Genomic DNA, 57671 nt, shown 5'->3' on the forward strand with positions numbered 1-57671 from the left:
GGAATCTTACATGGCTTACTATCCTACAGCGGAATCTATATTGTATCTGCCATCATTCCAGTCATTGTCTTAGTACTCTATGCCTTCTATTATCGTCCTGTGAAAGAACAATCTATCTACGAAGAAGAGATGCCACAACATCAATAAGTATATACACATAAAAATTGCCATATACCCTATGCTATAACTTACATATGCATATCGGTATATGGCAATTTTATATTATTCTTTTTTTACAAATATACGAATTTTATTCGTCCTATCGATCAAATTAGTATCATTACACCAAAATTTAAGAGTATCATAGCCAATATATGTTTCTATATAAACTGTCCTCTCATTACTATAGATTATAGTACCTAACTCATCATAACAGTTTACGATAACCTCTAAATTACAATTAAATTTTCCATTCATGATTTCAAGTAAAATATAAAAAAATTGTGTGCTTCCTTTATTTACTTGTTGTATTCCATAGGACTGTACATCGATTTGAAAAAACTGAAATGTTCTTTCGTTAATTTCAATAGCATTATATAATCGATCAACGTCAGTAACTGTATTCATAGTTCCTCCCTACGCACACTTATTATATGATACTTACATTATAGTCCATTTACACATAAAAAAATAGACCAACCGAAGTTGGTCTAAATGGTGCCGAGGACCGGAATCGAACCGGTACGGTTATTTCTAACCGACGGATTTTAAGTCCGTTGCGTCTGCCTGTTCCGCCACCCCGGCATGGGTGGAATTTGTGGAGGCGGCACCCAGAATCGAACTGGGGAATAAAGGTTTTGCAGACCTCTGCCTTACCGCTTGGCTATGCCGCCAAAAAAGTGGAGCGGAAAACGAGATTCGAACTCGCGACCCCCGCCTTGGCAAGGCGGTGCTCTACCGCTGAGCTATTTCCGCAAATGGTGCCTCAGGGCAGAATCGAACTGCCGACACACGGATTTTCAGTCCGTTGCTCTACCGACTGAGCTACCGAGGCAAGTAGTGGCGACCCCGATCGGATTTGAACCGACGATCTTCGCCGTGACAGGGCGACATGTTAACCGCTACACCACGGGGCCATTTGACTACTTTGTTAGTATACCCTATTTCATATTTCTCGTCAATACTTTTTTATATTTTTTTATAAACATTTTTTATTTCTCTGAAATCAGCTGTACAAGCCATTTCATGCATTATGGGAGTACCTACAGATATGGATTAGTCCCTAATTCATATCTCAATGTAGTACTCGAACCATGTCCAGGATATATCACATAAGATGGGTCTAAAGTCATAATTTTTTGCAATGTCTTTTCCATAGCCTTTGAATCACCATTATAGGTATTCACTTTTCCTATAGTCCCCTTAAATAAGGTATCTCCTGTAAATAAAATATGCTTATACCCAATAAATACACTACCTGCACTATGCCCTGGCACCTCCCATACATGTAAAGAAAAAGGTTCTATCTGTAAAGGCCCCTCTTCTAACGCAACATATGGAGAAGTAAATCGTTCTTTATACCCCGATGGCATACGCCGTTTGACTAATAATAGTTCCTCATCTTTAGCATGCATATACACAGGGATATGGTAGGATTCTATCAACGTATCTACGGCACAAATATGATCTGCATGGCCATGGGTCAGCACAATACCTACTGGTGTCACATCCTGTAATTCTTTCATGATACGCTGTCCATGAAAGCCTGGATCAATAATAAGAGCGTATCCATTTTCTTTCAGAATATAACAATTTGTTTTATACAAGCCTTGAGGCGTTCTTATGATGTCCATCGAATCGTCTATATCCATTTTCTTTCTTTGTAAAATATCCGCGCCAAAATCCTGGATGTAATAGCACCAATAAGGTAAATAACTCTAACCGTCCTAATAACATATCAATAATACAAACTATCTTTGCAATAGGTGCCAATATGGTAAAACTTTCCGTGGGTCCTAATGAGCCAAATGCAAGGCCTACATTCCCCAAACTTCCTGCTACCAATGGTAGTACATCTGCCAACGGTAATCCCGTTGAGGAAATAATCACAGAGGAAATGCCAAAGATGAGCATATAAAGAAAAAAGAACTGTTGCGTAATCTGTAACCATTTATTAGGTAATACATAACCATTGAGTCGTACCAATTGTACCATATCGGGATGAATAGCTTTTCGTAGATAGAGAATACTACTTTTTGCCAAGATAATTATTCGTATGATTTTAAGTCCCCCTGCAGTTGAACCACTACAACCACCAAAGAACATTCCCATAAATAATACCATTTGCCCTAAGCTAGGCCATAAGTTATAATCTGCAATAGCAAATCCAGTCCCAGTCTGCATAGAAACAAGTGTAAAAATAGCATTTAGTAAATGTTCAATATTAGCATCTCCAGCTTCCCATACTAAGGCAAATAAAACTAGAGTTGATCCAATTGCCAATGTGATAAGATAGATTCTATACTCAAAATCTCTCCAAATCTCTTTGATTCCCCGTTGCCATACAGATTGATAGACTGCAAAGTTTCCACCTGCCAATATCATAAATACTATTAATATGATACAGACTAAATAAGAATCAGCATATCTAAATGTACTGCCAGTAATTGGGGCCAATCCACCTGTAGCTACCGTAGCAAAGGTAAAATTAAGTGCTTCAAATAAACCGATGCCACTTAGCCATAATAGAAAAGTACAAGTAAATGTAAATCCTAAATAAATTCTCAGCAAGTTCCCGGCCATAGATTGGATTCTTGGTAATACAACCCCAGGTCTTGGTACAGAAGCCTCTGCTTCAACTAATGGAGCTACTCCAGTCCCTAAATTACGCAAGAATGCTAACACTAAGACAATCATCCCCATACCACCAATCCAATTGGTAAGCCCCCTCCACAAAATAAAGGCTCTTGGTAAAGCACTTACATCATCAATCATACTTGCCCCAGTAGTCGTTATACCTGACACAGACTCAAATAAAGCATCTACAAATTGCTCAAGTACTCCACTAAAGTAAAAAGGCAATGCAGAAAATATAGAGGCCAGAATCCAAGTTGCACTCACTACTAGAAATCCATCTCGTACACTATACACATTCGTATTTGTTCCATAATGATATAATAGAAACCCTACTCCTCCTGCTATACATGATGTGATAAGAAACGAGTAGTAAAAAGTCCCTTCATCCAATACACCAAAGAAAAAGGGAACCATAATGAAGGAGGCTAAAATGAGTATCACTTGTCCAACGACTCGCATAATATTTTGAATGCGCATGATTCCTTCTCCTTTCAAAAATCCCTTCTTATTTATTAATATACGCTAACAAAGTGTTAATATTTTCTGGCAATGTAAAGATAACTATATGATCTCCTTCAAGCAACAAAGTATCTCCTTTAGGAACAATCGTTTGATGTTCTCTGACAATAGCCCCCACTAGCGATTTTCCTGGCAATTTCAAATCTCTTAGATGCTTATTGAGCAAAGATGTTTTTTCTGTCACTTCTATTTCTACAGCTTCAGCTTTAGATCCTTCAAAGGTAAAAATATTAATAAGATTTTCATCTTCTCGAATTAATCTTAAAATTTGTCCAGATGTTAATAATCTTGGTGAAAAAGCTACATCAATACCTACCTGTTCCATTAACGTAATATACTCTAATCGTCCTACACGAACAAATGCTTTAGGTACCCCCATATGTTTCGCTAATAATGCCACCAATAAGTTGAGTTTATCATCATCTGTTAAGCAAATAATAACATCCGTATCACCAATTTCTTCTGCCCCTAATAGATCAATATCTGTTCCATCACCATGAATCACAATAGAACGGTCTATTATAGCAGCTAATTGTTCACAGCGTTCGATATCTTTTTCAATGACTTTTACATCATACCCATCTTGTTCTAAAAGCAGTGTTAAATTTCTACCAATAAGACCTGCGCCAATGATAACAACACGTTGTGTAGGCCGAGTAGTTTCATGTAACCATTCCTCTACGGTATCAATACTTTCAGTAGCCCCTAGGAAGAATACATTATCCATATATTCCAACGTGCTATTACCATGTGGAATAATCATTTCTCCCCCACGCATAATACCTACCACCAATACATTTGGCGGCAATTCTAGGGAGCGTAAAGGAATACCCATAATATCATGATTATTACGAATTTTAAATTCTACTAACCGCACGGCTCCGCTAGCAAATTCTTCAACATCTAATGCAGCTGGCGTTTTTAGAATTTTATAAATTTCTTGAGCCGTTACCATTTCTGGATTTATAAAAAGGTCTATTCCTAATCTCTCACGAATAAGTGCATTGGTATCATTTTCGTACTCTGTTTCCCGAACTCGAGCAATCGTCTTAGGAATACCAGCCGCTTTACCAAGCATACAAGCCAGCATATTAACTTCATCCGAATCCGTTACAGCAATAAGCATACCAATATCTTCGATTCCTATTTCTTGCAATAAGGCGATGCTACTACCATTCCCTTGCACTAAATTCACATCTAAATTATTTTCTAAATTTTTAATGCGATCTCCATTTTTTTCAATGACATACACATCATGTTGGTCTTGCGCCAATCGCTGAGCCAAGGAGTAGCCTACTTTACCAGCACCTACTACCACAATTTTCATGACATCTCCCCCTATTTTGTTTCCTCTACGGTAGCAGATTGTTCATCCGCCTCTAGTAAAGTGGCTTGCCCTTTCTCTGTTAGCAAAGTCCACCCATCTTCTTGTACAATGAGCTCTGCTTTCATCAGATGCCCTAAGGCACGTTTAAAAGCAGCCTTACTGATGTTAAATTTATCTTTAATGATAGGTGCTGATGTGCCATCACCATAAGGCATCCGCCCATGCCGGTTGCCTAAATAGGTCATAATTTTTGCTCCATCTGAAGCGAGTGCCTCTTCTTTGACAGGACGCATAGAAATATTGATCCGTCCATCATCACGTTTAAAGGTAATACGGCCTTCAATGAGTTCCCCTACTTTTAAAGATCGTGTCATTTCACTGCGATGCATGAACGCAATCCATCGTTCAGGAGTAATTAAGAATGCCCCTTCGCTGGTCATGTTATAAATGGCACCTTTCACCATGCCCCCTATTTTAGCATCTGTAGCAGGTTTTGAAGCACGCCGCATAGCATCATCCACATCCATGGATACAGCTAAACGACCTGACTTATCACTATAGAGACGAACCCAAACTTTTTCACCATTTTGAGGGCGCCCACGCATTTCTGCATGGGGCATAAAAATCCCCCGTTCTGTTCCTACTTCTACGAAACAGCCAAAGTTTGTTGTATTAATGACCTCAACATAACCAATTTGACCTTCCTTCATAGCTGGTAAACGCATACTTGCTGTCAAGCGGCCTTTGGGATCTTTGTATAGAAATACTGTCACTTCATCGCCAATCGCAACGGAACTAGTTTGTTGGTCTTTATGCAACAAAATATCGTCATTCGTATTGCCTGTTTGACCATCTAAAAAAGACCCTTGATCACTTTGACGCAATACCTTTAGCGTAGCAATAGTATTTTCTGATAAAGTACTAGCCATATTAGACTCCTTCAAAGGATTCTCTCGGTGCATCCTTCCACAATTCTTCTAAGCCATAGAAATGGCGGTATTCACCTGTAAATACGTGGGCAATGACATCACCAAAATCAAGTAAAATCCAGTCTCCTTCACGATATCCTTCGCGATGTAATACGGTCATACCTTGCTCTGCACCGGCATCTTCAATGGCATCAGCTACACTTTGTGCATGTTTCACATTGTTTGCTGTAACCACTAAGAAATAATCTCCTAACATGGTAAGACCTTCCATATCCATAATGGAAATGTCTTCTCCCTTTTTATCATATCCAGCTTGCGCTAAGATTTTTACTGTTCCTAAAATATCTTGTTTCTTTTTCATTCTAACTCCTTATCTTGTTGTGGGACTCCCAGGTTCTGATTTTTCTGTATCCATAGACTTATCTTCTTTCGTATCTTTAGTCTGTTTTTCAGCATCTTTTAAAGAATCATCAGCACTATCTTTTCCAATACCTTTTGGAGTATCTCCAATCACTGGAATCACTTCAGCATCACTTGGAATATCTCCCACAGTAATTCCTACCAATTGTTGTAATTCTATAGGCTCTACATTCCAATAGTCTACACGATCAATTGTTTCTGATGACCCTGGTAAAATATACCACCGCACTTTATCTTTAGGAAATTCAATCACTTTTGTGATAAACCGAACACCATCCCATGTGCTAATATTAGTACTAATATGACTCCATTGTCGCCACACTCGAAAAGCGGTTCCCAAGCTAACGTGATTTCGTTCTCTCTCCCACATAGTCTTTAATAATCGTTCTTGATGCATAGTCCTTGCTAATGTATCACCCTCTTGATTGACGTATCTCATATATCCAAAGGCAGTATCATTAGTCATATCTTGGTACCCTTGATGAATGTTGATATCCACTTCACCAGAAGCTGCATCTCGATGTACCATAGATTGCTCCACATATAGGCTTGGAGTTCCAAAAATGTTCATCATAGACTGGAAACTCTCTTGATCTACCACTGCATAATAGGGGATAACTATATGGAACATATCTTCCACTACGGCTTTCGTTAATTCTATTCCACCTTGTGCATACATATCATTAATTCGTTGTGGTGTATCACTGTGACGGTTAATTATTTTACTATTACTTGGTATACCAATAATCTGTAAAGTTTTTGCATCCATATTGAAAGCTATCACATACAAAGCATCTGCTTGCTGTGGTTGACTTTTATCAACGCCAACAAGCAACATATAGGATGTTTTAATGGAGCTCATATCCATAGGTGTTGTATTAGTCACAACCGGCAATGGATGCGACTCTTGACTAGTAGTGCTTGATTGAGATACAGCGCTCACTGCACTACGTATTCCCCATACTAGAAGGCCTACAAAAACTACTAATAAAATTAGGGCCCCTATAATGCGTCCCCATCGCAGTCCATGTCGGCGCGGCTTTCGTCGTATATTTCGCTCCATTTATGTATCCGACCTTTCTAACAATACACTATTTCTACCTCGAATCGTATCTACATGTATACTTAACCCTTGATCAAGCAAATGACGTATCGTTCCATCATAGGCACGAATCACAGCAGCGTTCAAATCTTTAAATGCTAAAGCACGTAGTTCTTCCACACCAGGAAAATCACGATTTGGTTCAATATAATCAGCTAAAAAAATAATCTTATCTAATAAGCTCATATGGGTACTCCCTAATGTATGAACTCGAATAGCCTCGCAAATCGATTCATCTTGAATCTGCAACTCTAACTTAGCATAGGCTGCCGCTGCAGGTCCATGTAGTAATGCCCCGTTGTTAAGCATTTCTGAATCCACCGCTATCTGTGCATCCATCACCATTGTTTGCATTTCTTGTAAAGGTCTTTCTTTCATAGCATCATGCAATACAGCTGCCACTTCTGCTTTCTCTATAGAAACACCATAATGATTGGCTAATCGTCTTGCCATATCTAGCACACCTAATGTATGAGCAAATCGTTTTGGTGAAAGCCGGACTTTCACAACATTTTGTAAGTTTTCTATTGTTGTTATATCTTTCACAAGCCTATACCTTTCTAGGGTTATCTATAAAAACTAGCATCAACCTAACAACAAATACCCTTATGTATTATATATTTTATGTTCCTTAATGTATTGATACACCAATTTAGGTAACATGTATCGAGTAGATAATCCATACCGCAGTCGGCGACGCAATTCCGTAGCAGATAACTTCATTTCTGGCACCTCTAATATGTGAATACGACCGCCTCGTTGAGCAAGCCATTCGATACTTTCACCAATATCAGCAGTGGCACCAGGGCGGATAGCCCCAATAAACTCACACATATCTAAGAGCTGTTCAATATATTTCCAGGTTGGTAAATTCTGAATCGTATCCGTGCCGGCAATAAAGAAAAATTCCGTATCTGATCCATACAAATCATGAAAATATCGCAATGTATCAATGGTATAAGATTTCCCATCCCGCAGCATCTCTACATCAGAAACTACAAAATTAGGATTATCCAATACTGCTACACGTACCATTTCTAATCGATATTTCGCCTCAATCACATCCGATTCCTTATGAGGAGGTTCCTTAGCAGGCACAAAAATTACCCGATTCAAATCAAATGCTTCTGATGCCATTTCTGCAATCATAAGATGGCCCAAATGAATCGGATTAAAAGTGCCACCCAAAACACCAACTCTCTTTTTCTTATCTACCATGTAACCACGCCCCTATACACACTAGAGATACAATACCTAGTATGACTATTACGATTCCGTAGGACTTCCATTCATAAGCTCCTTTGGGAGACTTCATATAATGAAAGTAAGCTTTTACATCTGCTAATTTCATCGTACCTGTCCATGGCCAAAGACAAAATATTTATAGCTTGTCAACGCATCTAGTCCCATAGGTCCTCGAGCATGGAGTTTTTGTGTACTAATGCCAATCTCAGCCCCTAAGCCAAATTCAAAACCATCTGTAAATCGTGTAGATGCATTCACATAAACTGTGGAAGCATCCACTAAGTTCATAAATCGCTCTGCCTCGGTTGGGTCTTCTGTAATAATCATTTCAGAATGTTTTGTACCAAATGTATTGATATGAGTAATAGCATCATCAATGGAAGATACCACTTTGAAATTCACAATATAGTCATTATATTCTGTAGCCCAATTATCCTCTGTGCCAGGTTTCACCTGAGAAGACAAGCTTTGAATTTGTGTATCCCCATAGATGGCAACACCTTTTTCTTCTAACATAGATACAATCTTAGGCCCTAAATCTTGCAGTCTTGCTTCATGTAACAAAATTGTTTCCATCGCATTACATACAGATGGTCGTGACAATTTTGCATTTTCCAATACCTGTAATGTCATCGTTTCATCAGCAGATACATCCACATAGCCATGAACAACACCACTCCCCGTTTCTATAACAGGAATTTTACTGTTATTCACGACAAATTGAATCAATCCTGCTCCACCACGTGGAATCATCACATCAATCCATTTGCGTTGTGCTAACAATTCACCTACAGCTTCTCTCTCAAGAATAGACACTAATTGAACTAGCTCTTTCGGAGCTCCACACTGCTCTAAAGAACCTTGCATAATATGTACCATCGCCTCACTCGTATGGTATGCCTCTTTTCCTCCGCGAAGAATGATCGCATTGCCTGTCTTAATGGCTAAGGCAGCTGCATCCACTGTCACATTAGGGCGAGCTTCATAAATCATGCCAATAACTCCGATAGGGATTTGCCGTTTTTCAATACGCAAGCCATTGTCTAAGGTTCTACTTTCTAACACAGTACCAATGGGGTCATGCAAATGAGCCACTTGACGAACACCTTCACAAATACCTTCGATGCGCTCCTTCGTCAAACGAAGGCGATCCATCATCACAGATGGAACTCCATTCTCTTTAGCTTGGGAACAATCGATAGTATTCGCTTCTAAAATCATTGGTATAGCATTTTCCAAATCATAAGCAATCTGTTCCAAGATACGATTCTTATCGTCTGTACTTAGCACTTGTCCTACCATAGAAGCTGACCGTGCTGCTTTGCCTAAATTTTCAAAATATGCAGTATATGGATTCATAATTTACTCCTGTCGTAAGACAACTAAGTTATCTCGATGCACCACTACATGATAGGTATCACGAACACCTAGTATAGTAGGAATATCCTGTGATTTACGTCCTTTAATCTTTAACAAGTCAGATAGATTAAAGTTCACAATACCGCGGGCAATTTCTTCTCCACCGTGAACAATAGATATGGTATCCCCTTCTTCAAATTGTCCTTCACCAGATAGAATACCTACCGGTAAAACACTAGATCCATTGGTGAGTAATGCATCACGGCATCCTTTATCTACATGAATGGTACCTTGTAAACGTGTGCCAAATGCCATCCAGCGCTTTTTAATTTGCGGTACATCTCGATGAGGCCAAAAATGCGTGCCTCGTTCTTCTCCATTCATAATAGCTTTAATACTATCTGGATGGTCACCAGAGGCGATAATCATATGAACTCCAGAGTTCGTTGCAATATGAGCAGCTTGAATCTTCGTATACATACCACCAGTGCCCAAAGAAGACCCTGCACCACCAGAAATTTCATAAATGTACGGAGTAAGAGCCTCTACTTCATGGATTAATGTAGCATTTGGGTCTGTAGACGGATTCGCTGTATATAGGCCTTCAATATCCGATAAAATAATCAATGCATCTGCATCAATAATGCTAGCAATATTAGCAGATAATGTATCATTATCACCAATTTTAAACTCATCGATAGCCACTACATCATTTTCATTGATAATAGGAATAACTCCTAATCCAATGAGGGCCGTCAATGTATTCCGTAAATTAAGATAATGACTACGTTTCACCGTATCTTCACGGGTTACAAGAATTTGTCCTACCGTATGTCCATATTCAGCGAATAGTTTTTCATACATATGTAACAAGATGCCTTGTCCCACAGAGGCTGCGGCTTGCTTTAAAGCAATGTCATCGGGTCTTGATGTAAATCCCAATGAGGGAAGACCAGCAGCAGTAGCCCCAGAAGAAACTAAAATCATTTCTTTCCCTGCATTAGCTAAATTACAAATTTGACGGACTAACACTTCCATTTTATCAATGTTAATGCGTCCATTTGCATGCGTTAATGAACTTGTACCTACTTTAACAATTACCCGTTTCGCCTGTCGTAACTCTTCTCTCATCGCTTCACCTCATGTGGATTGATTATCTTGGCAACTCAATTTTTGGATCTTTTGCTTTTTTATACAACACACCGTTATGTCCGATGATTTGTACTAACTCTGCTCCTAACATATCCGCTAAGTGAGGCAAAATTTCTTTTGGATCTTCCAAGCAGTTATTTAACACTTTTACTTTAATTAATTCACGTTTTGTAATGGCAGCTCGTGCACTGTCGATAACAGGATTTTCCAATCCTCCTTTACCAATCATCACAACCGCTGGCATAGTACTTGCTAAGGCACGTAAATATCGCTTTTGTTTACCTGTCATTCTATCTCCTAATCATGGAATGTAAATCGTTGATCACCGATGACTACTTCATCGCCATCTTGGATGCCACTTTTTTTCAATTCCGCATCTAAATCCATGTAACGCCAAATCTTTTGGAATCTTCGCAATGCTTGTTCATCATCAAGATTTGTCATAGCCACCAATTTCTCAATACGAGAACCACTGATAATATAGGATGCATCATCGCCACGAGTAATGACGAAGTCAGTATCAGGTTTTGCTTCATAGTATACAGTGTCATCCACCACTTCTGGCTCTGGCACGTAATTTTCAACATAATACCATGCGCGTTCAACTAATGATGGCAACCCTTCTCCAGTCAATGCATTCACCGCAAATACTTCATAGTCTTGATCAGTAAAGTATTTTGTCACTCTTGGCAATGTTTCTTCATCTTGTAACAAGTCTGTTTTATTCAATACGATTAATTGTTTTTTCTTGCTTAATTTTTCGCTATATTTAGCTAACTCTTCATTAATTTTATGAAAGTCTTCAATAGGGTCACGACCTTCTAATCCAGATACATCCAATACATGGAGCAAAATATTACTACGTTCTACGTGACGCAAGAAGGAATGTCCTAAGCCAATGCCTTCACTAGCCCCTTCAATCAAACCTGGAATATCTGCCATAACGAAACTTTTACCTGGTGCTACAGAGACTACCCCTAATACTGGAGTTAATGTAGTAAAATGGTACGCAGCTACTTCTGGTTTTGCAGAAGATACTTTGCGGATGATAGAGGATTTACCCACGCTTGGATATCCTAGTAATCCCACGTCAGCCAACACTTTAAGCTCTAAATTTAACCAACGCTCTTCCCCAGGCTCTCCTTTTTCAGCAAAGGTTGGTACACGGTTAGCACTATTTTGAAAGCGTGCATTACCACGACCACCGCGACCACCTTTGGCCACCATGTAAGTTTGTCCATCTTCAACTAAATCAGCCATTAATTTACCAGACTCTTCATCTGTTACCGTTGTTCCTAATGGAACAGAAACAATTAAATTTTCAGCGCCACGACCATGCTTGTTAGCACTTTGTCCAGCACCACCGGTATCGCCTTTGAATTGACGTTTATATCTAAAATCAACAAGTGTATTGATATTTCTATCAGCTTTTAAAATGATGTCGGCACCTTTACCGCCATCGCCACCATTCGGTCCCCCTTGTGGCACATATTTTTCTCGACGGAAACTACTCATACCGTTACCGCCATCTCCCGCTTTTACTAATATACGGGCACGATCTATAAACATATTTTTTTCCTCTAGCCCTATAGATAGAGCGGCCGAAGCCGCTATATCATAGAGTTTTTACAATTTCAATAGCCCGTTCCAACTGTACATCCACTTCAGGATTTGCTTTGGACGGCTCCACAATTTCATCTGGTATAATACCAATACCATCGATGACCCTATCATTAGGTGTATGATAGCGAGCAATAGTAATTTTTAAGCCTTCTTCATCAAGACCTTGTACTACACTTTGCACAGTACCTTTACCATAGCTTTTTGTACCCACAATAATGCCAGATTTCGTATCTTGCACCGCACCAGCAATAATTTCTGAAGCGCTTGCAGAGTTACCATTAATCAACACAACTAATGGAATTAGACTATGGTCACCTCTAGACATATAGGCGCTATTTCGGCCTTTTCTAGTTTGTACCGTTACAATCGGCCCTTTAGGTATCAAATATTGCCCTATACCATGGGCAGTAGTGATTAAACCACCTGGATTATCACGCAAGTCTAATACTAAGCGTTTCATCCCCTTAGCTTGAAGGTCCTCATAGATTTTCGTAAACTCATCTACTGTTTTTTCAGCAAACTGCGTTAACCGAATATAACCGACACTATCGTCTAGCATCTTACCTCTTACAGTAGGCATGACAATAGTTTTTCGTTCAATGGAAATCTCTTGCTCTTCTCCGCTACGAAGGATGCGAAGCACAACAAATGTACCTGCTTCACCACGAATATGATTAGCTACTTCTTCTTTTTCTATATCAGATATAGGTATCCCATCAATCGCAAGAATTTGGTCTCCTTTTTGAAGTCCTGCTGCTTCTGCTGGTTGCCCTTCCATAGTAGCACCTACTTTGAGAACTTTACCATCGGAAAAATCCAATAATAAACCAATACCGCTATAGGTAGAAGATGTATGCATCTCAAGTTCTTTCATATCTTCTTTATCTAAATAAACAGTATGTTTATCATGGGTACCTTTAGCTAACCCCTTTAACATATTCACAAAAAGTTCTTCTTTAGATGGTGAGTCCATCGCCCATTGTGTGGTGATGTAATAGGTGTAACCAAATTTAGCAAGACCTAAGGGGGATCCAGAAATATACCAAAAGAAACCAGTAAGCATAATAAGGAATACAATTAATAACTTTATTAGCTTACCTATCAACTTATAGATTCTATCTTTAAAACTTAGCCGCTCTATTTTAGGAGCAACCTCTTTTGACATCTCCATAGCAGTATACGCTTCATCGTGTTTTTCAGAGATAAACAAATACTCTTTTATTCGTATCCAATTAGATTTTTTTTTGTTATCTTCCATAGTCTCCTCTATAAGTATCCCATTGGATCTGTTGGTTCCCCATTAATACGCACCTCAAAATGAAGGTGTGGACCTGTAGAACCACCTGTGTTACCTGAGTAGGAAACTACTTGACCTTTTGATACAGTTTGACCAGGGCTTACCGCTACATCACTATTATGAGCATATAAAGTAGACATACCATTACCATGGTCAATAATAACTGTGTATCCATAGCCACTAATCCAACCAGCTTCCACAACAACACCACCATCTGCTGCATGTACTGGTGTTCCTTCATCAACACCAAAGTCAGTACCTGCATGGAGACGACTTGTACCATAAATTGGATGGATACGCCACCCAAAATCAGATGTAATCGGTGCATTAACAGGGGCGGCTAACTGTCCAGTTCCCTGTACCCATGTAGTAGTAGCACCACCACCGCCACCACCTTGGCTAGCTGCTGCGGCTGCTGCCGCACGTTCTGCTGCTCGTTGTTGTAACATAGCTGTAATGCTTGCAGATGATGCCATTAACTCATTATAGGCCCGGTCTGCTGTATCACGGTCATTCATCGCTCGTTCTAATACTGCTTGACGTTCTGCTTTTTTCTGATTGATAATCGTTTGTTTTTCCTGTGCTACCTTTTCAAGTTCTAATACTTTAGCCCGGTCTGCTTCCAACTTAGCTTTTTTACTAGCAATCTCTTCACGCTCAGTTTTTATGGTATTAATCAATTCCATATCGGCTTGAAGAATCCGTTTCAACATTTCCATACGATTTGCAAAATCACTAAAGTCTTTAGAACCAACCACTACATCTAAGTAACTTATACGTCCGTTAATATAAATATCTCGTACCCGTTTGTAGAATACTTTTTCTCGTGATTGTAAACGTTCCTGTGCTGCTTTTAATTCTGCCTCTGTTTTCGTAATATCCTGATCTAAACGAATACGATCTGCTTGCACTTGTTTTAACTCTGCAGTGGCTGTATCTAATTCAATCTGTATAGCATGTAACTGTTCATATACGGTACCAATCGTTTTTTCTGCTTCCGACTTTTTATTGGCCTCATTTGTCAATTGTTGTTGAATATTTGACAACTGATTCGTTAAGTCTTCATCTTGTGCTTGATACCAGTACGGTGTAGCCATCATGATAGAACCGCATAGTAAACTAGTTACTAGTGTTACTGTTTTTTTCTTCATCATTCCTACACTTTCATATATTGTTTTAACGAAATCGTACTACCAATAGCACCCACAATCACACCTATCCCAACTAATCCTGCAGATAGTTGATAGATAAACGGCATCATTGGTACCAATGGCATAAAAGCAAAGTTTGCAATCACTTCCACTGTGATATAGCGATAGAATTGCCAGGTAGCAATGCCTGCAATCGCACCACCAATAGCGCCTAAAAACATACCTTCTAATACAAAAGGCCAGCGGATAAACCAGTTTGTGGCACCTACATATTTCATAATTCCAATTTCTTTACGACGGGCAAATACAGTCAGACGAATCGTATTGGAAATGATAAATAAGGTAGCCCCTGCTAGGAAACCGATGAGCACAATACCGCCGATACGAATAATTTTTGTGACTTCAAAAATTTGTTCAATCACGTCTTGTCCATAGTGGGCACTTTCTACTTCTGGATATTTAGAGACAATTTCCGCTGTAGATTTCACTTGGTCTGGTGTATTGAATGTTAACACATAAGACGTTGGCAATGGATTATGTCCATCTAGGGAATCGACTAATTGCTGTTGCTCCCCTAAGCGCTCTTTAAAGCGTTTCATAGCTTCATCTTTTGTGACAAACTCAATATCCTTTAGCTCTGGCAAGGCTTTTAACTTTTTACCTAATTCCATCACTTGTGGTGTTGTTAAGTTATCCTTCAAGTAGATACTAATTTGTACTTGGCTCTCTAAATGGGATGCCAAATTGTTAAGGTTTACCACTCCACAAGCAAATACACCCAAGATAAACAAGGATAATGTGACAGTGGAAATAGATGCCAAGGACATCAATCCATTACGGCGCATGGATTGAACGGCTTCTTTTATATAATACTTAAACGTTCTAATTTTCATGGAATGCGGCCCCTCTCATTTGATCACTTACTACACGACCACCTTCTAAGGCGATCACTCGTTTGTTTAGATAAGACACCATATCCATATCATGTGTTACCATCACTACGGTTGTACCAGAATTATTGATGGCTTTAAAAAGATCAGAAATATCGCGGCTTGTTTGAGGGTCCAAGTTACCTGTTGGTTCATCTGCAATCAGCACCAATGGTTTATTTACAATGGCTCTAGCGATAGCTACCCTTTGTTGCTCCCCACCACTAAGATCTTGTGGCAAATCATTAGCTTTATCGCTGAGTCCGACCAACTCTAATACATTTAAAACTTTCTCTTTAATTACTTTCGGTTTTTCCTCGATAACTTCTAGTGCGAACGCAATATTTTCAAACACTGTTTTTGATGGTAATAATCGGAAATCTTGGAATACAATACCTAACTTTCTACGTAAGTACGGTACTTTACTAGATTTGATACGTGTTACATCAACATCATTCACAATAACCGTTCCAGAATCTGGTGTGACTTCATGTGAAAGTAACTTAATAAATGTTGATTTACCTGCTCCAGAATGCCCACAGACTAATACGAATTCTCCTTTTTCAATATGAATCGATACATCCTCTAAAGCAATAGAACCATTGTCGTATACTTTATGGACATTTCTAAATTCTATCATTCTATCATTCCCTTCCTATTTTCGTGCTATACCTCGTTTGGTAGCTGCTACAATATCAGCTGCTGTTAATCCATATTTTGCCATCAATTCTTTTGGTGTACCAGATTCACCAAAGGTATCTTTCACACCGACAAATTCCATTGGTACTGGATACTCTTTTACCACTACTTCCGCTACCGCACTACCTAAGCCACCAATCACATTATGTTCTTCAGCAGTAATCAATACTCCTGTTTCTTTTGCGGCCTTCACAATTGCTTCTCCATCAATTGGTTTAATAGATGCCATGTTGATAACACGTACAGAAATACCTTCTGCTTCTAATGTAGCCGCTGCTTCTACTGCAGGTCCTACTAAGGCACCACAGGCAATAATCGTAGCATCCTTACCGTCACGTAATTGTTGAGATTTACCCGGTACAAATGTGTATCCTTCTGGGGTCACATCTTCTACACCAGCACGGCCTAAACGTACATACACAGGGCCATGATACTCTGCTGCCCAAGCAATGACAGCTTCTGTTTCTGCTGCATCTGCTGGTACTACAACAGTCATATTAGGCAATGTGCGCATACAAGAAATATCTTCCAAACTTTGGTGTGTCGCACCGTCTTCACCGACAGTAATCCCTGCATGAGTAGCACATACTTTTACATTTAATTTTGGATAACATACGGCATTCCGCACTTGTTCAAAGGCACGACCGGTAGCAAACATAGCAAAGGAAGATACAAATGGTACTTTTCCTGCTGCTGCTAAGCCAGCACCTACAGAAATTAAGTTTTGCTCTGCAATCCCTACATTAAAGAATCGTTCAGGATATACTTTTTTAAATTCATCAGTTTTTGTAGATTTTGATAAATCTGCATCTAATACAACAACATCTTTATGAGTAGCCCCCACTTTAACTAAGGCTGTACCATATGCTTCACGAGTCGCTTTTCCCATGATTACACCTCCAACAATTCCGCTACAAATTTGTCACATTCTTCTTGTGATGGCGCTTTACCATGCCAGCCTGCTTGGCCTTCCATAGCTTGTACACCTTTCCCTTTAACAGTATTCATAATCACCATAGTCGGTTTATCTGTAGTTGCTTTTGCTTCTGTAACTGCTTCGTGTAAAGCATCAATGTCATGACCATCCACCACGATCACATGCCAACCGAAAGCTTTGAATTTTTCATCAATTGGTAATGGACTCATAACTTTTGTGATATCGCCGTCAATTTGTAATCCATTAAAATCTACAAACGCTGTTAAGTTAGACAATTTATAATGTGCTGCAAACATCGCTGCTTCCCATACTTGTCCTTCTTCTAATTCGCCATCACCTAGTACGGAGTACACACGGTAGGAGACTCCATCAATCTTACCTGCCAATGCCATACCACATGCTGCAGAAATACCTTGTCCCAAGGAACCAGTAGACATATCTACACCTGGAATGTATTTCATATCTGGATGACCTTGCAAGATATGGTCGATTTTACGCAAGTTTAATAATTCTTCTGTTGGGAAGAACCCTTTTTCTGCTAATGTAGCATATAGAGCTGGTGCAGCATGTCCTTTGGATAAGACAAAACGATCGCGATTTGGATCTTTCGGCTCATTTGGATTTACATTCATTTCTTGAAAGTACAACAAACTCATTACATCAGCAATAGATAAGGATCCACCTGGATGACCAGATTTTGCTGCTGTAACAGCTTTCACGATGTTTACACGAATTGCTTTTGCTTTTTCTTGTATCAATTGTTTTTGTTCAAGTGTTAACATACTATACCCTCCCGTGTTATACACAATTCTAAGGTAAATTATTTATCATGCAGCATGCCAATGGCAATGCGAGCATTCTCTAAGGCATTTCTTCGTAGTTCATGGATGTTTTCTAACACAGTTTTGGTGAAAGTCTTTCGTTCCAACACTTCTACTGTACGTGACACAATAGGTTCTACTGTTAATGTATGTAAATCACCTACCGGATCTTCACCAATCATATGAAGAAAGTTTAAAATTTTAGGGTCATAAGAGATCCCTAAGCAAGGTGTTTCCATTAACGCACTAAATACTAATGCATGGAGCCGTACACCTATCATGACATCCACACAACTACTCAATGACAGTAGCTCTGTTGTGCTATAGGTATCAGCCAAAACCGTCGATCTAACTGTCATCCGTTTGGCAATGGCCTCTGCCTCCATCGTATCTTCCCTATGTTGCATAGGAATAAACACGATATGAGCCTCTGTTTCTCGATGAATCTGATCTAGAGCCTCTGCTAATGTAGTTTGATACTCTGTGCAATCTTTCCAAGCACGTACGGAAACGCCCACAATTGGTTGGTCTATAGGCACCCCATACGATGCCAATATATCACGACCTGCTGTGGCCTCCACTGGGTGCATCCCTAACACAGCATCAGCAGTTACTGTAATTGGTACATGATGTATACCTAGTGAAAGCAGCTCTTCTTTTGAAGCATGATCTCGTACAGTAATCATAGACACTTGATTCAAGACACGCCCCACCGTACTACGGGCTAAGGATTTACGCAAAGGTCCAATACCTTGTGCATAAATCATCACTCGTTTTCCCAATGTATTCGCTAACGCAATAATGCTTAAGTAATAATACAAACTGCGAGCACTTGTTACATCTTGCAACAAACTACCACCGCCACTGATGAGCATATCACAAGAATATACAGCTTGGTATATCTTCCACATATCAAATCGACCAATGGCATTCACCTTGTGGGTACTCGTAGTTTCCGCAGGATTACCCGAAATGACTGTAATTTCAGCTTGTGGTTCTCTCTCCAGTAATGCTTGCAAAATAGAACTCAATAGCGCTTCATCTCCGGCATTACCAAATCCATAATAACCGGAAATGAGTATCTTACACATGGCTTTCACCTCGTCCTTGGAACCAACGAATGCCATAACCGATGAAACGAACCGCCATAATCGCTAGTAAACCGATGACGATACCTAATAGCAATCCATCGTAACCACGAGCAATGGACATATACACTGGCGTACGCAAGTGACAGAATGTTTCTACCATGGAGGCAATACCAATGACCGCCCCTACGGATAAGGCAAAATGCAATACCATTGGAATGCGTCGTCCCACAGCATAGGCAGCCAGCATAAATGCTGGATGACCGATTAAAAATTCTTTTTCACGAGGGCGAGCATACATGGTATTTTCTAAAAATCTACGTAAAGCCAGTTCCCAAGACGGTACTGGTACGCCTGCTGTATGACCACTACGTCCTACAAAGACATAGGCTACCACAGCCAAAGCACCTAGGATTAATAAGCTATATACTTTAATATCTATTTGTACAAATTCTGTAATGAAAGATTTCACATCTTTCACAGAAGAAATAGTTCTGCCTTTCCAAATTGGAAACCGTTGTAAATAGGCGATAGCAGTCAATACTACTGGCGCCACAAAGGTTAATTTCACGCCATGGAATAAAGCAAATTCCATAAAGAACTGTGTGCTACCTAATATGGCAGCAATACTAATACCACCAACGGCAGCAATCAAAGCCGCTACCACAAGATATACTACAGCTTCTATAGTGCTTCTCCACGGGGATAAACCCGTATGGTTACGTTTTGACCAACAATCAAAGATCATCGTCATGGCTAATACTGGTGCCGATATAGCCGCTACCAATGCCCAAGCCGACATAATTTTTGTACCTATGGTCATCACATAGATACCAATAGAAAGGATAGCCCCCACAGCAAATAGGCCTAGTAAATATGGTTTTCGTATACGTATAAACTGACCCAATGTGAGTGTCGCTAAACTAATTACACCTGTCATCGTTAACACTCGTAACAAAGTGTTCGGCGTATACACTGGATACACAGAGGCTTGCCCTGTGGTAAAGCCACGAGCTTGTAATTTATCAGTCACTTGTTTCGCTACAAATAATGTCGTTTCTAAGGCGGTTCTATTATCTACACCTTGTTCATATAATGGGAACAAGTTGTAGCGGATATTTCGTTCAATATCACTAATATAGAACCATTGTACCAATTCGCCTGGTGTAAGTTTACGTACTTCTTCTTTCGATACAGTATACAATCTGCCTACTTTATAGTGATTGGCATTAGCCATTTCTAGGAATCCAGCTTGTGGGAAATATTGTAATTGGTTCACTGCTTCAATACCAACTACAGGGATATGACGTGCTTCTAATTGTTCTAAAGTACGATCCACATGCAATGGATATCCTAACGCTTCTTTTCCAACAAAAATCATGCCTGTTACACCAGATATACCATCAATACGTTGGAATACATGATCTACGTCTTCTACTGTGGCACCTTTATAATTTGTTGGTCGAACAATCACATGAAAGCCAAGTTTAGCTACTTCTTCAGCTTGTAATCTAGAAATACCTAAATTCATATCTTTTAAAGAATCACTTGGTAAAGCTAATCCTAACATAGGGCCTAGCTCTGTTTGCAATATATGTACTTTATTTTGACCTAAACGGCGTAATAAATCATCCTGTACTTCTTGAAAATAAGCTTCTTTACCTGGAATCATTCCGATATAGGTAGTACCTGGTTGCACTCCTGTGATTTGTAATTGTTGTAAATCATTAGATGTATACATACGAATATGACCAGCATCGGTTTCTTTTTGTAAGGTTCTATCATAAATAGCTAATGCTGTAATTCCAGACTCCTTGGCAGATGCAATTGCCTCCCCTAGAGACCTTTTTTCATAGGCATTAGCACGAAGTAAACCATCATAATCTATAATATTTTCAATTTGTTCTTGCTGAGCCTCAATGTAATGACGCTCTTTTACTAATAGTAATCCACTTACAATACCAGCAACAAGAAAAGCTAATAAAATCCATGTATAGAAAGATATGTTTTTTAACTTCATAGTTCCTCCTACTGTGTTACTGGATGAACAAATACGTGAATCTCTTCACGCCCCGTTTCTACACGATCCAAATGAACAGGAATTGGGAAGTTTTCAAAATTATAAAGAGGTATCGCTTTCACAGCTCCGCTAGACAAGCGATTCAAACTAGCACCACCAATGGATAACTTTTCAGTAGAAAATTGTAGTGTATTACCTTCAATCTCCAAATGACCTTGTATAGTTACCTTGCCTGATAAAAAACCACCTACATCAATCTGACCACTCATAACAACACCTCGATCAGATATATCGACTGTTTCGATCGTCAAACCTTTTGTACCTTTTTCAGACAACTGCTGTTCAATATATTGTTTCAAATCATCTTGATGAATGATTCCCTCAATATGACCTTGCCCAAAACTAGTGAAGTGCAATCGTTCCTCTAAAAACAGCTCTACTGGCTCCACTTTAATTTGTCGTAAATCAAAAGCTAGTCGTTGGACTTTCAATTTACCTAGCATAACACCATCCAAATAGCCGCGAAATGAATCAATGTCTCCTAAGGTTAACTTAATTCCTGGCGATGATTCAATGCGCATAGATTGCGCTTCTGGATGTAAAGCCCCTTGCAATCTAGATTCCACCTGACTACTTACGAAAGATGGTAATACTAAGGAAGAAAGCCCTAGGATAATACCGACTACTACTAAGATAAACACTATTGTTTTTAAAAAGAAATTTCTCACGGTCACTCCATTATATTGATAAATTTGCTTCTTTCTTCAAGAAACCTTCCATAAATTGATCTAGGTTACCATCCATAACTGCCTGTACATTACCAGTTTCCACACTGGTACGATGATCTTTTACCATATTATAAGGATGGAACACATACGAACGAATTTGACTTCCCCATTCAATAGCTTGATACGTACCGCCTAATTGTTCTTTTAATTCAGCTTGTTTTTCTAACTCTAATTCAAATAATTTAGCTCGCAATAATTTTAAACATTGCTCTCTATTTTGAATTTGTGAGCGTTCACTTTGACACTGTACGACAATCCCTGTCGGAGTATGTGTCATACGTACTGCAGAGTCTGTTTTGTTGATGTGCTGTCCACCTGCACCGCTAGCACGGTATGTATCTACCTGTACATCTTTCATATCCAAATTAATTTCTACAGTCTCATCAATTTCAGGCATCACATCGACAGCACAGAATGATGTGTGGCGACGTGCGGCAGAATCAAAAGGAGAAATACGAACTAAACGATGGACCCCTTTTTCAGATTTCATATACCCAAAAGCATTTTCCCCTTTGATGAGGAATGTGGCACTTTTAATGCCCGCTTCATCTCCTACTTGTTCATCCATAAGAGAAATACTATACCCTTGTTTTTCTGCCCAACGCAAGTACATACGAATCAGCATGGAACACCAATCTTGTGCCTCCGTACCACCGGCACCAGCATGGAATGTAAGGATGGCATTGTTCTTATCGTATTCACCACTTAATAAAAGCAATACTTCACGATGTTCTACTTCATGGGTCAACTGCTCTACCATAGTAGTCAGCTCACCTTCCATAGATACATCTTCCTCATCGATGGCCATTTCTAACATGAGCTTTGCTTCTTCAATGTCTGTAACAAGTTTTTTATATCCTTCTACGGCATCTTTTAATTGCGTAGCTTCTTGGGAAATATCACGAGCCGAATCTGGATCATTCCAAAAATCAGGATCACTCATTTTTATATCTAATGTTAATATGCGTTCTTCTTTTTGAGCGATGTTAAAGTGAATCCCTCATTCCAAAAATACGCTCCTCTAAATTGTCAATAGGACCTTTTAAGTCTTCTAACAATTTATTCACCTCTTTCTTTCATTCTATAAAACAAATGGCCGCACAGGAGATGTGTCACCTCGCTGCGTGGCCATGAAAGTCTAGTCTACGTTTTGTGGTTCCAACACGTCTTCATGGTGGGTCTTAGCATCAGCTAGATGATCAACCGGTTCTTCTTCTGCTATTGTATCCACATTAATTTGGATACGGTATAAATACATAATTGTTTCATCCGTAATAGCTTGTTTCATATTTTCGAACATGTCATAAGCCTCAAATTTATATTCTACTAATGGATTTTTTTGTCCATAAGCGCGTAGGCCAATCCCTTCTTTTAACATATCCATAGCATCCAAATGTTCCATCCATTTGCTATCCACAACTTTTAGCATGATTGCTTTCTCAAGCTCACGCATATTTGCTTCTCCAAATAAGGATTCACGTTTTTCATATTCTTTGTGGGCAATGTCAATTAAGTGGTCCTGTAATTCTGCACGACCATACTCTTCCATTTGTTCCACTGTCAACATACCTGGTTCTAAGAAATAGATCTCTAAATGCTTTAATAAACCTTCATAGTTCCATTCTTCTGGATATAATTTTTCATCTGCATATTGATTCATAGCGTTGATAATTAAATTATCTACCATATGTAAAATCGTTTCACGCAAGGATTGGTTATTTAAGATCAAACGACGTTGTCCGTATAATACTTCCCGTTGTTGATTCATAACATCATCATATTCCAAGATATACTTACGAATATTAAAGTTATGATTTTCTACTTTTTTCTGTGCTCGTTCGATGGATTTAGTAATCAAAGAATGCTCAATTGGCTCATCTTCTTCCATACCTAATTTATCCATCATACCAGCAATATTATCTGCGCCAAAAATACGCATTAAATCATCTTCCAAAGATAAGAAGAATTGAGAGGAACCATTGTCCCCTTGACGACCAGAACGACCGCGCAACTGATTGTCGATACGACGACTTTCATGTCGCTCAGTGCCCAAAATATGTAAGCCACCTAGTTCAGCTACTCCTTCTCCTAAGGAAATATCTGTACCACGACCCGCCATATTGGTAGCAATTGTTACCATACCATACTGACCTGCATTAGCAACAATTTCCGCTTCTTTTTCATGATGTTTCGCATTCAATACATTATGTGGTACGCCAGCTTTCGTCAACATATCACTAAGCATTTCAGATTGCGTAATGGAAGTAGTACCCACCAAGATTGGTTGACCTGTTTTATGACGTTCCACTACATCACGAACTACAGCACGATATTTAGCCTCTTTTGTTTTAAAGATTAAATCAGGCATATCAATACGCGCCAACACTTTATTCGGCGGAATTTCGTAAACTTCCAAACCGTAAATGTTATTAAATTCTTGTTCTTCTGTTTTCGCTGTACCAGTCATACCAGACAATTTTTCATACATACGGAAATAGTTCTGGAAAGTAATAGAGGCTAAGGTTTGACTTTCACGTTCTACACGTAAGCCTTCTTTTGCCTCAATGGCTTGGTGTAAGCCATCGGAATAGCGACGACCGAACATCAAACGACCAGTAAATTCATCAACAATAACAACCTCGCCATCTTTCACGACATAATCTTTATCTCGCTCCATCATAGCATAGGCACGAAGAGAAGCACTTAGCAAGTGATTCAATTCTAAGTTAGAGGAATCATATAAGTTTTCGATGTGTAACATTTTTTCAACTTTTGCAATCCCTTCATCTGTAGGGGCAATCGTTTTTTGTTTTTCATCAATAGTGTAATCTTCATCTTTCACCAAGTGTGGCACTATTTTAGCTAATTCATAATAGCGTTCTGTAGAGCGTTCCCCTGGACCAGAAATAATGAGTGGCGTACGAGCTTCATCAATTAAGATAGAATCCACTTCATCGACAATAGCATAGTTCAATGGGCGTTGTACCATTTGATCTGCATGGATAACCATGTTGTCACGTAAATAGTCAAAGCCAAACTCATTGTTTGTACCATACGTTATATCTGCTCCATAGGATTGTTTCCGTTGATCGTAATCTAAACCAGCTACGATTAAGCCAGTAGATAAACCTAGGAAGTTATATAAACGTCCCATCCACTCGCTGTCACGCTTAGCCAAATAATCATTAACGGTTACCACGTGAACACCTTTACCAGATAGAGCGTTTAAATATACTGGTAAGGTAGCTACCAAAGTTTTACCTTCACCTGTACGCATTTCTGCAATATTACCACGATGTAATACAATACCACCAATCATTTGCACATCGAAATGACGCATGCCCAATACCCGTTTAGATGCTTCACGAACTACAGCAAATGCTTCTGGCAAAATATCATCTAATGTTTCACCTTTAGCCAATCTTTCTTTGAATTCTTCTGTTTTAGCTCGCAAAGAAGTATCGCTCAAGGATAACAAAGACGGTTCCAGTCCATTAATTTCTTCAACAATGGACCGAATCCGTTTAATTTCTTTTGCATTTTTATTGCCCAATAGCTTTTGTATAAAACCTAACAAATATCTCAACTCCTTAAATATGGAAAGTATTTCAATTAAATACTATGTATCTAGATTATTATAGCCTACTAGCACTTAATAGTCAAAAAGAACTGCGCTTTTTAAAACATCTTCATGGAACACTCACAAAACAAATACTAGGAAGTCTCCTGCAACGAAGACTTCCTAGCATTCTATACTTATTATGACTAATGCAGCAAAGTTTTATACGTACTTTGCATCCTTTGTTTCATATTCCAATACCGATAGGATCGTTGTAGCTCCCGTAGTTGTTCTGTCAAGGCTACTCCTTCTAATAAAGAACGAACTAAATCAGCAGACTTCATATATAACTCATCGATCTTTACAGCCTGCACATAATTAATACTTCCTTCATTGCGAATAATTACATCCACCAAACTGACATACTCTTCTACAATTCCATCATTAAACTTAGCACTCTCCAATTGATTTTGATTGATGGCCATATTCATACAGGTACAAAGCATGCACATATACTCCACCGCACCTGCTAACTTTTTCGGTGTTAAAGCCGTTTGCAGTTGTTCTTTGGCTACTGTCAACGACGTACTAAAAAGGATCTTATAAAAACCTGTTTTGTCTAATGTATAATCGTATTCATTCATAGGTATCCCCCTTACTGGTGTTTCTATTAATTCTATACGTTCTTATAGACCATCTTTCATATTCGCCCGGCCTAGGGCTCCTCCTTTCTCTTACTATTTCATTTCGCAAAAATATGGGCGTTCTTTACAAAGTATAACAAAAGTTGATATTTTGCTATTGATTATCATCCTGATTTGTATTTATAATATATATTTTTTCACTATTCGTCAATTATTTCCCACTATAAAAGTCATATAAAATACTCATAATGCTTTATATATCAGCACTTTTAATCATATATAGTAACATTATGTACTGACGCTATATATTTACATTAAAAACTACTGTCCAATATACAGCTAGAAATATCTCCAACTTTCTAGTAATATATATCAAAAATAAAAAAGCAGATACTGTTTACACAGTATCTGCTAATCCTTGGTGCCGGAGGTGGGACTTGAACCCACACGGTGTTACCCGCTTGATTTTGAGTCAAGTGCGTCTGCCATTCCGCCACTCCGGCTCGTCAATGATATTAGTATACACAGGAGCAGAAAAATTGTCAATCTTTTTCTACCCCTCTATTATACTTAAAACGCAAATTATTCTTGCATTTATATTTCTTATAGTATCCCTCAAGATTTACCTTGTCCATAAGTCTCACAAGAATCTACAAAAGCTCTAGCCGCTGCCTCACTACCTGAAAAATTTATATGCAAATAAGAGGCTAAAATATTTTTATAGGAGTATCCCCCTTGATAGGCCTTAGGCTTACGCCCTCCTACTAACTCAAAGGCCCAAGGAAATGGACTTTGTGTAGGTGTCATAGTAGAAAAATGAAACTCATGTCCCTGTAAAGTATCTTTCACAGACCCTAAAATACTTGGCTCCAACATAGTAGCACTTACATAACCTACACGTTGTAAGCTTTGCTGCATTTCACAGGTAGCTGGTACAATCCCCACCATAGGATACGTATTTCCTTCGAAATCAGTCACTGCTTCTGTCATATACATGAGACCTCCGCATTCCGCATAGATTGGCATACCTTTTTCACTGGCCTTACGTATACTATCTTTCATAGATTCATTATTCCCTAATTGAGATAAAAACATCTCTGGAAAACCACCACCAAAAAAGATCCCATCTACATCTGGCAAGGATTCATCTTGTAAAGGACTAAAATAATGCAACTCCGCCCCTTCTGCTTCTAACGCTGCTAGGCTAGCTGGATAGTAGAAGGAGAATGCTTCATCCAAGGCGATGCCAATGCGCGCGCGTTTTTCTATAGCCTCTACTACCTCCTCAGTTTCCACAGACAAGTCCGCCGCACTTTGAGCTAACTCTACTAAGGCTTCTAAATTCACCATGACTTTCACAGCTTCACGAATGGTAGCAATAGCCTCTGTAGGATCAACTTCTGTCACTGGTGTCAATCCTAAATGACGTTCTGGTGATTGCATGCGCTCATCACGACGAATGGCACCTAGTACAGGAACCCCTAATTTCTTCATCGCCGTCCGTATCATATGTTCATGATTATCCGATCCTAATCGGTTTAAGATAACCCCACCAAATTGTACCTCTGGGTCATAATCACGAAAGCCTTTAGCAATGGCTGCCGCACTTTCTCCCATAGCCTTACAATCGATAACTAACACCACCGGAGCTTTTAAATCCTTGGCAACTTGCGCAGTGGAACTAACGCCTTCACGTCCCCCATCATAAAGACCCATCACACCTTCTATAATAGAAATATCAGCAGTCTCCGCTTGCCCCACAAAAAAGGGAATCAACTTATGTGGTGGCACAAGCCAAGTATCTAAATTATAGCATTCTCGTTGACTAGCAATTTTATGAAAACCCGGATCAATATAATCTGGGCCTACTTTAAATGCCTGTACCGCTTTGCCCTGTTCTGTCAAAGCCGCCAATAGCCCTGCTACAATGGTTGTTTTTCCAACACCAGAGTTGGTGCCTGCTATAACAATTCTTGGTCGTTGTACAGTGTTCATAAAATACCTCTTAGCGATCTTTACGTTTCGCCAAAATTGTAGATAAATAGTTTAATTTTGTATCAGATGGCAAAGCATCTACATTACGATACACTTCTTCCTCTGGTAGTCCCACGCGAGAAATCATCACAGCCTCTTCTGCCATATCATGTTTGCGAAGTGTTTCTTGCACTTCAGAGAAGTTTCGATACACTTTCATAATGACTGCATCATCAGCTACGGCAAGTACAGCATCAATTTTTTCTTTTGGTGCTGTAGCTGGAATAATCGCTAATACTTCTTCTTTTTCTACAATTGGGTACCCCAAGTGGGATCCGATTGCACAAAATGCAGTAACACCTGGAATAGTTTCAATATCAAAACCAGCAGATTCTACTAAACGATATACATACATATATGTACTGTAGAACATTGGATCTCCCAATGTTAAGAATACAACTTTTTTACCTTCTTCTAGTAATCCAGTAATGATTCTACGTGCTTCTTCCCAACCTTTAGATTGTTCATTATCATCCAATACCATTGGGAATACAACAGGTACGATTTCTGTATGTTCTTGAATATATGGTTCTGCAATATGTAAGGCTACAGAGCCATCTTTTTTTTCTGTTTTCGGTGTAATAATGACATCTGCTTCTCCAACAATGCGAGCAGCTTTTACAGTCATCAACTCAGAGTCCCCAGGACCTACACCAATACCATATAATTTACCTTTCATCAGGACACCTCTTTTATATATCAACATTGAACTAGTAAGAATCACTAACTCCAAACTACTATAATTAATTAGTATATCATGACTTGCTATGAATGTACACGACACCACCAAGTATTTCTCTTATTAAGTCGCACAACCACCGACATGCATGATTTATAATTTTATAATCGTCTTTGGTATAAACCTCGCATAGCATCTGCTAAGTGTTCTACATAGATGTCTTGAATTTCGGCATATTCACCAAGACCTTTTTCGTATTGTACCACTTCATAGCCTGCTTTTGTTAATTCAGAAAGTAAACTATCTTCTTCCTCTCCGAATAAATCATTCAATGCATGGTCACCACAGACTAATAATAAGGGATGTAAATGTACTTTCTTGGGTTCGTGACCTTCACGTTCCCATCGTTCTAAAATATCTTCAGGTGTTGGGAAATTTTCCAATGTAGCAATGGATGTATTACGTAAACCTTCATATTGTAATTTCAATTGTAGCGCTGCGTATGATGCATTCCCTACATTAAATCCACCATGACCTACTAAGAGTAAATCTTCTGTTACAGGAACCTGTAAGGCCTTAATAAAGCGATCAATCAAGATTTGGTAATCGTCTGGTACTTCCTCCTCTTGTCCCATGAAATACAAAAGAGGTCTGCCAAATACGATTTCTTGTACAGAGCCTTGTCCTTTGAAAGCCATAATATTTTTACGAAGCTTATCGAACTCTGCACCACCTACTAAATGTGTAGGCTGCACAATAATGCGCTCATAGCCTTCTTCTACAATCGCTTCCATAGCCTCAATTTCATTTTGGAATATAATATTTCTATCTTTCAAACGCTTAATAACAATACGTGATGTAAAGGCTAACCGTACTTCATGACTCGGATTTGCTTTACGAATGGCATCTACGACTGGGAAAATTTGATTTTCTCTTGCGCTGTCTACAGTAGAGCCAAAAGATGTAACTAATATAATCTCTTTCATATCTATACCTCATACTTAAATTAAGAACATACCTATCCTATAGTGTATAAGAAAAACAGAGTTCTGTAAAATAAATATAAGTCATTATAAAAGAGCTATACCCAGTTGCCTTCATAACAACTAAGTATAGCTCGTTTCTTATTTTACTTTACAGTAATCGCAATATCATCATTTTCTACTACTACATGAATTGTTTTACCTTCTCCTGCTTTACCTTCTAAGATAGCATCAGAAATTGGATCTTCTACTAACCGTTGGATAGCTCGTTTCAAAGGTCTTGCCCCCATAGCAAAGTCAGTTCCTTCTGCCACGATTTTATTCATAGCTTCATCAGATACTTCTAGTTCCATACCTTGTTCATGTAATCGTGTTGTCACAGATTGCAATAAAATACGTACAATACTTTGCAATTGTTCTGTTTCTAGAGCATGGAAAACAATCATTTCATCAATACGATTTAAAAACTCTGGACGGAAATGAGATTTTACAGCTTGGAGTACATCCTTTTTCATAGACTCTTTATCTTTTCCACTTTCTTCTTCTCCTTTAGCTGCTAAGAATCCCATAGCTGCCGCATCTTCTTTGAGATATTGCGCTCCTAAGTTACTTGTCATAATGATCACGGTATTTCTGAAATCGACTGTGCGACCTTGGTTATCCGTTAATCGTCCATCATCCAAGACTTGTAATAAGATATTAAAGAAGTCTGGATGCGCTTTTTCCACTTCATCAAAGAGAACCACACTATATGGGCGACGACGAACAGCCTCAGTTAATTGACCTCCTTCATCATATCCTACATAGCCTGGAGGCGCTCCCACTAAACGGCTCACCGCATGTTTTTCCATATACTCTGACATGTCGATACGAATCATAGCATTTTCATCGCCAAATAAATTGGATGCTAAGGATCTAGCTAATTCTGTTTTACCAACCCCAGTAGGACCTAAGAATAGGAAAGAACCAATTGGACGTTTTGGATCTTTTAATCCCGCTCTAGCACGGCGGACAGCTTTTGATACAGCTACTACAGCTTCATCTTGACCGATGACACGTTGATGTAATTCTTCTTCCAAGCGCAATAAGCGTTCCGATTCTTCTTCTGCCACTCTTGATACAGGGATACCACTCCATTCAGAAACAACAGCGGCTATTTCAGACTCTGTCACTACTAGCTTAGATTCGCTGTCTTTTTTGCTATCTTCTTGTTTTGATGCAATGTCAGATTCTAATTCTTTTTCTTTATCACGAAGTGTAGCTGCTCGTTCAAAGTCTTGGGCTGTCACAGCTGCCTCTTTTTCTTTTTGTACTTGCACTAACTCATCTTCTAATGCTTTCACATCTGGAGTTGCCGTAAACACAGCCATACGCACTTTCGATGCCGCTTCATCCATAACATCGATTGCTTTATCTGGCAAGAATCGATCTGCAATATAACGACTTGATAAATGTACAGCTGCTGCCAAGGCTTCATCTGTAATTTGTACCTTATGGAATGCTTCGTAGCGATCACGTAAGCCCTTCAAAATAGATAACGCATCTTCTTCACTTGGTTCCCCCACTTGTACTGGTTGGAAACGACGTTCTAAAGCAGCATCTTTTTCAATATGCTTTTTATATTCGTCTAATGTAGTAGCTCCAATCACTTGGAAATTACCACGTGCTAAGGCTGGCTTCAAGATATTCGCTGCATCCATAGCTCCTTCTGTAGCACCTGCTCCAATCAAAGTGTGAATTTCATCAATAAATACAATCATGTCAACATGATCCTGCACTTCATCCATCACTTTTTTCAAACGTTCTTCAAATTCTCCGCGATATTTAGCTCCTGCTAACATGGAACTCAAGCTCACAGAAATAATGCGCTTATCTCGTAATACATCCGGCACATCACCACTGACAATGCGTTGTGCTAACCCCTCTGCAATGGCTGTTTTACCTACCCCAGGTTCTCCGATAAGAACTGGATTATTTTTCGTGCGGCGGCTTAAAATCTGAATCACCCGTTGAATTTCTGTATCACGACCAATGACAGGATCAATTTTACCTTGTTTTGCACTTTCATTAAGATCTATAGCATAGTCAGAAATTTCACCTAAATCACTAGCTGTACCTTGTGTTGGATTAGAACTTGGTTCTTCTCCCCCTACAATAGCATTTACTTTTTCTACTATATCTTCTGGACGAATTCCTTTTGCTGCCAATAATTGCATGGCTACCCCACCACCATCGTACAATAGACCTAATAAAATGTGCTCTGTACCGATGTAGTTATGTCCACGACCATTGGCGGCTTGTTGCGCTAAATCCAATACATGTTTCGTACGCGGTGTCATTTGTAATTGACCTCCACTATGCGTACCTTTACCAACTGCACGAATCACTTCTTGTTCCAATGCCTTTCCTTCTACTCCTAAGGCTAGCAACGCACGTGCAGACACTGATTTTTCTTCTTCCACAAGGCCTAACAACAAATGCTCTGTTCCTACATAATTATGTTTATATTCAACTGCTTTTTCTTGGGCAATTGCTAACGCACGTTTTGCCCCTTCTGTATATCTTTCTATCATTTTCTTCCTCCTTTTGAACCTCGTAATAAGGTATCTTGTATTACTTGTGCCCTTTGACTATCACGCTCCTGCGAGCCCATCGACTCTTTCCCCACTAATTTGGCCAGGAAATTTGGTCTTGTAATGACTAGCATTTCATGAAAGTTCATGGTCACATCTATTAATTTCATATCTATACCTAACTGCACATCACTCAATAAGGCCAAAGCTTCTTCTCCTGAAATACGGCGTGCATGGGTCAAAATTCCATAGGACCTCCACACCTTATCTTCTATGCCTTCTTTATCTGTAGTCCATAATTCAGACCGTGCTTTTTCTTCCTCTTTCACAACACCTTGTACAATCTGTGAAAGTTGGTCAATCGTTGCCTGTTCACTGATTCCCATCGTTTGCTGATTAGAGATTTGATATACATGGCCTAATCCCTCAGATCCTTCACCATAGAGACCTCGTACAGAATAGCCCATGCGGATAATACTACGAATAATACGCTGTAATTTGCCCGTCATTGATAACGCTGGAACATGAACCATCACAGATGCTCTCATCCCCGTTCCTACATTGGTAGGACAGGCAGTTAAGTATCCAAAGTCTTTTGAAAACGCATAATCGTATTTACTTTCTATCACATCATCAATAGCTACCGCTCGTTCATAGGCTTTTTCTAATTGTAATCCTAATTCCATGGACTGAATCCGCAAATGATCTTCTTCATTCACCATAATGGCAATACGAGAATCTTCAGAAATGATGACACTTCGTTCTTGACTCTGGGTCGCCAAATTAGGAGAAATTAAGTGCTTTTCTACTAGCACATCTCGTTCCATAGGGCTTAATGATGCCAAGTTAATTTTTGAAAAACTTTTACCATAGGCCATTTGTAAAGGGTTAATCATAGACCGCATATACCCATCAACCTTAGTTAAATCATTGAGATCTCCCCGATTTGTAAAGGATACTCCTTTAAAGTTTCTTGCTAGTCGAATGCGACTAGATAAAACAATGCGATGATCTAAGCCGGTTTCTTTCATCCAAGGCGACAACGCCTCATCTAAAATAGTGTGTAACATAGACCCTCCTTAATTTGATTCTTTAGACTGTTCTAACGACTTAATTTCATCACGAATTTGTGCAGCTCTTTCAAATTGCTCTTCCTTTACCGCCTGAATTAGCTCATTTCGTAATTGCTTAATAGTTTGCTCTACTTTCAAATCTGCCGCTCCTCGTTGAGGAATGCGACCTTCATAAGAAATAGATCCTTGAATACGCTTAATTAAGGGAACTAAGTGTGCTCGAAACGCTTCGTAGCATCTATCACAACCTAATCGACCTTGATGATTAAACGCCGATATAGTCATGCCACATTGTGGGCAAGTAATCTGTTTGCTATTCCCCAATGCACTTTGAGGATACATAACATTGGCAAAAAATTGATTATTAAAAAAGCTATCATCAAACATAGAGGAAAACATGGTTCCACCTCCCTGCTCTTTTTGATTCGCACATTGTTGGCAATAATGATGCTCCTCTTTTGCTCCATTCACAATAGATGTCATATGAATGTTTGCATTTTCTTTACCACAAGAATCACATTTCATAGTCTACACCTCCTCATTTATGATGTTCATAATGGCTTGATAAAAACGCTCCGCTGCTTCTTTTCTACGTTCCACTGGTACATCTTGTAAAATTCTAACAAATGCTTCATGCAACATCGCTGCTTCACGTTTTGTAATACGCGCTTCTTTCATATGTTGAAATAATACTTGGTCAATGTGACCAATTGTAATTGCAGGTTCATCTTCATTACGTTGTGGAGATTGTTCTAAAGGAATCAAGACTTGTTTTCTCACTGGTTCCATAACTCTAGTAATTGTGATAGATCCACCTAGTCCACGTCTAGACTGAACAAGGAACCCTCGATCATTAGAAAAACGTGTACTCAACACATAACTAATTTGTGATGGTGCACAATCCAAAGCCTCCGCTAGTTCGTTTCTCCTAAGCGTAATACCTTCCTGCTCCTCTAACAATTTCGTCAATATAAATTGTTCAATTTTATCTGCTAAAATACTCATAGTATATCCTCATTTCTTTAATTCATGATGTACCATCATCACAACTAGACTTTTTTAAAGAATTAAGTTCCTTCTTATGATGAATGAGACAACCACTTTTTGACTTTTTGTTCTTTTCTATGGTTAAAGTATATCTGACTTTTTGACCTTTGTCAAATACTTTTTTGACTTTTTGACTTTTTTATTTAAAAAAATTGTAGGCTCCTATTCGTATACGAGTAACGCCCCACATCGATGGCACAATAAAAATAAGTAGCCCCTCTATTAGAAAGGCTACCTATTGTATATTCTAGCAAACAACATCACTCTTACAAATATCATTATTTTGTTTAGTTATATGTGTTATATGTGTTGTGTGTTAGGTTTTGTATTATGTGTGTTTGTTATGTTTGTGTGTGTTTTTTTATGTGTAATAGGTTTGATATGAAGTTCTCACTTCACTGTAAGAGCGAGTGTAGCAATTATTGACGGCTGCCTAATTTGGAGTCCAAGAATAATTGTGCAGAACGGCTATCTTGTGCAAATGTGAATTGATCTACTAGGTCAGTTGCATTCGCTTCTTCTTCTACTTGTTCTTCTACGAACCAGTTCAAGAAAGATACTGTAGCATAATCTTTTTCTTCTAATGCTAATGCATACAAGTTGTGGATTTTGCCAGTAATCATTTGTTCATGAGCTAATACAGCTTTTGCTACTTCTAAAGGATTAGTCAATGTAGATGCTGTGTTTTTTACATCACCTAGTGTTACTTTTTCGTTGTTGCTTTGTAAGTAATCAATGAATTTGAAAGCGTGAGTTACTTCTTCTTGGTATTGTGCACGTAACCATGCGGAGAAACCTTTGAAGTTAGCATCAGCCATAGCTAAGGAAAGAGCTAAATATGTGGATGCTGCATTAAATTCGAAAATTACTTGTTCGTTAAGAGCTTGTGCTACTTTTTGATTCATATTTTTATACCTCATATACTATTTATAAATTGACAATACACTGATGTGTTCCCACATCGTGTTTTCATTATAACAGATAAATCGAAATAAATCAATCTCCTTTTCCTATTTTTTTCGATTTTTTATCATTTATCCTGTATTTTGATAATAGTTGTGAGTTACACAGACTGAAATGCTCAATCATTCATGCATAGCTGACTAAAAGAGAGTATACTATTCATGCAAGAACTTTCATTTTATTATATATAGCATTATACACATTGGAGGTGAAATGTATGATTAAGCTAATCAGTCGTGCTTTTACTAGAGCTAAACAAAACTTAAGCTCTCATAAAGTAAAAGTCTATATCGTCTCTGGTTTTTTAGGTGCTGGGAAAACAACCTTTATTCAGCAACTCATACAAGAATTACCAGATCCAACAAGAGTTTTAATCTTAGAAAACGATTTTGGTCAAGTCAATTTAGATGGAGCTATCCTCCGGGAAAAAGGCTATACTGTTCGCGAGCTCACATCTGGATGCATTTGTTGTAGCTTAGCCGGCGATTTTCGTAGAGCTTTAGTAGATATTTTAGACACCCAAGATGTGGATTATATTATTATTGAACCATCAGGAGTCAGTCAACTATCTGATATTCTAGCTATTTGCAAAGATTCATCTATTGCAAAACGCATTGAGCTCACCGGTTGTGTGTCCATTGTGGACGCTATGCGGGCGCCTATGTATTATAAAAACTTTGGTGTCTTCTTTAAAGATCAAATTGCTTACTCTAGCCAAGTCTTTATTAGCCACCAAGAAGATGAAGATTTGCTACAAAACACCTTAGAAATTATTCGTCTTTTAAACCCGGCAGCTCCTATATACATATTGCCTTGGAATGAGATTACCCTTTCAAAATATATTTCAATGTATCCACGAGAACAAGCCGTGTCGGCTTTATCTCCTAACAAAAATATTGAAAACCATAAGGGTCATCATACAGCCCGGAATCACCCTGAGATTCCCCATCATGACCACATCGCTCATCATGCACAAGCCAAAGATACTTTCTTAACATGTACTGTAGAGTGTACCTTACCTCGCACCATCGATGAGTGGCAACACCATTTGAAAGCTCTCATCGAAACGAATACAACCGGCCATATATTACGCATAAAAGGTTGCATTCCTCTTTCTACAGGTGGACAAGCTTTGGTACAATACAATGGAACTGGTTTAGAGATTACTCCTACCACGTTACATGATTCATATTTAACCATCATTGGTCCATCTTTGAACAATGATGCGTTACAGTCTTTTATTAACGGAACAATATAGAACTTATGCAAACTATTCCCACCTATGTAGTGATGGGCTTTCTCGGTTCAGGAAAGACAAGTGCCATCACAGCTGGTATCGAAAGTCATAAAATTTCAAATGTTCTTCTCTTTCAATTTGAGCAGGGCTTACAAAGTCCTGCTCTTTCCAACGAAAGAGTGCATACTTTCTCCATCGACGATGATCCCAAGAACACTATCTCCACTTGTCAACAAGTATTACAAGACCATCAGTATCGTGAACTTTGGATCGAATGGAATGGAATGGGGTCCCTAGAACAGTTTGAAACACTTTTTCTCCGCTCTCCCTTAGGAGATATGCTAACTATTAAACATATCTATTATGTGACCCATCCAGAATGGGTGGAGTCACAATTACCGTATTTAGGGGAAATTCCCCTTTCACAAATTCGCTATAGCGATACGGTCATACTGGACAACACTACGCAAGAAAAGGCTAAAGAGTATACTGATTTAGCTCCTAATAGCACTTGGATTGCCTGCCAAGATGTGAAGCAATGGCCTATCACAAAACCTATACAAATGTCTAAACCTGGATGGAAACAATATGCAATCATTCCTATCCTATTAGCCTTGGGATATATGTTTTATGCACAGCCTAATTGGGTAACCATGACCACGGCCATCTTATTACAGATGATACCATTCTTGCTCTTAGGGACTGGTATTTCCGTCATCGTAGAACAATATGCCTCTCCCTATCGCATCGAAAAATATTTACATCGGTCTCCTATATTTGCCTATATACTAGCTATTATCATGGCTTGTACTATGCCACTCTGTGATTGCGCGGTAATCCCTATCTTACGCAGTCTAACACGGCAAGGTATGGAACCGAAAGTTAGTCTATTCTTTACGATGATTAGTCCTTTGCTAAATCCCATTGTACTACTCTCCACGTATTATGCGTTCCCAAAAGAACCTATGATACTCTGGGGACGACCTTTACTAGGAATTTTGCTAGCTTTTATTGTAAGCCAATATTGTGGCTCTCGTATCTACGGTCGTACCGATGCATTCCCTCCATGGAAACAATTAACTCTAGTAAAATCACTGTCAAAAGATATAGGATTTTTCGGAAGATTACAAGAAGAAACCTTACGCCTATTGCCCTTTATCATAATTGGGTCTATACTAAGTAGTGGGTTACAATTATTTTTACCTAAACAATGGTTGCAAGATATATCCTTATCTGGCTCCATTTTAGTCATCTTCGGCATGATGGCACTCGCCTTTTGTGTATCCATCTGCTCTACTGCAGATGCCATTATCGCCCGGTCCTTTATGAACGTCATTCCTTTACCAGGAATCTTGGCATTCTTACTGTTTGGACCTTTATTAGACATTAAAAACTACGTCTTATTACGAAATCTGTTCCCTAATTCCTTTGTGAAAGTATATAGTATTTCCATTATTCTGGGAACAACGATTATATGTATACTATTTTCGATCATAGGAGGTTATGCACTATGAAACACATTCCTACAATTAACATCCACGCAGCGGTAGAAATCGTAGCCTCTGCTAGCTGCAGCCTGTCCTTGTTATATTTATTAACAACAGGCTCCATCTATCGCTTAATTGCCCCTAATTCCTATATCATCGCTTTACTATGGGCCTTGACATTATTACTATTATGGAGCACGATTAAAGCGAGCAAAAACATATTCCGTAAATCCTATGGCTCTTCTTATCGAAATGCTATCCTATACGGATTATGTACATTACTATTAAGTCCATCCATCTTCCATGCCCAAGCCTTTGCATTACCAGCTGAAGAACCGGTAGACCAAGTTATTTCCATTACCAAAGAACCAGTTCCAACAAACGATTATAAAAACATTGGTGATGGTATCGATGATACGCATCGACACATTACATTAACATCTAGAAATTATTACGATACTATTTTAAAAGTATCTAATCACATTGAAAAGTATAAAGGATATACCGTATCTGCTACAGGCTATATTTCTTATCATGACAAAGCATTACAAGGTAACGATTTTGTATTAGCTCGTGATCTAATGATTTGTTGTGTAGCAGATATGTCACCATTCGGATTACCTACTGAGTACTCCTCTACTACGCCATTATTAGAGCATACTTGGTATACAATGGAAGGAACTATCGGCACTCGTAACTTCCACGGTGTAGAACAGCCTTACATCGTAAACAGCAAAATTACACAAGCCGATGCTATCGATGGATATATTTTCCCTAACTAATAGTAAACACATATCTTTAGCTATAAGAAAACCACGCATATCAGTAGTATCACTGATGTACGTGGTTTTTATTATAGTCTATTCGTGTTTATTACTATTTATGTTAAAATAAATAATATATATAATCTTATAAATCTTGCCTATACTAACTCAAAAGGAGTACTTTATGAAACGAATGACTAAGGCCTTACTCTCTTCCAGCTTTGCTCTATTTTTATTTTTCTGTATTCAAACACCAGTAAATGCAACTGATGTTTGGGTAAGCTACGACCGGTACGAAAACATGGATACCTATATTATGGATGATACCATTTCGTATGGTAAATCTAAAACTGGTCCTTGGATGTCTGTATCTGTAAAACGAGTACAAAATGGACGAGTAAAAGAAGTATTAACCTGGAACTTTGTCAAGTTTAAAACAGATATGTGGCGCTATTACACTAATACAATGAGAGGAAATAGTTCCGTAGTAAGCCCTGGTAACAAAATTTTCCTATACACAATCAACAACATTGGTTGGCCATATTATATTGATGGATACTACATCTATTAATACTACATCTATTAATTCTACACATTTTAAGTATTGCAAAAAGAAGACTTATTTTCTTTATTACAAGTATAAAAACAGAGGAATGTTGACACATGTTGATCAACATTCCTCTATTTTATTAAATATTGTCATATTTTAGTTTTTTGTAGCTTATTATCTATACATACAATAAGTTATATGACTTGTATTTATAAAATGGAATACCATAAACTACACAGAATGCTGCAAGAGCTACGGGTTTCGCTTCTGCTGGGTACTGCCAATCTTCATCATTTGATACATCTATAGTCCGATTTCCTCTTCTACCCCCTACTAAGCTAATCGTTTTATTATCATAATCATAGTCAAACACTAATCGAGAACCATCTTGTGTGCTCTCTGGTAGTCTCAAGCTAGGATCATATTCAGTACGAGTTGTAACAGATAAACGATAGTATGGTGGGTTATAGTTTTCAATAGCTATGGATCGTTTATTCAAGTAGAAAACCGATGTTCCTTGACGATAAATGCGTACATACTCAGGGTCATAAGCCACACTAGCTTCTACTGGAGTTAGTGATAGTGCACCTAACCATACCACCATGGTGAAAAGTAATAGTTTACATAACGATTTCATAAAATACCTTCTCTTTTCTACACCTAGGATAATTGCGCTAACCCTATAATGCCTAGTAAATATATATTCATTTTATCCTATGCACATATAATAGAACAATATGTCAAGCTTGTTTTAACTTCCAATTTTATTCTTTGACCCTATCAAGGCATAGGATCTAAGGTAATTTCCACAAGACCTGCTTGAATATTATATGCAATATATTCACCAGTTGGTAGTACCTTCTTAGCCACCTCTCCACGATTCGGAATATTATACACTCTCATAAATTCAGCTTTACCGTCATCATAACTCAATCCAGATGTATCAAATTGGAGCGGACTCCCCTTAAACATAGTCACAGATGTAACAGTACCTCCACCAAGTCTAATCCACATTTTATAATTCGAGTATTGCCAAATATCATTATAATGGGTTTCATAGGTACTCATTTTTGTTGGATTACCAAATGTTTGTAATACTTCATCCTTTGTAGAGCCGATATGTATTCCTTTAACACTTTCAGAGTATGGTCCTGGTATTTGTTTAAACAGAGCCTGACCATTATACACAATTCGATCCATACTATTCCCTAAAATAGTAAATCCCACAGGTAATGCACGATTTCCTGCCGCTTCATGTATAATTAACTCCCCACTACCAAACTTGCTATAACCTGCTAATTTCGTAACATCTAATACTTGGGCCCCATTAATGTATCCATTTTGGATGTTGAAAACAACTTGACCATCTAGAGTCTTCCATTCTCCAGACATTCTGTTCACTAAATTTTGCTCATACTCGCTGTAATCGTATGCATGTACCCCCGTGAACAGCAAGGAACTTACCGCTAGGCAACCGACTAAACATTTTTTTAGCATCGCACTTCCCCCTTATGAAATACAAATGATATATTATCTTTATTATACCGTACCTATTTATAGGTGGTCAATTGAATACGGCCCTAACAATTTTTATTAAAAACTATACATTGTATAAACTCTTGTACTCCCACGCCATAAAATATTTGAATACATGATGCATAGAATAGGTTGGACATATACTATTCGAGATAATTTATGGTACTATTAATTCATTTTACAAACAAAAGCCATACTCAATCTGATAATTCAGATGAGGTATGGCTTTTTAATATATCCACTAGAATTTATATTCGACAGCTATCTTAGTATAATCACCTAAGTCAAATTTTTCTCCTCCGTATAAAGTATCTCTACTATGAATACCTTTTGCATTAAATGTATAAGATGCATATACATTAACATTCTGCACTGGTGTATATCTACCTCCTACAGTAAAGCTTTGTACACCATCTAAATAACGATCTGGCAATGAATTAGTTCCATTACCACCGATAAATGATCCATGCTCAAAGTATTTATAGTCTGCATATGCATTCCAGGAACCAACATGTTTCTGTTCTGGATGCCCCACATCTAACCGAATCGTCCAGAATTTAGGATATGAACCAATGCGTCTACCTTTAGAAGTAATAACACTATTATCATAGGTGTATTGATTTTCACCATTTAAATATTTACCAAAAGATGTTCTATTTTGCCCTATATCTCCTGACACAGTTAACGTATCAGATGGCTTCCATACTAGTCCTACTCCGATCACATTAGCTATCTGATTATATTGATATACATCATTTCCAGAAGTATTCGCATACTGCAATGTATGAATCGAATCCTGTATTGATCGCATATACCAAGCTTGTACACCCCAGTGATTATTTATTTGATGTTTGAGTTGTGTAAAGAACGCTTTATTAACAGATGGAATCGTATCTTGAACAAGTACATTACCAACAATAGGAACACGGTACCCTTCTTGTTCCAATAAGTGTAAAGGAAGTGAACTATTATTCTCTGGTTTCCAAAGCTCACTCGCTAACAACAATAAGACCCGTTTAGCTAATGGGGAAATATTACTTTTCACGAATCCAGTCGCTCTAGACCCATTAGGTAGTTTCTTAGTCAATGTCATCCATGCTGTATCTTTATTCCAAAGCGATGTAATTGCTTTTGCTTTCGCTTCCTCTTGTGTCATACGAACAAACTTGAAAGCATCAAACTTAGATGAAATGATTCCACCGTACCGTCTACCACGATTCGTCGTTCCCAAATCCTCTAGCACATCATTTCCTAAATAGGTTCCATATCCATAAAAATCTGAATGTAATTTATAGGAACCATCCTTTAACAAACCAGAATTAGATACATACCTGGACCAATCCTCTTTATTTTCTCCTACTTGCATTGTTACATCCCAAGCTTTTGTAGCATCTTTTTCTAACAATGCTGTATCATTAGAAGCGCTCTTAGTATATACTTGTGGCAAGTCCGTAGTCATATATTCACCTACAACTTGACCAGCCGTATTAGTAACAGTCACTTTCCTCCATATGAAACTATTCATATAGTATTGACCACTTCGATCATGTAATTTTTCATACAATTTAGGGTCATCTTTTTCAATGACCTTCATATATGTATCTATAACTGCTTTTTCCTCTTCTGGAGATTGAGCTGCTTCTAGTTTATCCCGTAGCGTTTTAAAATTATTTACATGCACACTACCATCTGCATACTCTCCTGTTAAGCCCGCCTTATCAAATGAACCTTGTCCTAACCATTCATCTTTTGTTGGTGGTCTACTAAATGATGTTTTAACAGCATGTGTATAAGCAGAATCGGTAATACCCGTACTACGACGGAAATCTCCATATCCCATTCGTACTTCTGTCATCGGGCTTGACCATATGGCTCTCACACCATCATAGGAATCATTAAACCAGTATCCAGTCATGCCAAGGGCTTCATATAAACGACCAACCGACCATTTCCAGTCATTCTTATGATGATTGACTTCTAATCGTTTTACCGTTACTGATTGTATGCCTGCATGCGTTCCAGCATCAATTGACTGTTCTTTTCCCTTATATGATTTAGTCTCTACCGCAACATCTATCGAGGTATCTTTAGTCACAGTTCCTTTCACTCCTACCTGTACTGAGGAACTATAACCATGATTAGCCTTTTCTAAATAATTTTTATATGCATCTCCAATGGTACTTGTTGCTGTCACTCTAGCCTCTGTAGGTTTTTCTTTACCTGTAAAATTACTCCACGCACCATGATAGGACCCGTAAAATGTAAGAGGTTCTTGGATAGATTCTTGACGGATGAACCAATTCAACGGCGTATTAGAAGCTTTCTGTGATAACCTTGTAATTCCTTGGTAGCTACGTTCACTACTATCCGCCCCAAATTTCATGTGTAAACCTACTTTATACATTCGCTCTTGATAAGCTTGGGCATCATCACGATGATTAAAGATATTATCAACACCTATGTAGGCAAGGGAATCTTTTCCTATTTTCTTTTGGATCATAGCATTCCAAATAGCAAAACTTTTACTTTCGTAGGTTTGTTTCCCTTTTTCTGCAAAAGCGTATTGTGAATCGCCATTGCCCAAATCATTATGTACATAGTTACCATTATTAGCAATAGTATTACTATCTAACATATGAATATAGTAATCTCCCCAAAGAGATGCTTGCCAACCAGATTTTTTATTTTCATACTGCAATCCTATATCGATTTTATGTACAGGTTTATTTAATAACTGTGCCGGCATCGTTGGGTCACTGATATTACGAGCATGTAAATAGGTATAGCCAAGTCGTGTAGAAAGGTTAGTGTTGAGGGCATATTTTATTTCTCCTTCTACGCCTGTAATTTCAGCTTTCCCTATATTTTTAAAGCTATAAATCATATCTGGAGGCATCATCCACGTATTCTTACCTGCATCTGGATTAAAATTCATCAACTTCCCGGTAAAATAGGTTGTCATATAATTTTTTATATCATTATGGAACACCATCATACGACTGTGTAATCGTTTCGTATCATATTCAAAACCAAGGTCTACATTGATAGATTTTTCTGGTTTTAAATTAGGATTGCCAATCCAATAATAACCTAACTTACCAACACCAAAATCATATGGCATCCCTGCATACATTTCCCAGTTATAGTATAATTCCCCCATACCTGGTTCTGTATAAGCAGTTCCCACATTGGTTTTGATTCGATAGTTTCTATTTCCATGTACATAATGAGTTAGCCCTAAATTAAATGTCACTGTATTACCGAATAAATTACTATTGTCCCATCGAAGGATAGGTGTGAAGAAGGTATTCTTATTTAACTGCCAAAAATCTGAAATGGCAATGTTCATTTTTCTAATATTTGAAGTACCAATAGTCTGACGATTTCTACGACTTGTTCCCTCTTCTGTAAATGTTTTCCCATGCCATTTTAACGTTTTTGCATCATAGTATCGACGCATAATAATATCATCATCTGGCAAATCACCATCCTCATTAGGTGTTCGTAGACTTTCATTTTCAGCACGCAATTCTTCTGCAAATGTATGGATTCTATCTTCATCTTCTACATCATTGGTATAATCCTGATAGGTATAGCTAGGAATGACCGCCTTCCCTTGATGATTTTTATACCCATATAATTCATAAGCCTGATCATATTGTGGTATATCTGCTTCATCACGATACAATGCATAATCATAGACTTTGGAACTAGGCTCACCAACACCTTTATCACTATGAAGATTTTTATCAAAGTCCCATGGATTTATATATCTTGTATATATAGATTTCGCACTTTTCAACCGACTACCTGATCCGTTCTCTTCACTATAGCCCACTCGGTAGGATAAAAAATGATGGTTACCTGCTTGTTGATTTAAAGTAGCATTTAATTTCCATTCACGGTGCTTCACATCATCAATATAATGCAACGTATTTTTGCCTTCATAGGGAGAAAAGATAGCGGTGGATGAAATCGTTTTATCAAATTCTTTCTGATTATAAATAGATAAATCAACTTTCCAGTCTAGATTTTTTTGATTATTTCCTGCGTATGTAAGTTGATGTCTCCATCGTTCTATATTTCTTCCATAATGTACTACTGGATCAGGAGCATCATTGGAATGTTTAATATCCCTATTTGTATCTTCCTTCCAATGTGTAGACTGTACACTGAAATGATGATTTGCATTGGCATCATACTCAGCATGAAATCCTAGCTCTTTAATATCTCCATAGTATCGTAATGCATTATGCACACTTCCCGATTGATTCATGGCCCCTATAAATTCTTTTTGACTATAAATAGGCATAATATCCCGTTTACTACTATATAAAGAAACTCTACCTTTCCCTATATTTCCGGAATTAGCTCTAATAAATATATTCTTATAAGGTAACACACCATGATCGCCTCTTATTCTACGTCCTTCTACATTCAACTCCAGTTGACTATGTTTAGTCGGTTTTGCAGTTACAACGTTGATGACGCCCCCCATGGCATTCGCTCCATATTTAGCCGAAGAAGCACCTCTAATAACCTCAATACGATCAATGGACTCTGCACCTAAACGTTGCAATTCATCCCCTTGACCTAAATAGGCTTCCATCTCTCCCATCACTGGCTGACCATTAATAAGTATTAGCGTATGACGAGGCTCTGCTCCACGAATTGATAGAGCCACTCGACCCATAGCATCTACAGTTCGACTTACCCCAGTTTCAGTAAAAATAATATCTTCCACAGATTTAGCTTGCTTGTTAGCAATATCTGCTTTTGAAATCACTGTTGTTGATAAACTTTCATCTTTTAAACTTTCTATAATTGGATTTGCACTTACATATACAGAATCTGCTGTTGCACCTTGCACACTGCTTAATGAAAGTAAACACCAAGATGCTATAGCTCCTGATATCCATGCTCTCTTACTTCTATACATTTACAACACATCCTTTCATAAATTAGTAATGATTATCATATTTACTATATGCCTTTCAAATAGGTACTGTCAAGAAATAAATCATCCCTCTTATAAATTATTAAGGCTATACAATCTATAATCTGTCAATTGTAGTATAACAGCACAAAAGCCATACCCCTCTGGTTTCCCAGATAGGGTATGGCTTTTACTATGTTCTTATGAAGTTATTGTACTAGGTTACTCACTTTGTCAAAAAGCTGTTCTGCTTCTTTGATACGCTGTTCGCTACCCATGACTACGATATGGTTGTCTTGTAGTACTTTTTCAATGACATCTGCTAATCCACGTAAGTCTTCTACTGTTGTTTCCAAGACTTGTTGACGGAAAGCCGTCATATTTGCTTCATTGGTGTTCCCAAAGTATAAACTCATAGCGCGAGCTCCTTGTAGGAATGGTGTATTAGATACATCCAGTCCACTCATAGTACCAATGATATATTTACGCATTTCTCGTGGAGATAAATCTAATTCACGTAAATACGTCGGCAATCCATCGTACACTTGTAATGTATTTTCCAAGTTTGGATCACGGTAGGAACAGAATACCATATTACCATTATTATGGAAGTTAGCAAAGGCTCCATACGCTCCACCTTGTACACGAATCAAGTTCCACAGATAATCGTAGCGTAACATAGTTTCTAGGACGCTCATGGTACCTGTATGTGTACCACCATGATCACGGAAGTTACCACCTTTTGCCACATATTGTACCTTACCAGATGTAGCTAAGCCTTCATTCACATAGGATTGAGTCATCTCTAGCTGTGCTTCCCAACTATCATCACTTAAAACAGTAGTGATATCATCTAGATGTGCTAAGAAAGTTTCTAGTTCTTCAGTAGTACCTACAAAAGATACTTCCAAGTTATCTTTACGGAATAAACGCTGTTGTACTTTCATCAATTGTTCTGTCACACCAGCTAGTAATGTTTCATTGTCTAAGACTTCGACTAAACGGCGGAAATAGCCTAATGTATCTTGGTCTCTAAATTTACCAATTTTCGATACTTTCGCCATAAGCAAGTTAGTAACAATCGTATTACCACGGCGGAATGCTTCTGTATCCCAGATGGCCTTTCCTTCTTTTAATAATTCTACAAGACGTTCTTGACTATCAAACTTTGTACGTCCTATAATCTCTCCAAGTAGAGATGTTAAATGACCAATGTTGGATGCTAACGCCTTACTACGAACAACTGCTAATGGTACAAATGCATCACGTTCATTATGGATAGAAACTGGCAATACATCCATGGTATAGCCGCCTAAATGTAGATTTATTTCTTTTGCTATCTCTGCATAGGTAAAATATTCTGTATCTAGTCGTCCTAATACATCTGACAATAGCTCTGCATAGAATAATTCATCTTCTCGTAAGGATTCCATATTAAAGTACAAGCTAACATAGTTAATGCCACGAGCTGGTACATCAATGTGATGCACACGAATACCTTTATGGTCAATTTCACGACGTGGTGTTACTTCTACTACAGGAGAAATATCAGACAATTCTAATAAAGGAATTGTTGCCAGCGCTTCTTCAGAATCTACGGCTTGTTGCATTTCTTTTAATTTCGCTGTTTGATCAATAATATGGGCAATTTCTTCTTCACTCATATTTGATTTAATAGCCGCTAGTTTAGCAGTCTCTTCTTGTTCTTTTTTCTCTTGCAAACCTTTTTCTGGATACAGAGAAACTAAGCCTTTATGCGTGTTATCTAAAATATAGGTACGCAATAAGTTTTCATAGAAATCGGTAGATAATCCTTCACGAAGTGCTTTCAATACTGATTCATATTGTAACAATTCAATAGGATCTTTATCATATAACCAATTATCCATCACTCGTAAGCCGTACGCAAGACCAATTGGACGCCCTCCAAAATCAGCTTCCCGCAAAATGAACTCAATACGATTTAAGGATGCCTCTAACAATTCCTTATCTAAACCTGCATCGACTAATTGGCGTAATGTATTTTCCACCACTTCTTGCAACTGTGCTTGCTTTTCAATTTCTGAGCCGGTGACACTAATTTCAAACAATGGCTGACGAATCCCATCCATGTAAGCGCCACTTACATCACTACCAATATTTGCTTTCACTAAAGCTTCTTTCAACGGTGCTGAGCCAGATGTAAATAAGGCATGATTCAACACTTCAAAGGCTAAGCTTTGGGTAAATGACATCTCTGGGAATACATAGGTTAAGGAATGAATGGCTTTGCCCTTATCACTTTCATCATTACCAATACCATATGGGAAAGATGCCACCACTGGTTCAGATAAAGGAGCTTGCATAGCAATGCTAGAATCTACGTCAATAGCCTGGAAGTTTGACAAATATTCCCCATCGATAAATGCTAAAGTTTCTTCAATATTCATATCTCCATATAAATAGATATAGCTATTGGACGGATGGTAATAAGAATCGTAGAAGGCTTTAAAGTTTTCATAGGTCAAATCTGTAATATTGTCAGGATATCCACCAGAATCATGCCCATAGGTAGTATCAGGATATAACAATTTCATCTTGTGATGATCTAATTGAGAGTCAGGTGAGGAATAAACCCCTTTCATCTCGTTATAGACAACGCCTTTATAGGTCAATGGATCTTCTGGAGATTCCAATTCATAATGCCATCCCTCTTGCATAACGATCATCGGATCCTTAGCTACACGAGGATAGAATACGGCATCCAAATAGACATCCATCAAATTATGAAAGTCTGCATCATTCTTACTTGCCACTGGATACACTGTTTTATCAGAGTATGTCATAGCATTTAAGAATGTGTTCAAAGAACCTTTTACTAGTTCAACAAAGGGCTCTTTTAAAGGAAATTTGCGAGAACCACACAGCACAGAATGTTCCAGAATATGAGCTACCCCTGTGCTATCATGAGGGGGTGTACGGAATGCTATATGAAATACTTTATTTGTATCTTCCGTATCTATGTATAACAAACGAGCACCAGATTGCTCATGCTTAAGCATGTAGGCTGTGCCATTCACCTCTTGAACAGGTTCAATTCGCTCTACACGAAAGCCTGCATAGACTGTCTCTAACTTCATAATACCTCTTTTCTATCTACTAAACATGCAACGGCCATCCCTAGTAAACTAGTTCTGACCGTTGTTATATATGTGTATAACATTTTGTCATAATTCTAACTAATTATATCATGTTCTCACTGAGAATCATAATACAAACAAATGGATAAGACCGGCAAAAATCCAAATGACAGTTCCCCATTTATACGCTTTCCTACCAATCCCAAAAGCAATGCCATGACTCATATTATATCGTGTCACTCCATAAGGAATCAGAATATACAATAACCAAGCAAGAATCATGTAGGAAAATTCTAAGCCATACCGTACATGCGCTGCCAACAAACCTACGATAAAAATAGTATCCCAAATCCAACGATCATACACATTTTTAGGTACTTGTTGCCCTTCTAAAATAGGGCGCAAATGAGATAGCGATACAATTTCTAATACTTGCACTAATGCCATACCTAATGCAATAGCACAAATAGTTTGTACAATGGTGACTCCATCAATTCCTAACAATGTAATATTCCCAGTCACACCATACACAGCAACAACAATCATACCCAACAATTGTAATGCTTTTGTAACTTCTTCTTTTTGCTGTTCCTTCACCGTCGATTGTTCATAAAACATACGTTGAAAGGGTGTAGAAATTCGATTCAATACTAAAGCTACAAAAATTGCCATCATAGAAACCATGTTATACCTCCCCTAAAAATACAGTTAATAATCGATTTAACTCAATTTGGTCATAGGTACCCATCAACTCACGTGCGGAATGCATGGCCAACAGTGGTAAACCTACATCCATGGTTCGCATCACTAATTGCGCTGAAGAAATAGAGCCTACTGTAGATCCGCCTGGAATATCCGATCGATTCACATAAATTTGATGCTTAATGCCATGGGTCTCACATAAATCGGTCACAATCGCTTGTGCCACCGCATCTCCCGCATAGGATTGGGAGCTAGCTATTTTTAAAACTACGCCACCATTCAAAGTTGGATAGTTAGTAATATCATTTTTCTCGCCATAATTAGGATGATATCCATGAGCCACATCAGAAGAAATCATGAACCCTTTTGCAATATCCACTTCACAGGCTTCTTCTGAGAATCCCAAAGCACGGTACACACGGCGTACTACATTTGGTAACAACAAGGAGGCTCCTCCTTGTTTTGTACGACTTCCCACCTCTTCGTGGTCAAATAGGAATGCCATACGAATCCCTGTAACCTGTTGTTTTTTGGCACTTACAATTCCTTGTAAGCAAGCATAACAGGATGTAAGATTATCTAATCGTGGTGCACTGATATATTCCGCATCAAAGCCAACGGTTTCCACTGTATCCGTATTATACACGGTCAACTCATAGGATAAAATATCTGCTGGTTCACAGCCAATTTCTTCGGCTAATAAGGCTTTTAATAAAGTTTTGTCGTCTTCGTACTCCGTGCCAAGGCCACGCATTAAAATGAGTGGTAACATCTCTTTTTGCTTGTTAAATACAGCCTTTTCATTAACTTGTCGATTCATATGAATCGCTAAGCTAGGGATAGTAGCCACCGGCTTTGCTATATCTACGTAATGTGTCTCTAGGTCTAACCCTTTTCCTTTTGTCACTACCACACCAGCCAGAGAAAGAGGTCGATCGAACCAAGTATATTGAATTAATCCACCATAACTTTCTACATTCAGCTTACCATACCCTTTGTCCGTAATCATGGCATTAGGCTTCACCCGGAATCCAGGAAAGTCTGTATGAGCAGAGGCAATCCGTAATGTCTCTCTTGGATGTTCTCCAATATGGACTGCCACTAAAGTAGTACCATATACATCAATGACATAATCCCCTGCCACCAAATTCCATTCTTCGTCCATCGATAAAGGTGTAAAGCCTTGTTCCTCTAAGCGACGATAAGACTCCTCCACCGTATGATACGGTGAGGTGGAGCTTTCAATATAATCAAAAAAGTCAGCATACATAGTTGCGACTTTATTCTGTTCACACATAGTTCCTCCTATGAAAAATACCATAGGTACAACGTACACTATGGTATTGTCCACGCTTACTCTGGTAAGCCTACTGATTCTAAATTTGTTGTTGTTATGGTTTCAATCTCACCGACATCACACAACTCTGCTACTTTAGGATCAATTGGTAGTCGGCCTAGTAACAATAAATTGTATTTTTTCAATACTTCATCAATATGACTTTCACCGAAGATTTTATAATCTTTTCCATTATCTGGGCAATGGAAATAAGCAAAGTTTTCCACTACACCAATAATAGGTACTTGCATCATATCCGCCATTTTTACAGCTTTTTCCACAATCATAGATACTAAATCTTGAGGGGATGTAACCACGATAATACCGTCCAATGGTAAGGATTGGAATACTGTCATGGCTACGTCTCCTGTTCCTGGAGGCATATCCACGAACAAGTAATCTACATCGCCCCATACTGTATCGGAGAAGAATTGTTTTACCACATTACCTACCACAGGACCTCTCCAAAGGACTGGATCCGATTCATCATCTAATAGCAAATTCACAGACATCACTTTCACGCCATTTTTAGACACGATAGGATACATCAATTTACCATCATCGCTACGCACTTTGTCTTTCAAACCAAATACTTTTGGAATGGATGGACCTGTAATATCTCCATCAAGAATCCCTACAGATTTACCTTTACGAGATTGACTCACCGCCATCAAGCTTGTGACTAAAGATTTACCAACACCGCCCTTACCGGATACAATGCCGATGACCTTTTTCACATGACTTCTATCATTTGTTTTTACTGTCAAATCTACTGGTTGTTGCGTACCGCATCCGCTAGAAGATGCGCAACCGCCGCAACCACCGTTATCTCCACATGCCATTATAAACCTTCTTTCTATATGTCTGAAAGTCCTTAGAACTTTCTTTACCAATATAAGTACTGCCATTCACACCTGTGAATGCATGGTATATCCTATATATCTATAGGTATATTCTTATTATATCATAGGATATAAAAATTTTGTAACACTCTCATATAAGATAAGCGCAACATAGTTATAAGTAACCAAAACAATTACCTTATATATGTTGCGCTCGTAATTCATCTTTATAAAATACATGTGCAGTGGAAATACTTAGTCCCCACAATACTCACGTGTCAATTCTCCAATAATTTGCATGCCTTTGCGGATGTCTTCAAGAGATGGCACAGTATAGCTTAAACGGAAGTGTTGTCCATAGGGAACGCCATCAGCAGCAAAAGCTCCACTTTTCACAATGCCGACTTTTCGCGCAATGGCCTCTTCAAAGAAAGCGTCACAGTCCACATGGTCTGGCAAAGTCATCCATATAAACATTCCTCCCGTAGGTTCTGTTAAATGTACTTTAGAACTACCGTATTGACGAAATGTATCTAACATAACATGGCATTTTTCTTGATACACCTTACATACCTTTTGGATTTGCTCATCATAATCGATATGTTCTAGCAAATGGCTTACTACACGTTGTGTGACTAATGGCATTTGACCATCACAATTATTCTTCATCACTTGGATAGCTTGGATTACTTCACTTGGACCATACAAAAAACCAACTCGCAATCCTGCAGAAATCGTTTTAGAATAGGACCCTGCATATAGCACACGATTATCCGTATCCATTTCTTTGAAAGTAGGCACTCGCTCACCGCCAAAGCGAATTTCTCCATACGGATCATCTTCGTAAATGAACAAATCATAAGCTTTTGCAATTTCATAAATCGCTTTTCTTCGTCCTAAAGGCATAGTAATACCTGTAGGGTTTTGAAAGTTAGGAATCAGATAGATATATTTACCTTTTCCAGATTTTGCCGCTTTTTCTAGGGCTTCTGGAATCATACCATCCTCATCGGTAGGAATACCTACCGCTTTGGCTCCCACACTACGTACCGCATTAATCGCACTGGTGAAAGTATAGGCATCCATGTACACTTCATCGCCCGCATCACATACTGTACGAGGTACTAGCCCTAAATCTTGGCCTGCCCCGATGGATAATAACAACTGTTGGTTTTTGGTAGGCATGTGATGCACATGTACCAAACGATGCAATGTTTGCTCTGCTAACTTTGCATCTCCTTGCATAGGACCATATTGTAAAATCTCTAATGGATTCGTATGTACAATGTGGTCAAAGGCAGATTGAATTTCCGCTACTGGCACCACTTCACCAGCTGGATTTCCTATCCCAAAACTAATGAACCCAGAAATCCCTGCGCCCCGTTCAAACACATCTCGAATGAAATTAGGTCCTTTACTAATAGACCGTTCTGGCAATACAAATGCCATAAGAATCACTCCTTTTATATTTCTTATTTATTTCAATACTATAGCTATACAATCATATAACATCAAATATATAATAAAAAAACTATGTATAGGATACACGGATATAACTGATAGTTACACATATCCCTCTCAGATATGATAAACAGGAGCAACAGAGTTGCTCCTGTTTTTGCATGTTATATACTATAGCCTACATCATAATTTACACCATAACTTGGCATATATCTGACATACTGAGACAATATAAATCGTATCATCTAGTTTGCTACATGCGCTTGTTCTTCGATAGTTAACAAGCAATCGCCACTTTCAATACGGCTACCTTCACGAACATGGATGACACCTACCACACCAGATACTGGCGCTGTAATAGTAGTCTCCATCTTCATCGCTTCTGTCACTACAAGGGCATCACCTTTTTTAACAGCTTGACCCACTTGTGCCACAATTTTCACTACAGATCCGGATAAAGTAGCACCTACCTCACCTGGTTTTGTTGGATCCACTTTATGACGCACCACGCCTGTTGTTTTAATATGTTTATCATGAATTTTAATCGTTCTAGGTTGACCGTTTAATTCAAACAACACATGACGTGTACCATCTTCATCAGCTTCACTCATTTGAATGTATTTAATCACCAATGTTTTACCTTTTTCGATAGTCACTTCTACGCTTTCACCGCGTTTCATACCAAAGAAGAAGGTTGGTGTGTCAAGTACACTCACATCAGAATAGTCATGTTTGAACGTGCTATAATCAGCAAATACCTTGGAATATAAGCAGTGAGCAATCACATCTTCATCTGTAGTACCTGCTCCTTTCTCTGCTAGTTCTTTACGAACCGCTTCAAAGTCAACTGATGGCAACATAGCACCAGGGCGACCATCCAATGGTTTTTCACCTTTTAAGACAATTTGTTGTAACCGTTCAGGGAATCCCAAATATGGAGTACCAATGTAGCCTTTGAAGAATTCCACCACAGATTGTGGGAAGTCCAATGTATCCCCTTTGTCGTAGATATCTTGTTCTGTCAAATTATTTTGAACCATGAACAAAGTCATATCGCCAACAATTTTAGAAGATGGCGTTACTTTGATGATATCACCAAATAGCATACTCACTTCATGATACACACGTTTAATGTCTTCCCAACGCTCTCCAAGACCCACACTTTTCGCTTGTTGTTGTAAGTTTGAATACTGTCCACCAGGCATTTCATGTTGGTATACCGTTGTATTTGGATACGAAGATGTATGATCTACTCCTTTGTAGTATGGACGAATAGAACCAAAGTAGTTGGATGCTTCTTCCATATAGGCTACATTCATAGTTGGTTGACGATCATGTCCAGTCAAGCCATAGTACATAGAGCTCATGCTAGGTTGACTTGTACCATTGGCAAAAGCAGAATATGCTAAGTCGATAATATCTACTCCTGCATCTACCGCACGACCATAGGAGTATATAGCATTGCCAGAACCTTCATGGGTATGTAAGTGAATTGGTAAGTCTACGGCATCTTTTAATGCGCTTACTAAGTTATACGCTGCTTGAGGTTTTAATAAACCAGCCATATCTTTGATAGCTAAAATATTAGCCCCTGCTGCTGCCAGTTCTTTACCCATATTGACATAATATGCCAAGTTATATTTATCACGGCGAGGATCTAATATATCTCCTGTGTAGCATAAAGCCACTTCTGCTACTTTACCTTGATTACGAACTTCATCGATGGCTACTTTCATATTATCTAAGCTATTTAAGCTGTCAAAGATGCGGAATACATCGATACCATTTTTACCAGCCAATCGGATAAATTCACGCACCACATTGTCCGCATAGCTTGTGTATCCTACGGCATTAGAGCCACGAAGTAACATTTGTAACAAGATGTTTGGCACTTGTTCACGGAACATGCGCAACCGTTCCCATGGATCTTCATGCAAGAAACGATACGCCACATCAAACGTTGCACCGCCCCAACATTCTAAGGAGAACAAATTAGGCAATCCCTTCGCAACACGACCGGCCACACGAGCCATGTCTGCGGTACGCAAACGAGTCGCAAACAAGGATTGATGCGCATCACGCCATGTGGTATCTGTAAACAATACTTTTGGTTGTTCTTGAATCCATTTAGAGAATTTTTCTGGTCCTAATTCATCTAATTTTTGTTTTGTCCCCGCTGCTGGTACTCCTTGTAGGTTTGAAGGCATGATAATTGGATCAAATGTCGGTACTTCTTCTTTGTGTCCATTGTAACCATTGACAGTTACATCAGCGATGTAGCGAAGTAGTTTTGTACCTCTATCTTTATCTTTTTTCAAGTTGAACAGTTCTGGATGTTCGTCGATGAAATGAACATTGTAATCTCCAGATTGGAACACTTCATGTTCTAATACATTCACCAAGAAGTGCACATTCGTTTTTACACCACGAATACGGAACTCCCGCAAGCAACGCAACATTTTACGGATAGCTTCTTCTGTGGACAACGCCCAAGATGTAGCTTTTACTAGCAAGGAATCATAATATGGTGTAATAACTGCACCGGTAAAAGCATTACCACCATCTAAACGAATACCAAAACCACCAGAGCTACGGTACGTAATTAATTTACCTGTATCTGGCATAAAATTATTGTTTGGATCTTCTGTAGTAATACGACATTGGATAGCTACCCCTTCACAACGGATATTTTCTTGTGCAGGAATTGCCACTGCTTCACTGTGTAAATCGTGACCTTCGGCAATGCGAATTTGCGTATGTACAATATCGATACCTGTGATCATTTCTGTCACTGTATGTTCTACTTGGATACGAGGGTTGACTTCAATGAAATAGAAGTTTCCATCTGCGGTTACCAAGAATTCTACCGTACCAGCGCTGACATAGTTCACATGTTTCATGATTTTCACAGCGGCTGCACAAATACGGTCACGCAAATCACGGGATAAGGCAAAGGCTGGCGCCACTTCTACTACTTTTTGATGTCGACGTTGGATAGAACAATCCCGTTCATGTAAATGTACGATATTGCCATGTTCATCACCGATAATTTGGACTTCGATATGTTTTGGCTCTACAATTAATTTTTCTACGTACACATCATCATCGCCAAAAGCCATTTTTGCTTCAGATTTTGCACGATCATAAGCATCGCGAAGTTCTTCATATTTTGTTACTTCACGCATACCACGACCACCACCGCCATTCACGGCTTTGATCATCAATGGATAGCCATATTTCTCAGCAAATGCTTCTAATTCTGCAAAGTCTTTCAACGGACCATCACTGCCAGGAATCATCGGTATATCTGCTTTTTTGGCTTGAATACGAGCATTTACTTTGTCACCGAACATCACTAAATGTTCTACTTTAGGACCGATGAACGTAATCCCTTCTTCTTCACAACGTTGTGCAAAATGTGCATTTTCAGATAAGAAGCCATACCCTGGATGGATCGCATCTACGTCATGTTCCTTCGCAATACGAATAATATCTTCAATATCTAAGTATGCATCTACAGGTTTTTTACCTTCCCCTACTAAATAAGATTCATCTGCTTGATTGCGATGTAATGAAAGTGCATCTTCGTTAGAATAAATAGCTACCGTACGGATTCCCATTTCGTTACACGCACGAAGCACACGAATGGCGATTTCACCACGGTTTGCTACTAATAGCGAACGTATTTGTTTCATTATAAACCCTCCTCAACTTTATCTATTTCAGACCTAACACCTTATGGAATAGACATTTGTATACCTCATTATACCCCTAAATGTTGAAATTAGCTAGATATAAACAGTGGTTATCCAAAATACTAATATACGTTATACTTCATTCCCCAAGAATGTATCTTAGAACCTCATCTTTAAAAGCCTTATCTGGACACCCTGAAGGATGATCTCCCACTCTACTAATTAAACCCTTACCTCTATACTGTATGT

The 57671-nt window shown here is 38.5% G+C and carries 48 protein-coding genes and 6 tRNA genes (2 of these 54 cut by a window edge); 5 read left to right on the forward strand and 49 right to left on the reverse strand.

Features of this window, described 5'->3' with window-relative positions:
- A protein-coding gene (locus tag EO111_RS04995; RefSeq protein ID WP_127010907.1) for an MFS transporter crosses the window boundary here: on the forward strand, positions 1 to 147 show its final stretch. 1080 nt of this gene lie to the left of the window's left edge; only the last 147 of its 1227 coding nucleotides appear in the window; the start codon falls outside the window, past its left edge; the stop codon is at positions 145 to 147.
- A 75-nt stretch (positions 148 to 222) separates the two neighbouring features.
- Here EO111_RS04995 and EO111_RS05000 read toward each other — a convergent pair whose 3' ends face one another.
- The 39 genes from EO111_RS05000 to EO111_RS05190 all read right to left on the reverse strand — a co-directional run bounded on the left by EO111_RS05000 (position 223) and on the right by EO111_RS05190 (position 35699).
- Positions 223 to 567, reverse strand: a complete 345-nt coding sequence (locus tag EO111_RS05000) for a hypothetical protein (RefSeq protein ID WP_127010908.1) — start codon at positions 565 to 567, stop codon at positions 223 to 225.
- An 88-nt stretch (positions 568 to 655) separates the two neighbouring features.
- A tRNA-Leu gene (locus EO111_RS05005) sits at positions 656 to 744 on the reverse strand.
- Between the two features lie 14 nt (positions 745 to 758).
- Positions 759 to 833 (reverse strand) — tRNA-Cys (locus EO111_RS05010).
- Between the two features lie 7 nt (positions 834 to 840).
- Positions 841 to 915: transfer RNA gene (locus EO111_RS05015), tRNA-Gly, on the reverse strand.
- A gap of 3 nt (positions 916 to 918) precedes the next feature.
- Positions 919 to 994, reverse strand: a tRNA-Phe gene (locus EO111_RS05020).
- A 6-nt stretch (positions 995 to 1000) separates the two neighbouring features.
- Positions 1001 to 1076 (reverse strand) — tRNA-Asp (locus tag EO111_RS05025).
- 126 nt (positions 1077 to 1202) lie between these two features.
- Complete coding sequence (locus tag EO111_RS05030; RefSeq protein ID WP_127010909.1) at positions 1203 to 1793, reverse strand: MBL fold metallo-hydrolase; 591 nt, start codon at positions 1791 to 1793, stop codon at positions 1203 to 1205.
- Entirely contained in the window at positions 1759 to 3273 is a 1515-nt protein-coding gene (locus tag EO111_RS05035) for a TrkH family potassium uptake protein (RefSeq protein WP_127010910.1), read from the reverse strand. Before EO111_RS05035 ends, EO111_RS05030 begins: the two co-directional genes overlap by 35 nt.
- Positions 3274 to 3301: 28 nt before the next feature.
- The gene (gene trkA, locus EO111_RS05040; RefSeq protein ID WP_127010911.1) at positions 3302 to 4642 is read right to left on the reverse strand and encodes a Trk system potassium transporter TrkA; all 1341 of its coding nucleotides are present in this window, start codon (positions 4640 to 4642) and stop codon (positions 3302 to 3304) included.
- Between the two features lie 11 nt (positions 4643 to 4653).
- Positions 4654 to 5571, reverse strand: a complete 918-nt coding sequence (locus tag EO111_RS05045; protein WP_126941090.1) for a S1 RNA-binding domain-containing protein — start codon at positions 5569 to 5571, stop codon at positions 4654 to 4656.
- Between the two features lies 1 nt (position 5572).
- On the reverse strand, positions 5573 to 5932 hold the full coding sequence (gene rsfS, locus EO111_RS05050; protein ID WP_127010912.1) for a ribosome silencing factor: 360 nt from the start codon (positions 5930 to 5932) through the stop codon (positions 5573 to 5575).
- A 9-nt stretch (positions 5933 to 5941) separates the two neighbouring features.
- A complete protein-coding gene (locus tag EO111_RS05055) occupies positions 5942 to 7054 on the reverse strand; it encodes an LCP family protein (protein WP_127010913.1) in 1113 nt (370 codons plus the stop codon).
- Positions 7055 to 7639, reverse strand: a complete 585-nt coding sequence (yqeK, locus tag EO111_RS05060) for a bis(5'-nucleosyl)-tetraphosphatase (symmetrical) YqeK (RefSeq protein WP_240632837.1) — start codon at positions 7637 to 7639, stop codon at positions 7055 to 7057.
- A 60-nt stretch (positions 7640 to 7699) separates the two neighbouring features.
- Positions 7700 to 8311 carry a nicotinate-nucleotide adenylyltransferase gene (nadD, locus tag EO111_RS05065; RefSeq protein WP_009372176.1) on the reverse strand — a complete coding sequence of 204 codons (612 nt, stop codon included), beginning with the start codon at positions 8309 to 8311 and terminating at the stop codon, positions 7700 to 7702.
- 129 nt (positions 8312 to 8440) lie between these two features.
- A complete protein-coding gene (locus tag EO111_RS05070; RefSeq protein ID WP_127010914.1) occupies positions 8441 to 9697 on the reverse strand; it encodes a glutamate-5-semialdehyde dehydrogenase in 1257 nt (418 codons plus the stop codon).
- A 3-nt stretch (positions 9698 to 9700) separates the two neighbouring features.
- On the reverse strand, positions 9701 to 10828 hold the full coding sequence (proB, locus tag EO111_RS05075; protein ID WP_126941087.1) for a glutamate 5-kinase: 1128 nt from the start codon (positions 10826 to 10828) through the stop codon (positions 9701 to 9703).
- A 22-nt stretch (positions 10829 to 10850) separates the two neighbouring features.
- The gene (yhbY, locus tag EO111_RS05080) at positions 10851 to 11138 is read right to left on the reverse strand and encodes a ribosome assembly RNA-binding protein YhbY (RefSeq protein WP_009372199.1); all 288 of its coding nucleotides are present in this window, start codon (positions 11136 to 11138) and stop codon (positions 10851 to 10853) included.
- An 8-nt stretch (positions 11139 to 11146) separates the two neighbouring features.
- Positions 11147 to 12418: a GTPase ObgE gene (gene obgE / locus EO111_RS05085; protein WP_126941086.1), complete on the reverse strand. Its 1272-nt coding sequence runs from the start codon at positions 12416 to 12418 to the stop codon at positions 11147 to 11149.
- 46 nt (positions 12419 to 12464) lie between these two features.
- Positions 12465 to 13730, reverse strand: a complete 1266-nt coding sequence (locus EO111_RS05090; RefSeq protein ID WP_240642257.1) for a S41 family peptidase — start codon at positions 13728 to 13730, stop codon at positions 12465 to 12467.
- Positions 13731 to 13738: 8 nt separating this feature from the next.
- Positions 13739 to 14923, reverse strand: a complete 1185-nt coding sequence (locus tag EO111_RS05095; RefSeq protein WP_371413126.1) for a murein hydrolase activator EnvC — start codon at positions 14921 to 14923, stop codon at positions 13739 to 13741.
- 2 nt (positions 14924 to 14925) lie between these two features.
- Positions 14926 to 15813: a permease-like cell division protein FtsX gene (gene ftsX / locus EO111_RS05100; RefSeq protein ID WP_009372198.1), complete on the reverse strand. Its 888-nt coding sequence runs from the start codon at positions 15811 to 15813 to the stop codon at positions 14926 to 14928.
- Positions 15803 to 16489 carry a cell division ATP-binding protein FtsE gene (gene ftsE / locus EO111_RS05105; protein WP_009372248.1) on the reverse strand — a complete coding sequence of 229 codons (687 nt, stop codon included), beginning with the start codon at positions 16487 to 16489 and terminating at the stop codon, positions 15803 to 15805. Before ftsE ends, ftsX begins: the two co-directional genes overlap by 11 nt.
- 15 nt (positions 16490 to 16504) lie before the next feature.
- Positions 16505 to 17437 carry a transketolase family protein gene (locus EO111_RS05110; RefSeq protein WP_127010915.1) on the reverse strand — a complete coding sequence of 311 codons (933 nt, stop codon included), beginning with the start codon at positions 17435 to 17437 and terminating at the stop codon, positions 16505 to 16507.
- Between the two features lie 2 nt (positions 17438 to 17439).
- Entirely contained in the window at positions 17440 to 18267 is an 828-nt protein-coding gene (locus EO111_RS05115) for a transketolase (RefSeq protein WP_127010916.1), read from the reverse strand.
- A 38-nt stretch (positions 18268 to 18305) separates the two neighbouring features.
- A complete protein-coding gene (gene csaB / locus EO111_RS05120; protein WP_127010944.1) occupies positions 18306 to 19397 on the reverse strand; it encodes a polysaccharide pyruvyl transferase CsaB in 1092 nt (363 codons plus the stop codon).
- Positions 19390 to 21414, reverse strand: coding sequence for a DUF5693 family protein (locus EO111_RS05125; RefSeq protein ID WP_127010917.1), 2025 nt, complete (start codon positions 21412 to 21414; stop codon positions 19390 to 19392). The genes csaB and EO111_RS05125 overlap by 8 nt, the downstream gene beginning before the upstream one ends.
- 8 nt (positions 21415 to 21422) lie before the next feature.
- Positions 21423 to 22142: a DUF2993 domain-containing protein gene (locus tag EO111_RS05130; protein WP_009372211.1), complete on the reverse strand. Its 720-nt coding sequence runs from the start codon at positions 22140 to 22142 to the stop codon at positions 21423 to 21425.
- A gap of 10 nt (positions 22143 to 22152) precedes the next feature.
- Positions 22153 to 23260, reverse strand: a protein-coding gene (gene prfB, locus EO111_RS05135; RefSeq protein WP_240632833.1) for a peptide chain release factor 2 whose coding sequence is annotated in 2 segments (ribosomal slippage) — positions 22153 to 23202 and positions 23204 to 23260 — 1107 coding nt in all. Because the reading frame shifts where the segments join, the coding sequence is not laid out codon by codon here.
- An 80-nt stretch (positions 23261 to 23340) separates the two neighbouring features.
- Complete coding sequence (gene secA, locus EO111_RS05140; protein ID WP_062403348.1) at positions 23341 to 25779, reverse strand: preprotein translocase subunit SecA; 2439 nt, start codon at positions 25777 to 25779, stop codon at positions 23341 to 23343.
- A 188-nt stretch (positions 25780 to 25967) separates the two neighbouring features.
- Entirely contained in the window at positions 25968 to 26405 is a 438-nt protein-coding gene (locus EO111_RS05145) for a hypothetical protein (protein ID WP_009372147.1), read from the reverse strand.
- 419 nt (positions 26406 to 26824) lie between these two features.
- Positions 26825 to 26908, reverse strand: a tRNA-Leu gene (locus EO111_RS05150).
- Between the two features lie 112 nt (positions 26909 to 27020).
- A complete protein-coding gene (locus EO111_RS05155) occupies positions 27021 to 28400 on the reverse strand; it encodes a cobyrinate a,c-diamide synthase (protein ID WP_009372152.1) in 1380 nt (459 codons plus the stop codon).
- 10 nt (positions 28401 to 28410) lie between these two features.
- Positions 28411 to 29118 (reverse strand): precorrin-2 C(20)-methyltransferase, encoded by a 708-nt coding sequence (cobI, locus tag EO111_RS05160; protein ID WP_126941334.1) that lies wholly within the window; start codon positions 29116 to 29118, stop codon positions 28411 to 28413.
- Positions 29119 to 29279: 161 nt separating this feature from the next.
- Positions 29280 to 30104, reverse strand: a complete 825-nt coding sequence (locus EO111_RS05165) for a sirohydrochlorin cobaltochelatase (RefSeq protein ID WP_009372214.1) — start codon at positions 30102 to 30104, stop codon at positions 29280 to 29282.
- Between the two features lie 143 nt (positions 30105 to 30247).
- The gene (locus EO111_RS05170) at positions 30248 to 32674 is read right to left on the reverse strand and encodes an ATP-dependent Clp protease ATP-binding subunit (protein ID WP_127010918.1); all 2427 of its coding nucleotides are present in this window, start codon (positions 32672 to 32674) and stop codon (positions 30248 to 30250) included.
- A complete protein-coding gene (locus EO111_RS05175; protein WP_127010919.1) occupies positions 32671 to 33744 on the reverse strand; it encodes a protein arginine kinase in 1074 nt (357 codons plus the stop codon). Before EO111_RS05175 ends, EO111_RS05170 begins: the two co-directional genes overlap by 4 nt.
- Before the next feature lie 9 nt (positions 33745 to 33753).
- Positions 33754 to 34272, reverse strand: coding sequence for a UvrB/UvrC motif-containing protein (locus EO111_RS05180; RefSeq protein ID WP_009372205.1), 519 nt, complete (start codon positions 34270 to 34272; stop codon positions 33754 to 33756).
- A 3-nt stretch (positions 34273 to 34275) separates the two neighbouring features.
- A complete protein-coding gene (locus tag EO111_RS05185; protein WP_127010920.1) occupies positions 34276 to 34752 on the reverse strand; it encodes a CtsR family transcriptional regulator in 477 nt (158 codons plus the stop codon).
- Between the two features lie 461 nt (positions 34753 to 35213).
- A complete protein-coding gene (locus EO111_RS05190; RefSeq protein ID WP_009372173.1) occupies positions 35214 to 35699 on the reverse strand; it encodes a ferritin in 486 nt (161 codons plus the stop codon).
- A 275-nt stretch (positions 35700 to 35974) separates the two neighbouring features.
- Between EO111_RS05190 and EO111_RS05195 the strand changes: the two genes are divergently transcribed.
- The 4 genes from EO111_RS05195 (at position 35975) to EO111_RS05210 (ending at position 39816) form a co-directional block, all read left to right on the forward strand.
- A complete protein-coding gene (locus tag EO111_RS05195) occupies positions 35975 to 37015 on the forward strand; it encodes a GTP-binding protein (protein WP_127010921.1) in 1041 nt (346 codons plus the stop codon).
- 5 nt (positions 37016 to 37020) lie between these two features.
- Positions 37021 to 38508 (forward strand): permease, encoded by a 1488-nt coding sequence (locus EO111_RS05200; RefSeq protein WP_127010922.1) that lies wholly within the window; start codon positions 37021 to 37023, stop codon positions 38506 to 38508.
- A complete protein-coding gene (locus tag EO111_RS05205) occupies positions 38505 to 39263 on the forward strand; it encodes a TIGR03943 family protein (RefSeq protein WP_164727608.1) in 759 nt (252 codons plus the stop codon). Before EO111_RS05200 ends, EO111_RS05205 begins: the two co-directional genes overlap by 4 nt.
- A 166-nt stretch (positions 39264 to 39429) precedes the next feature.
- Positions 39430 to 39816 carry a hypothetical protein gene (locus EO111_RS05210; RefSeq protein WP_240642258.1) on the forward strand — a complete coding sequence of 129 codons (387 nt, stop codon included), beginning with the start codon at positions 39430 to 39432 and terminating at the stop codon, positions 39814 to 39816.
- 157 nt (positions 39817 to 39973) lie between these two features.
- On the opposite strand, the gene EO111_RS05215 is transcribed toward EO111_RS05210, so the two are convergent.
- The 10 genes from EO111_RS05215 to EO111_RS05260 form a co-directional block, all read right to left on the reverse strand.
- The gene (locus EO111_RS05215; RefSeq protein ID WP_127010924.1) at positions 39974 to 40432 is read right to left on the reverse strand and encodes a hypothetical protein; all 459 of its coding nucleotides are present in this window, start codon (positions 40430 to 40432) and stop codon (positions 39974 to 39976) included.
- A gap of 143 nt (positions 40433 to 40575) precedes the next feature.
- Positions 40576 to 41292 (reverse strand): hypothetical protein, encoded by a 717-nt coding sequence (locus tag EO111_RS05220; protein WP_127010925.1) that lies wholly within the window; start codon positions 41290 to 41292, stop codon positions 40576 to 40578.
- 280 nt (positions 41293 to 41572) lie between these two features.
- Positions 41573 to 46270 (reverse strand): TonB-dependent siderophore receptor, encoded by a 4698-nt coding sequence (locus EO111_RS05225; RefSeq protein WP_127010926.1) that lies wholly within the window; start codon positions 46268 to 46270, stop codon positions 41573 to 41575.
- 206 nt (positions 46271 to 46476) lie between these two features.
- A complete protein-coding gene (locus tag EO111_RS05230; RefSeq protein ID WP_127010927.1) occupies positions 46477 to 49386 on the reverse strand; it encodes an insulinase family protein in 2910 nt (969 codons plus the stop codon).
- Positions 49387 to 49512: 126 nt separating this feature from the next.
- On the reverse strand, positions 49513 to 50070 hold the full coding sequence (locus EO111_RS05235) for a hypothetical protein (RefSeq protein WP_127010928.1): 558 nt from the start codon (positions 50068 to 50070) through the stop codon (positions 49513 to 49515).
- Between the two features lies 1 nt (position 50071).
- Positions 50072 to 51385, reverse strand: a complete 1314-nt coding sequence (locus tag EO111_RS05240) for a M18 family aminopeptidase (protein WP_127010929.1) — start codon at positions 51383 to 51385, stop codon at positions 50072 to 50074.
- A 56-nt stretch (positions 51386 to 51441) separates the two neighbouring features.
- Complete coding sequence (locus EO111_RS05245) at positions 51442 to 52266, reverse strand: Mrp/NBP35 family ATP-binding protein (RefSeq protein ID WP_127010930.1); 825 nt, start codon at positions 52264 to 52266, stop codon at positions 51442 to 51444.
- Between the two features lie 255 nt (positions 52267 to 52521).
- Positions 52522 to 53715, reverse strand: a complete 1194-nt coding sequence (locus tag EO111_RS05250; RefSeq protein WP_126941225.1) for a PLP-dependent aminotransferase family protein — start codon at positions 53713 to 53715, stop codon at positions 52522 to 52524.
- Positions 53716 to 53972: 257 nt separating this feature from the next.
- Entirely contained in the window at positions 53973 to 57422 is a 3450-nt protein-coding gene (locus tag EO111_RS05255) for a pyruvate carboxylase (protein WP_127010931.1), read from the reverse strand.
- A 139-nt stretch (positions 57423 to 57561) separates the two neighbouring features.
- Positions 57562 to 57671 carry the end of a hypothetical protein gene (locus tag EO111_RS05260; protein WP_164727609.1) on the reverse strand. Its footprint extends 598 nt past the window's final position, so the window shows 110 of its 708 coding nt (coding positions 599-708); the start codon falls outside the window, past its right edge; the stop codon is at positions 57562 to 57564.

It is taken from the genome of Veillonella sp. CHU594 (assembly GCF_003992265.1).
In the GTDB taxonomy this organism is placed as follows: Bacteria; Bacillota; Negativicutes; order Veillonellales; family Veillonellaceae; genus F0422.

Excerpts from the sequence above, each read along its gene's own strand:
- EO111_RS05245 (WP_127010930.1), bottom strand. The coding sequence starts at position 52,266 with ATGGCATGTGGAGATAACGGTGGTTGCGGCGGTTGCGCATCTTCTAGC.
- csaB (WP_127010944.1), bottom strand. The coding sequence starts at position 19,397 with ATGTGTAAGATACTCATTTCCGGTTATTATGGATTTGGTAATGCCGGA.
- EO111_RS05255 (WP_127010931.1), bottom strand. The coding sequence starts at position 57,422 with ATGAAACAAATACGTTCGCTATTAGTAGCAAACCGTGGTGAAATCGCC.
- cobI (WP_126941334.1), bottom strand. The coding sequence starts at position 29,118 with ATGAAAGGTAAATTATATGGTATTGGTGTAGGTCCTGGGGACTCTGAG.
- EO111_RS05095 (WP_371413126.1), bottom strand. The coding sequence starts at position 14,923 with ATGATGAAGAAAAAAACAGTAACACTAGTAACTAGTTTACTATGCGGT.
- EO111_RS05070 (WP_127010914.1), bottom strand. The coding sequence starts at position 9,697 with ATGAATCCATATACTGCATATTTTGAAAATTTAGGCAAAGCAGCACGG.
- obgE (WP_126941086.1), bottom strand. The coding sequence starts at position 12,418 with ATGTTTATAGATCGTGCCCGTATATTAGTAAAAGCGGGAGATGGCGGT.
- EO111_RS05235 (WP_127010928.1), bottom strand. The coding sequence starts at position 50,070 with ATGGTTTCTATGATGGCAATTTTTGTAGCTTTAGTATTGAATCGAATT.
- rsfS (WP_127010912.1), bottom strand. The coding sequence starts at position 5,932 with ATGAAAAAGAAACAAGATATTTTAGGAACAGTAAAAATCTTAGCGCAA.
- EO111_RS05045 (WP_126941090.1), bottom strand. The coding sequence starts at position 5,571 with ATGGCTAGTACTTTATCAGAAAATACTATTGCTACGCTAAAGGTATTG.
- EO111_RS05115 (WP_127010916.1), bottom strand. The coding sequence starts at position 18,267 with ATGTTAACACTTGAACAAAAACAATTGATACAAGAAAAAGCAAAAGCA.
- ftsX (WP_009372198.1), bottom strand. The coding sequence starts at position 15,813 with ATGAAAATTAGAACGTTTAAGTATTATATAAAAGAAGCCGTTCAATCC.
- trkA (WP_127010911.1), bottom strand. The coding sequence starts at position 4,642 with ATGAAAATTGTGGTAGTAGGTGCTGGTAAAGTAGGCTACTCCTTGGCT.
- EO111_RS05220 (WP_127010925.1), bottom strand. The coding sequence starts at position 41,292 with ATGCTAAAAAAATGTTTAGTCGGTTGCCTAGCGGTAAGTTCCTTGCTG.
- EO111_RS05000 (WP_127010908.1), bottom strand. The coding sequence starts at position 567 with ATGAATACAGTTACTGACGTTGATCGATTATATAATGCTATTGAAATT.
- EO111_RS05090 (WP_240642257.1), bottom strand. The coding sequence starts at position 13,730 with ATGGAAGATAACAAAAAAAAATCTAATTGGATACGAATAAAAGAGTAT.
- proB (WP_126941087.1), bottom strand. The coding sequence starts at position 10,828 with ATGAGAGAAGAGTTACGACAGGCGAAACGGGTAATTGTTAAAGTAGGT.
- EO111_RS05155 (WP_009372152.1), bottom strand. The coding sequence starts at position 28,400 with ATGAACACTGTACAACGACCAAGAATTGTTATAGCAGGCACCAACTCT.
- nadD (WP_009372176.1), bottom strand. The coding sequence starts at position 8,311 with ATGGTAGATAAGAAAAAGAGAGTTGGTGTTTTGGGTGGCACTTTTAAT.
- ftsE (WP_009372248.1), bottom strand. The coding sequence starts at position 16,489 with ATGATAGAATTTAGAAATGTCCATAAAGTATACGACAATGGTTCTATT.
- EO111_RS05125 (WP_127010917.1), bottom strand. The coding sequence starts at position 21,414 with ATGAAGTTAAAAAACATATCTTTCTATACATGGATTTTATTAGCTTTT.
- EO111_RS05055 (WP_127010913.1), bottom strand. The coding sequence starts at position 7,054 with ATGGAGCGAAATATACGACGAAAGCCGCGCCGACATGGACTGCGATGG.
- EO111_RS05205 (WP_164727608.1), top strand. The coding sequence starts at position 38,505 with ATGAAACACATTCCTACAATTAACATCCACGCAGCGGTAGAAATCGTA.
- EO111_RS05225 (WP_127010926.1), bottom strand. The coding sequence starts at position 46,270 with ATGTATAGAAGTAAGAGAGCATGGATATCAGGAGCTATAGCATCTTGG.
- EO111_RS05170 (WP_127010918.1), bottom strand. The coding sequence starts at position 32,674 with ATGATAGAAAGATATACAGAAGGGGCAAAACGTGCGTTAGCAATTGCC.
- EO111_RS05175 (WP_127010919.1), bottom strand. The coding sequence starts at position 33,744 with ATGTTACACACTATTTTAGATGAGGCGTTGTCGCCTTGGATGAAAGAA.
- EO111_RS05110 (WP_127010915.1), bottom strand. The coding sequence starts at position 17,437 with ATGGGAAAAGCGACTCGTGAAGCATATGGTACAGCCTTAGTTAAAGTG.
- EO111_RS05240 (WP_127010929.1), bottom strand. The coding sequence starts at position 51,385 with ATGTGTGAACAGAATAAAGTCGCAACTATGTATGCTGACTTTTTTGAT.
- EO111_RS05215 (WP_127010924.1), bottom strand. The coding sequence starts at position 40,432 with ATGAAATCGTTATGTAAACTATTACTTTTCACCATGGTGGTATGGTTA.
- EO111_RS05185 (WP_127010920.1), bottom strand. The coding sequence starts at position 34,752 with ATGAGTATTTTAGCAGATAAAATTGAACAATTTATATTGACGAAATTG.
- EO111_RS05195 (WP_127010921.1), top strand. The coding sequence starts at position 35,975 with ATGATTAAGCTAATCAGTCGTGCTTTTACTAGAGCTAAACAAAACTTA.
- EO111_RS05180 (WP_009372205.1), bottom strand. The coding sequence starts at position 34,272 with ATGAAATGTGATTCTTGTGGTAAAGAAAATGCAAACATTCATATGACA.
- EO111_RS05030 (WP_127010909.1), bottom strand. The coding sequence starts at position 1,793 with ATGGACATCATAAGAACGCCTCAAGGCTTGTATAAAACAAATTGTTAT.
- EO111_RS05035 (WP_127010910.1), bottom strand. The coding sequence starts at position 3,273 with ATGCGCATTCAAAATATTATGCGAGTCGTTGGACAAGTGATACTCATT.
- EO111_RS05165 (WP_009372214.1), bottom strand. The coding sequence starts at position 30,104 with ATGAAAGAGATTATATTAGTTACATCTTTTGGCTCTACTGTAGACAGC.
- EO111_RS05230 (WP_127010927.1), bottom strand. The coding sequence starts at position 49,386 with ATGAAGTTAGAGACAGTCTATGCAGGCTTTCGTGTAGAGCGAATTGAA.
- yhbY (WP_009372199.1), bottom strand. The coding sequence starts at position 11,138 with ATGACAGGTAAACAAAAGCGATATTTACGTGCCTTAGCAAGTACTATG.
- EO111_RS05190 (WP_009372173.1), bottom strand. The coding sequence starts at position 35,699 with ATGAATCAAAAAGTAGCACAAGCTCTTAACGAACAAGTAATTTTCGAA.
- EO111_RS05210 (WP_240642258.1), top strand. The coding sequence starts at position 39,430 with ATGAAACGAATGACTAAGGCCTTACTCTCTTCCAGCTTTGCTCTATTT.
- EO111_RS05200 (WP_127010922.1), top strand. The coding sequence starts at position 37,021 with ATGCAAACTATTCCCACCTATGTAGTGATGGGCTTTCTCGGTTCAGGA.
- EO111_RS05250 (WP_126941225.1), bottom strand. The coding sequence starts at position 53,715 with ATGGCATTTGTATTGCCAGAACGGTCTATTAGTAAAGGACCTAATTTC.
- EO111_RS05145 (WP_009372147.1), bottom strand. The coding sequence starts at position 26,405 with ATGAATGAATACGATTATACATTAGACAAAACAGGTTTTTATAAGATC.